This window comes from Ruminococcus sp. AM42-11, assembly GCF_003480145.1.
GTDB lineage: Bacteria > Bacillota > Clostridia > Lachnospirales > Lachnospiraceae > Blautia_A > Blautia_A faecis.
In genome coordinates, this window is record NZ_QUIO01000029.1 from 1 (window position 1) to 55,134 (window position 55,134).

At 39.0% G+C, this 55,134-nt stretch carries 55 protein-coding genes, 5 pseudogenes and 1 riboswitch; of the genes and pseudogenes, 50 read left to right on the plus strand and 10 right to left on the minus strand.

The genetic code is table 11. The annotated features are described in order from the left end of the window. The 16 genes from DW904_RS23265 to DW904_RS15825 form a co-directional block, all read left to right on the plus strand. Positions 1 to 222: hypothetical protein (locus DW904_RS23265; RefSeq protein WP_207664921.1), on the plus strand; the 222-nt coding region annotated here is incomplete at its 5' end. Beyond that, entirely contained in the window at positions 215 to 1,933 is a 1,719-nt protein-coding gene (locus DW904_RS15750; RefSeq protein ID WP_118582545.1) for a hypothetical protein, read from the plus strand. The genes DW904_RS23265 and DW904_RS15750, both read left to right, overlap by 8 nt. A 209-nt stretch (positions 1,934 to 2,142) precedes the next feature. Then, the gene (locus DW904_RS25795; RefSeq protein ID WP_330382700.1) at positions 2,143 to 2,505 is read left to right on the plus strand and encodes an AAA family ATPase; all 363 of its coding nucleotides are present in this window, start codon (positions 2,143 to 2,145) and stop codon (positions 2,503 to 2,505) included. Positions 2,506 to 2,631: 126 nt separating this feature from the next. Then, a complete protein-coding gene (locus DW904_RS25800) occupies positions 2,632 to 3,273 on the plus strand; it encodes an AAA family ATPase (RefSeq protein ID WP_330382710.1) in 642 nt (213 codons plus the stop codon). A 15-nt stretch (positions 3,274 to 3,288) separates the two neighbouring features. Continuing rightward, complete coding sequence (locus DW904_RS15760) at positions 3,289 to 3,831, plus strand: histidine phosphatase family protein (protein WP_118582548.1); 543 nt, start codon at positions 3,289 to 3,291, stop codon at positions 3,829 to 3,831. A 152-nt stretch (positions 3,832 to 3,983) separates the two neighbouring features. Then, positions 3,984 to 5,489: a hypothetical protein gene (locus tag DW904_RS15765; protein WP_118582551.1), complete on the plus strand. Its 1,506-nt coding sequence runs from the start codon at positions 3,984 to 3,986 to the stop codon at positions 5,487 to 5,489. Between the two features lie 26 nt (positions 5,490 to 5,515). After that, positions 5,516 to 6,628: a heparan-alpha-glucosaminide N-acetyltransferase domain-containing protein gene (locus DW904_RS15770; protein ID WP_118582554.1), complete on the plus strand. Its 1,113-nt coding sequence runs from the start codon at positions 5,516 to 5,518 to the stop codon at positions 6,626 to 6,628. A gap of 2 nt (positions 6,629 to 6,630) precedes the next feature. Beyond that, a complete protein-coding gene (locus DW904_RS15775; protein ID WP_118582557.1) occupies positions 6,631 to 7,656 on the plus strand; it encodes a transglutaminase domain-containing protein in 1,026 nt (341 codons plus the stop codon). Between the two features lie 320 nt (positions 7,657 to 7,976). Beyond that, entirely contained in the window at positions 7,977 to 8,759 is a 783-nt protein-coding gene (locus DW904_RS15780) for a ZIP family metal transporter (RefSeq protein ID WP_118582560.1), read from the plus strand. 218 nt (positions 8,760 to 8,977) lie between these two features. Continuing rightward, entirely contained in the window at positions 8,978 to 9,331 is a 354-nt protein-coding gene (locus DW904_RS15790; protein ID WP_243110443.1) for a class I SAM-dependent methyltransferase, read from the plus strand. 12 nt (positions 9,332 to 9,343) lie between these two features. Beyond that, complete coding sequence (locus tag DW904_RS15795) at positions 9,344 to 9,934, plus strand: alpha/beta hydrolase (RefSeq protein ID WP_243110444.1); 591 nt, start codon at positions 9,344 to 9,346, stop codon at positions 9,932 to 9,934. Further along, entirely contained in the window at positions 9,865 to 10,638 is a 774-nt protein-coding gene (locus DW904_RS15800) for a class I SAM-dependent methyltransferase (protein WP_118582563.1), read from the plus strand. The genes DW904_RS15795 and DW904_RS15800 overlap by 70 nt, the downstream gene beginning before the upstream one ends. A 26-nt stretch (positions 10,639 to 10,664) precedes the next feature. Next, on the plus strand, positions 10,665 to 11,606 hold the full coding sequence (locus tag DW904_RS15805; protein WP_118050720.1) for an acyl-CoA thioester hydrolase/BAAT C-terminal domain-containing protein: 942 nt from the start codon (positions 10,665 to 10,667) through the stop codon (positions 11,604 to 11,606). A 29-nt stretch (positions 11,607 to 11,635) separates the two neighbouring features. Further along, positions 11,636 to 12,040 carry a hypothetical protein gene (locus tag DW904_RS15810; protein ID WP_207664922.1) on the plus strand — a complete coding sequence of 135 codons (405 nt, stop codon included), beginning with the start codon at positions 11,636 to 11,638 and terminating at the stop codon, positions 12,038 to 12,040. A 144-nt stretch (positions 12,041 to 12,184) separates the two neighbouring features. Further along, positions 12,185 to 12,886 carry a transglutaminase family protein gene (locus DW904_RS15820; protein WP_118582566.1) on the plus strand — a complete coding sequence of 234 codons (702 nt, stop codon included), beginning with the start codon at positions 12,185 to 12,187 and terminating at the stop codon, positions 12,884 to 12,886. A gap of 40 nt (positions 12,887 to 12,926) precedes the next feature. Continuing rightward, positions 12,927 to 13,283: a hypothetical protein gene (locus tag DW904_RS15825; RefSeq protein WP_207664924.1), complete on the plus strand. Its 357-nt coding sequence runs from the start codon at positions 12,927 to 12,929 to the stop codon at positions 13,281 to 13,283. Between the two features lie 279 nt (positions 13,284 to 13,562). On the opposite strand, the gene DW904_RS15830 is transcribed toward DW904_RS15825, so the two are convergent. From DW904_RS15830 to DW904_RS15855, 6 genes are read right to left on the minus strand one after another with little or no spacing between them, the layout of a single operon-like run. Then, positions 13,563 to 14,927 carry a HAMP domain-containing sensor histidine kinase gene (locus DW904_RS15830; RefSeq protein WP_118582569.1) on the minus strand — a complete coding sequence of 455 codons (1,365 nt, stop codon included), beginning with the start codon at positions 14,925 to 14,927 and terminating at the stop codon, positions 13,563 to 13,565. Continuing rightward, positions 14,918 to 15,580, minus strand: coding sequence for a response regulator transcription factor (locus DW904_RS15835; protein ID WP_173716263.1), 663 nt, complete (start codon positions 15,578 to 15,580; stop codon positions 14,918 to 14,920). Before DW904_RS15835 ends, DW904_RS15830 begins: the two co-directional genes overlap by 10 nt. Before the next feature lie 38 nt (positions 15,581 to 15,618). Beyond that, entirely contained in the window at positions 15,619 to 15,996 is a 378-nt protein-coding gene (locus tag DW904_RS15840; protein WP_025580194.1) for a NisI/SpaI family lantibiotic immunity lipoprotein, read from the minus strand. Next, a complete protein-coding gene (locus DW904_RS15845; RefSeq protein WP_118509081.1) occupies positions 15,989 to 16,732 on the minus strand; it encodes a lantibiotic immunity ABC transporter MutG family permease subunit in 744 nt (247 codons plus the stop codon). The genes DW904_RS15840 and DW904_RS15845 overlap by 8 nt, the downstream gene beginning before the upstream one ends. A gap of 2 nt (positions 16,733 to 16,734) precedes the next feature. After that, the gene (locus tag DW904_RS15850) at positions 16,735 to 17,481 is read right to left on the minus strand and encodes a lantibiotic immunity ABC transporter MutE/EpiE family permease subunit (RefSeq protein ID WP_008705323.1); all 747 of its coding nucleotides are present in this window, start codon (positions 17,479 to 17,481) and stop codon (positions 16,735 to 16,737) included. Then, entirely contained in the window at positions 17,448 to 18,185 is a 738-nt protein-coding gene (locus DW904_RS15855; RefSeq protein WP_118582613.1) for a lantibiotic protection ABC transporter ATP-binding protein, read from the minus strand. The genes DW904_RS15850 and DW904_RS15855 overlap by 34 nt, the downstream gene beginning before the upstream one ends. Positions 18,186 to 18,514: 329 nt before the next feature. Between DW904_RS15855 and DW904_RS15860 the strand changes: the two genes are divergently transcribed. After that, entirely contained in the window at positions 18,515 to 18,751 is a 237-nt protein-coding gene (locus DW904_RS15860) for a helix-turn-helix domain-containing protein (RefSeq protein WP_118064609.1), read from the plus strand. Between the two features lie 253 nt (positions 18,752 to 19,004). On the opposite strand, the pseudogene DW904_RS15865 reads toward DW904_RS15860, so the two are convergent. Further along, a pseudogene (locus tag DW904_RS15865) lies at positions 19,005 to 19,127 on the minus strand (transposon-transfer assisting family protein); the annotation flags it as partial. Between the two features lie 6 nt (positions 19,128 to 19,133). Further along, a complete protein-coding gene (locus tag DW904_RS23010; RefSeq protein ID WP_021651320.1) occupies positions 19,134 to 19,274 on the minus strand; it encodes a hypothetical protein in 141 nt (46 codons plus the stop codon). Between the two features lie 144 nt (positions 19,275 to 19,418). Between DW904_RS23010 and DW904_RS15870 the strand changes: the two genes are divergently transcribed. From DW904_RS15870 to DW904_RS15890, 5 genes and pseudogenes are all read left to right on the plus strand, one after another. After that, positions 19,419 to 20,108 carry a carboxymuconolactone decarboxylase family protein gene (locus DW904_RS15870; protein ID WP_237926064.1) on the plus strand — a complete coding sequence of 230 codons (690 nt, stop codon included), beginning with the start codon at positions 19,419 to 19,421 and terminating at the stop codon, positions 20,106 to 20,108. A 16-nt stretch (positions 20,109 to 20,124) separates the two neighbouring features. Further along, positions 20,125 to 20,304 carry an aldo/keto reductase gene (locus DW904_RS15875; protein WP_330382701.1) on the plus strand — a complete coding sequence of 60 codons (180 nt, stop codon included), beginning with the start codon at positions 20,125 to 20,127 and terminating at the stop codon, positions 20,302 to 20,304. Between the two features lie 52 nt (positions 20,305 to 20,356). Beyond that, positions 20,357 to 20,467: pseudogene (locus DW904_RS15880) on the plus strand (TnpV protein); the annotation flags it as partial. 227 nt (positions 20,468 to 20,694) lie between these two features. Beyond that, positions 20,695 to 21,460: pseudogene (locus tag DW904_RS15885) on the plus strand (Fic family protein). 64 nt (positions 21,461 to 21,524) lie between these two features. After that, positions 21,525 to 21,878 (plus strand): DUF262 domain-containing protein, encoded by a 354-nt coding sequence (locus DW904_RS15890; RefSeq protein WP_243110445.1) that lies wholly within the window; start codon positions 21,525 to 21,527, stop codon positions 21,876 to 21,878. Here the strand turns inward: DW904_RS15890 and DW904_RS15895 are convergent. Then, complete coding sequence (locus DW904_RS15895) at positions 21,854 to 23,506, minus strand: sensor domain-containing diguanylate cyclase (RefSeq protein ID WP_243110446.1); 1,653 nt, start codon at positions 23,504 to 23,506, stop codon at positions 21,854 to 21,856. The two genes, DW904_RS15890 and DW904_RS15895, sit on opposite strands and share 25 nt — an antisense overlap. A 319-nt stretch (positions 23,507 to 23,825) precedes the next feature. Further along, a riboswitch (cyclic di-GMP riboswitch) is annotated at positions 23,826 to 23,901 on the plus strand. Between the two features lie 99 nt (positions 23,902 to 24,000). Between DW904_RS15895 and DW904_RS24115 the strand changes: the two genes are divergently transcribed. The 4 genes from DW904_RS24115 to DW904_RS15910 all read left to right on the plus strand — a co-directional run bounded on the left by DW904_RS24115 (position 24,001) and on the right by DW904_RS15910 (position 31,100). After that, positions 24,001 to 24,147, plus strand: coding sequence for a hypothetical protein (locus DW904_RS24115; protein ID WP_243110447.1), 147 nt, complete (start codon positions 24,001 to 24,003; stop codon positions 24,145 to 24,147). Next, positions 24,141 to 25,844, plus strand: a complete 1,704-nt coding sequence (locus tag DW904_RS15900) for an ABC transporter substrate-binding protein (protein WP_243110448.1) — start codon at positions 24,141 to 24,143, stop codon at positions 25,842 to 25,844. The genes DW904_RS24115 and DW904_RS15900 overlap by 7 nt, the downstream gene beginning before the upstream one ends. 146 nt (positions 25,845 to 25,990) lie before the next feature. Next, a complete protein-coding gene (locus DW904_RS15905; protein WP_118582578.1) occupies positions 25,991 to 28,141 on the plus strand; it encodes an ATP-binding protein in 2,151 nt (716 codons plus the stop codon). 55 nt (positions 28,142 to 28,196) lie between these two features. Then, on the plus strand, positions 28,197 to 31,100 hold the full coding sequence (locus DW904_RS15910; protein WP_118582581.1) for a transporter substrate-binding domain-containing protein: 2,904 nt from the start codon (positions 28,197 to 28,199) through the stop codon (positions 31,098 to 31,100). Here the strand turns inward: DW904_RS15910 and DW904_RS25805 are convergent. Continuing rightward, positions 31,066 to 31,239, minus strand: a pseudogene (locus tag DW904_RS25805) (DUF6783 domain-containing protein); the annotation flags it as partial. The gene DW904_RS15910 and the pseudogene DW904_RS25805 sit on opposite strands and share 35 nt — an antisense overlap. Here DW904_RS25805 and DW904_RS25810 point away from each other — a divergent pair. The 24 genes and pseudogenes from DW904_RS25810 to DW904_RS16020 all read left to right on the plus strand — a co-directional run. Next, positions 31,177 to 31,317, plus strand: a complete 141-nt coding sequence (locus DW904_RS25810; protein WP_334304079.1) for a DUF6783 domain-containing protein — start codon at positions 31,177 to 31,179, stop codon at positions 31,315 to 31,317. The pseudogene DW904_RS25805 and the gene DW904_RS25810 sit on opposite strands and share 63 nt — an antisense overlap. A gap of 96 nt (positions 31,318 to 31,413) precedes the next feature. Further along, a complete protein-coding gene (locus tag DW904_RS15920) occupies positions 31,414 to 32,988 on the plus strand; it encodes an HD domain-containing phosphohydrolase (RefSeq protein ID WP_347562171.1) in 1,575 nt (524 codons plus the stop codon). Between the two features lie 330 nt (positions 32,989 to 33,318). Further along, the gene (locus DW904_RS15925; protein ID WP_202187746.1) at positions 33,319 to 36,237 is read left to right on the plus strand and encodes an ATP-binding protein; all 2,919 of its coding nucleotides are present in this window, start codon (positions 33,319 to 33,321) and stop codon (positions 36,235 to 36,237) included. A 58-nt stretch (positions 36,238 to 36,295) separates the two neighbouring features. After that, the gene (locus DW904_RS15930) at positions 36,296 to 39,127 is read left to right on the plus strand and encodes a transporter substrate-binding domain-containing protein (protein WP_118582592.1); all 2,832 of its coding nucleotides are present in this window, start codon (positions 36,296 to 36,298) and stop codon (positions 39,125 to 39,127) included. Between the two features lie 295 nt (positions 39,128 to 39,422). Then, positions 39,423 to 39,668 carry a hypothetical protein gene (locus tag DW904_RS15935; RefSeq protein WP_243110449.1) on the plus strand — a complete coding sequence of 82 codons (246 nt, stop codon included), beginning with the start codon at positions 39,423 to 39,425 and terminating at the stop codon, positions 39,666 to 39,668. Between the two features lie 239 nt (positions 39,669 to 39,907). Beyond that, positions 39,908 to 40,774, plus strand: a complete 867-nt coding sequence (gene rhuM, locus DW904_RS15940) for a RhuM family protein (protein ID WP_118582595.1) — start codon at positions 39,908 to 39,910, stop codon at positions 40,772 to 40,774. A gap of 329 nt (positions 40,775 to 41,103) precedes the next feature. Beyond that, positions 41,104 to 41,580: a hypothetical protein gene (locus DW904_RS15945; RefSeq protein WP_118582598.1), complete on the plus strand. Its 477-nt coding sequence runs from the start codon at positions 41,104 to 41,106 to the stop codon at positions 41,578 to 41,580. 175 nt (positions 41,581 to 41,755) lie between these two features. Continuing rightward, the gene (locus DW904_RS15950) at positions 41,756 to 42,331 is read left to right on the plus strand and encodes a hypothetical protein (protein WP_118582601.1); all 576 of its coding nucleotides are present in this window, start codon (positions 41,756 to 41,758) and stop codon (positions 42,329 to 42,331) included. 106 nt (positions 42,332 to 42,437) lie between these two features. After that, complete coding sequence (locus DW904_RS15955; RefSeq protein ID WP_243110450.1) at positions 42,438 to 42,740, plus strand: DUF6508 domain-containing protein; 303 nt, start codon at positions 42,438 to 42,440, stop codon at positions 42,738 to 42,740. A 120-nt stretch (positions 42,741 to 42,860) separates the two neighbouring features. Beyond that, positions 42,861 to 44,921, plus strand: a complete 2,061-nt coding sequence (locus tag DW904_RS15960; RefSeq protein WP_118582604.1) for an AAA family ATPase — start codon at positions 42,861 to 42,863, stop codon at positions 44,919 to 44,921. Next, positions 44,908 to 46,233 (plus strand): hypothetical protein, encoded by a 1,326-nt coding sequence (locus DW904_RS15965; protein WP_118582607.1) that lies wholly within the window; start codon positions 44,908 to 44,910, stop codon positions 46,231 to 46,233. Before DW904_RS15960 ends, DW904_RS15965 begins: the two co-directional genes overlap by 14 nt. A 459-nt stretch (positions 46,234 to 46,692) precedes the next feature. Continuing rightward, positions 46,693 to 47,151, plus strand: a complete 459-nt coding sequence (locus DW904_RS15970) for a DUF6075 family protein (RefSeq protein WP_005426619.1) — start codon at positions 46,693 to 46,695, stop codon at positions 47,149 to 47,151. Continuing rightward, a complete protein-coding gene (locus DW904_RS23015; protein ID WP_005426617.1) occupies positions 47,151 to 47,327 on the plus strand; it encodes a hypothetical protein in 177 nt (58 codons plus the stop codon). Before DW904_RS15970 ends, DW904_RS23015 begins: the two co-directional genes overlap by 1 nt. Positions 47,328 to 47,350: 23 nt before the next feature. Continuing rightward, complete coding sequence (locus tag DW904_RS15975; protein ID WP_005426615.1) at positions 47,351 to 48,127, plus strand: AAA family ATPase; 777 nt, start codon at positions 47,351 to 47,353, stop codon at positions 48,125 to 48,127. After that, complete coding sequence (locus DW904_RS15980) at positions 48,120 to 49,007, plus strand: ParB/RepB/Spo0J family partition protein (protein ID WP_059085507.1); 888 nt, start codon at positions 48,120 to 48,122, stop codon at positions 49,005 to 49,007. Before DW904_RS15975 ends, DW904_RS15980 begins: the two co-directional genes overlap by 8 nt. Positions 49,008 to 49,029: 22 nt before the next feature. Further along, positions 49,030 to 49,179 carry a replication initiator protein A gene (locus DW904_RS24120; protein WP_279254397.1) on the plus strand — a complete coding sequence of 50 codons (150 nt, stop codon included), beginning with the start codon at positions 49,030 to 49,032 and terminating at the stop codon, positions 49,177 to 49,179. An 11-nt stretch (positions 49,180 to 49,190) separates the two neighbouring features. Next, complete coding sequence (locus DW904_RS24620; RefSeq protein ID WP_279254398.1) at positions 49,191 to 50,108, plus strand: DUF6017 domain-containing protein; 918 nt, start codon at positions 49,191 to 49,193, stop codon at positions 50,106 to 50,108. Beyond that, positions 50,105 to 50,491: a DUF6050 family protein gene (locus DW904_RS15990; RefSeq protein ID WP_005426609.1), complete on the plus strand. Its 387-nt coding sequence runs from the start codon at positions 50,105 to 50,107 to the stop codon at positions 50,489 to 50,491. The genes DW904_RS24620 and DW904_RS15990 overlap by 4 nt, the downstream gene beginning before the upstream one ends. Then, positions 50,457 to 50,744: a DUF6809 family protein gene (locus tag DW904_RS15995; protein WP_015541255.1), complete on the plus strand. Its 288-nt coding sequence runs from the start codon at positions 50,457 to 50,459 to the stop codon at positions 50,742 to 50,744. Before DW904_RS15990 ends, DW904_RS15995 begins: the two co-directional genes overlap by 35 nt. A gap of 162 nt (positions 50,745 to 50,906) precedes the next feature. Further along, complete coding sequence (locus DW904_RS16000) at positions 50,907 to 51,281, plus strand: helix-turn-helix transcriptional regulator (protein WP_005426605.1); 375 nt, start codon at positions 50,907 to 50,909, stop codon at positions 51,279 to 51,281. Next, a complete protein-coding gene (locus DW904_RS16005) occupies positions 51,278 to 52,084 on the plus strand; it encodes a hypothetical protein (RefSeq protein ID WP_005426603.1) in 807 nt (268 codons plus the stop codon). Before DW904_RS16000 ends, DW904_RS16005 begins: the two co-directional genes overlap by 4 nt. A 124-nt stretch (positions 52,085 to 52,208) precedes the next feature. Continuing rightward, positions 52,209 to 52,691: a PcfB family protein gene (locus DW904_RS16010; protein WP_044925928.1), complete on the plus strand. Its 483-nt coding sequence runs from the start codon at positions 52,209 to 52,211 to the stop codon at positions 52,689 to 52,691. Between the two features lie 119 nt (positions 52,692 to 52,810). Further along, a complete protein-coding gene (locus DW904_RS16015) occupies positions 52,811 to 54,670 on the plus strand; it encodes a VirD4-like conjugal transfer protein, CD1115 family (RefSeq protein WP_243008169.1) in 1,860 nt (619 codons plus the stop codon). A gap of 241 nt (positions 54,671 to 54,911) precedes the next feature. Then, positions 54,912 to 55,040: pseudogene (locus DW904_RS16020) on the plus strand (Maff2 family protein); the annotation flags it as partial. Between the last annotated feature and the right edge of the window lie 94 nt (positions 55,041 to 55,134).

The window sequence follows — 55,134 nt, forward strand, 5'->3', positions numbered from 1 at the left end:
TTGCGAGATGATTATTTATTTAATATTGAATATATTATTAGATCGATAGATATTTTGGTCAAAAAAGAAGTGATTATTGTTAAAGATGATGGAGTATTGTTGCTTAATGATAACTCGTACTTACCTAAAATAGAAATTACAGTATTTTTTAAATCTGTATTAGAAGAAAGCAAGAATTTTACAGATCGCCAGTTTTTAAAGGAGGTATTGGATAATGTTTAAGATTGAATTTTTGAGTTTGTATGATTTGAATGAAAACAAGTATACATATTCATTTTCAAAAGGATTGAATTATTTTGTCGGAAGCAATAGTACTGGAAAGACAGTTTTCTATAATTTTCTTGATTATATGTTTGGATCATCAGCCAAAATATCAAAGGAGCCTTGGTTTCATGGTACATTAAAAAAAGCAGAAATGGAGTTCGTATATGGCAATATAAAATATAAGGCTGTAAGAACACTTGATTCCAATAAGAATTTTTTTGGTTACGCTGACGACGTAAATTTAGAACCAGTAAATGAAGAATTATATAAGGAAAGATTAAATTCTGTATTTACATGTGATGAAGGAATGCTTAAAGAATTTAGAAAGTTTGTTGAAGAAGATATTTCGTATAGAACGTTTACGCTATTTAACTTTTTAGGAGAGACAAGACAAGGTATTCTTAATAATTTCTTTGATAAATGTGATCAAGTAAAATATTCAATAAAGCTTCCTGGTATTTTAAATTATATATTTAATAATCATTTGAGTGAGATCGCGGATATTAGGAAAAAATTAGAAAAATTGGAACAGGAAATAGGAGAACTGGAATGTAAGCAGAGTAAATTTGTATTTATTTGTAGTGGTGTTAATTCTAGATTGGCAAAATTAGATATAAATAAACGTTATGTGGGAAATAATGCTTCTGAAATTCGTAAAGAATTGATATCCATAAAAAATATGGAGAAAAAATCGGAGACACAGAAGGAAAATATAGCTGTTTTAGAAACTGTTTACAATAATTTGTCAGAACAAATAAGGGTATATGAAAATAGTAAGGAAGATTCAAGACAGTTAAAAAAGAAAAGTGAAAATCAAAAAGTTTTATTAGAAAGATTGAATAGTCTTGTGAAGGAAAACAGTCAATACAATTATCTAATTGAACCAATACGAAAACTAATAGGGGAATTGAATAGTACAATTTCTTTTAGTGAGTATCTTCAAAAAGATGAAACAATTGATATTTTAAAAAAGCAAATGTTGGCCACCAAAAAAGAAATTCGGGAGAATGATAGTAGGTTTACATGTTATTCTGTTGAACAGAAGACAAAATATATTAGTGTTATTGAAGAATTACTCGATGATGAAGTTGTTTTTAATGAAGATGATTTAAAAGATAAAAAGAAACAAAAACGTGAATTAAGGGAAAAACTTAAGCTTTTGCAAAATACTGACAATGAAACAAAGCTTTCAAATTTAGAGAAGATAATCACTGAGTTATATTCAACTGCAAATGATTGCTCAGAAGTTGTAAAGACAGATTATGAAAAAAAAGGTTTTGCTATTAAATATTACAAAAATGGAAATGTATTACAACCGTCAATAAGTGATGAAGGAGAATCAACAAATTACTATACTGGAAGTATGGCAAGACATACATTAATGCAGCTTTCAGCATATTTAGGTTTTCTAAAAATGCTTTTAGAAGAAAATAAATATCCAATTATACCATTTTTGGTAATAGACCATATTTCGAAGCCTTTTGACAAAGATAATAGTTTGGCAATAGGTAAAATATTTGAAAAGGCCTTTGAATATATTGGTAAAGATAACCTACAGGTTTTTTTGTTTGATGATGAAAAAAGTTGTGATTTGGGGTTAACTCCAGAAAATGAACAATCTATGACAGAAGAAGGGAAAACAGGGTTTAATCCATTTTATATACCATAATGGTTGCTTGATTTATGGAAGGAGAATGTGTTGGTCATTAACATTCGGATGAATGTTCAATTAATGCCTAAACGCTAGAAAAATATCTATTGTTTAAAGCAAAAATTCTTAGTAGTCTTTCACTTGCACCCCAAAAGGTTTCATAGTATCATATATCCTATAAAAAGATAATGATGCTATGAGCCTTTTTTTATTTAGGAGCGATATCTATGGGAAGATTTGTAAATCCAGACAACCGTGCTTTTCAGGCGGCTTTGAATTCGAAAATATATGTTGATAAGACTGGTTTGTTGGAATACACAAATAGTGTTTTGAACTCAACAAATGCGTACATTTGCAACAGCCGTCCGCGGAGATTTGGAAAGTCTATTACGGCAAATATGCTCACGGCATATTACAGTAAAGCATGTGACTCCAGTGAAATGTTTTCCAATCTGAAAATCAGCAAAAAACCAGATTTCATGGAGCATTTGAACAAGTACGACGTGATTCATTTTGATGTGCAATGGTGTATGATGGCGGCAGGAGACCCGGAAAATATTGTCTCGTATATTACCGAGCAGACAATTTAGGAATTGCGGGAATTTTATCCAGATGATCTTCCGAATGATATAAATTCATTACTTGAGGCTTTATCCAAAATTAATAATGCAACAGGAAATAAGTTTGTTGTAATTATTGATGAGTGAGATGTCCTGATAAGAGATGAGGCGCAGAAACAGCAAGTGCAGGACCGATATATTGATTTTCTCAGAGGAATGTTCAAGGGAACTGAGCCTACCAGATTCATAGCACTGGCTTTTTTGACAGGAATTCTACCGATTAAAAAATTGAAAACCCAGTCCGCGCTTAATAATTTTGATGAATTTACCATGTTGAGTTCAGGGGATTTTGCGTCTTATATCGGATTTACGGAAGCAGAGGTAAAGACGCTTGCCGAGAAATATAACCAGGATTATGAGAAAGTAAAAAAGTGGTATGACGGTTACTGGCTAAATGATTATCAAGTATATAATCCAAAAGCGGTTGTCAGTGTAATGCTGCGTGGAGAATTTAAAAGCTATTGGTCCGAAACTGCTTCATATGAAACGGTTGTGCCATTGATCAACATGGATTTCGATGGATTAAGATCTGCAATTATCGAAATGCTGTCAGGAGATTCCGTGAGTGTAGATGTAACTACGTTTCAGAACGATATGACTAGTTTTTCCTGTCGGGATGATGTAATTACGTGTTTAATTCATTTTGGGTATCTTGGTTATAATCAGATTTATAAAAAAGCTTTTGTACCTAACGAGGATATTCGTCAGGAGTTACTTAGGATTATGAGAAGAAAATAACGGGAGGAACCAACCATGGGACATTTCTATTTCATCCGGCACGGGCAGACCTTGTGGAATGTTGAGAACAAAATTTGCGGGGCTACAGACAGTCCGCTTACAGAATATGGACGCGAGCAGGCAAAGGAGACAGGACAAAAGATTCTTGCAGAGGGGATTAAGGCAGATGAAATCCTCTGCTCTCCGCTTAGCAGGGCAGCGGATACTGCCAGGTTGATTTCGGAAATGACAGGAATTCCATACAGGGTGGAACCAAGGCTGATTGAGCAGAATTTTGGAAAATGGGAGTCCACTCCCCGGGATGGGAAGGATTTCAAGAAAGCAAAGGAGTTTTTTGCATGCAGTCATGAAGGCGGAGAATCAACACTTCGGTTGGCACAGAGAATCTATAATCTTCTTGATGAAATAAAAGCAGAGTCCGATAAAAAGACCTATATTCTGGTTGCCCACAATGGAATCGCCAGAGTGGTACAGTCCTATTTTACGGATATGACAAATGAGGAATATGCTGCATTTGGAGTAAAAAACTGTGCTGTGGTTCGATATGATTTTAAATGATAAAAGAATATTCGGAATATGAATGGTTATTTTGAAACGGTAAGTAATCTTGAGGTAATTAAGCCGGAAAAGAAACGAATAACTCTGCGCCATTATCCTGATTAAAGAGGCAAACGAAGGAGAACAGGGAAAAGAGACTGGAGAAAAACTAAATGATAGTTAATAAGTGTTCGGAAATTTTATTAGCAAAATCAAAAAAACTATATGGGAACTACCGGGATAACTGTACAGTTGTCCAGAGAATGCTGGAAAAATATAAAAAGTTATATCCTAATATTTCTGATTATTCTATAATGCATTTTATCGATATTGCAGAATTTTGTGATATGATAATGGATAAGCAGAAACTGGAAAATCTGAATGAAGATGAGTGCTACTGTCTTTTGTCCGCAGCGCTATTTGCACATATTGGATTTGGCTTAAATCAGGAAATTATGAATAGATATGTGGACAAGCTTGGAATTCAGAAGCAGGCAGAAGAGCTTACGTTCTTTCAGGTTATGAGTAAATATCATGTTTTGTTCAGTGCATGCCTGTTGGAAGAATACGGCGATATATTTGAATTTCCATCAGATCTGCATAAATATGCCATAATCCGTATGCTTCACTTTATCGGTGAAAATGGTACAGCACCTGTTCAGTTAGAAGAAGCTTTGGTGTTGAACAATCAAAATGTTATCAGGCTGAAGGAACTGGCAGCTGTGTTAGCTGTTGGAAACCAGCTGGCAGAACTAAAAAATGCAAATATTGATTTGAGCTATGACAAGTTCGACAAATATAATTCCGAAGAAATCGTTGGATTTGTTGAAAGAAACGTGGTAAGAAGTATTAAGGTAAAAGATGGCAAGCTGGTGATAGAAGCAGGCGGTTCGGATTCGGCTTATACACTGATTGAGCGGAAGGTAAATTTAATTATTGATAATTTCGGGAAAATTGTCAGTAGTCTGTCTGACCGGTCAGACTACAGTTTGAATCTTTTTTCCATTGTTTCCATAGAGCTTCACCGCCTTCCGTCTTCGGAAACAGCTGAAAAAATCTATCTGAACAAAGAAATCGAAGAATCATGGACAGATAAGGACAGGGAACTGTTTCAGAAGCTTTCTCCTGAGGAAAGAGTGTTTTATGCCGATTATTTATCCACAGAATTCGAGACAACCAAATTCCTTATAGAGTTCGCGAAAACCAACAAAGCCGTACTGGAAGGATTAGAGTACAGAGTGAAATCACCGAAATCCTTGTACAATAAGCTTTATCAGAGAGTAGAGAAATCCTTCTTTGATTCGCTGGCGGATGTAGTCCGTTATACGATCATACTGGATCCGGAAGATTATGTAGAACAGATCCGTTCTGTTATAACGGCTTTGTCTGAGAAAAACTGGAAAATTTATGCATTAAAAAATTATTGGACTAATGACGGTTTTCCATACAATGGCGTGAATACCAAATTTAAAAATCCGCGCAACTACCGAATTGAAATCCAGTTTCATACAAAGGAAAGCTTTGATGTGAAAATGAGCAAGGAAGACCACGACTTGTATGAGCAGAGAAGAGTCCTTGAGCCTGGATGTGATGAGTATAACAGGATATTGCAGCTGCAGCTGAACTTATATTCTAATATGGAGTATCCAAAAAACATTGCACTTTTAGATAATATTTGAACAAATTAAGGAAAAGGGGAAGAAATATGTTTTCTTTAAAAGAAAAAGAAGTAAATACTGGACGCCAGAGAGAGCTTGACCTGGTAAAAGGCTTTCTGATGATCATGATTGTATTTATACATTCTTTTCAGACAATTGCAGGTGCAGCAGCGGCAGAGTCAAGTGTACATAAAATTATGTTTGCCCTGTTTATGCCTACCGGAGCCTGCTTATATCTGTTTACCATGGGTTTTGGAAGTGTTTTTACACGTCATTCCCAGCCAAAGGACATGGTCAGAAACGGTATAAAACTGTTGATTTACCAAGGCATAAGCAATTTGTGCTATGCGGCAGTCATGACGGTCAGTTACGCCATAAGAAATTCCATTACAGGGGAAGTGGCAGGCAGCAGGGAAGTATTTGAAGCAAGTCGGTATTCCATGCTTACATTTGTGAATATCTTTTTCATATCCGGTATGTGCTACCTTGTACTTGCTTTGTACAGGAAATTTAATGTAAAACTTGGCGGTTACATAATAAGTGCATTGATAGTGGGAATCGTAACACCTTTTACCAAACTGCTGGTTTCTGATAATCAGGCACTTAACTGGCTTCTGGATATGACCTTTGGGGGAAAAGGTGAGACAAGCTTCTGCTTTTTTCCATATCTGAGTTATGTATTTTTAGGATATGTTTTTGCAAAAGTAATCAGAAAAGTACCAGAGGATGAAAAAGGAGCTTTTTACAAAAAGAGCGGTCTGGTATGCGGAATCGTAGCGGCAGCCTGGTTTGTAATCTGCATCGTAATGCATCCGGGTGTTGACGGATTCTTTAATTATATGATCGAACAGTATCGAACTCCCGGACTTGTGAAAGTAGTGGGAACCTTCTGCAGCATTATCCTTGTATTTGCAGTGGCATTTTTTCTCATGCCGATTATAGAAAAATGGAAATTTGTTTACAATAAGCTGTGCTATTATTCCAGGCAGATATCCAAAATGTATGCAGTGCATATTGGAGTATATTGGACGATTGCTGGTTTTGCAGCTTTTTACGAATTTAGTGTAAGAGATTGTCTGATTTTGTCAGTCGTTGTGCTGATCGTAACAGATCTACTTGTGCAGGGATATCTGAAACTGACAGATAAGCTAAAAGGATAAAAATGGAACAATACTATTATAATCATATGAACAAACCCCAGCAGGCTACTTATCACAGCATTTTTGTCGGGGTGAAAAATCTATCGGATGAAATTCAGGTTCCGGCATTTTCCGGAGAGGAGCTTTACAATATTTTTTTCCAGATGAGGCTGGACCATCCGGAAATATTCTGGGTAACTAATTTTAAATATCGTTACTACAAAGATTCGCCGAACCTGATTTTCATACCGGAATATCTTTTTGAGAAAAACAAGATCCGGGAGCATCAGAAGGCTCTGACAGCCAGGGTAGAGAAGCTTGTCCGCCCGGCACAGAAGATGTCTGAGTGGGAAAAAGAGAAATATGTGCACGATTTTATCTGCGAAAATGTCCGTTATGACAAACTGAAAAAAGCATATTCCCATGAGATCATAGGTCCTCTTGGACAGAGCGTCGGGGTATGCGAGGGCATTGCGAAAGCGGTGAAGGTTCTTCTGGATGCGCTGGGAGTATGGTGTGTGATCGCAATTTGCGGTAACAATCCGGAAAAAGGAATCAAATACCGGCACACCTGGAATATTGTAAAGATAAATGGCACATATTATCATTTAGATGCCACTTTTGACAACAGCCTGGGAAAAGATCGCGAAAACAAGGAAATCCGCTATGACTATTTCAACCTGGATGATCAGCAGATCTTTCGCGATCATGAGCCCTTGATCGCGCCTGCGCCTCATTGCAATGATCATGATCATTTTTACTACAAAGAGAAGAAATTATCATTTACCAAACAGGAGGATGTATACAAGCGGTCTTTGCAGGCTGCTAAGAAAGGAAAGGTGCTTGTTTTTCACTGGCGGGGTGGATACCTGACAAAAGAAGTATTAAATGAGCTTCTTGACCTAATCCGCAAAGCAGGCATGGAAAAAGAGAAAAACGCAATGGTCAGCATAAACTGGCCTCAGGCAGTTCTTCGCGTCCAGTATGCTGACATACAGGTACAGGAGAGTGTTATGCTGGAGGAAGCGAATGAAGGGGAGAAGGATTGATGAAATGACCCAAGGAATTTTGTGCTGAAACTGTCCAGGTTACTGTTCAGAAAAAATTAAAACATTGTTGAAAGAATTCTATTGTTATATGATTTCGTAAGTGATATACTTAAACACAAGAAGAACCGTGTAAAATTATAGTTTACTTTTTGCGCGGTTTCTTATATATGCAGCGGTTAGTTTAAACTAACAAAAGACGGTTTGAAAGATTATAGCGAAAATATAATCAACAAGCTATAGAACTGTTACTATACCGCTGAAGAGAATTATTTTTGCTATATATATGAAAAATTTTCGATTATACAAGGAAGGAAAATGTAATGCTAATGAATATTTTTGAAGGTATACTGATTCCATTTGTTGGAACAACACTAGGTGCAGCATGTGTGTTTTTTATGAGAAAAACACTTAGCAAGTCAGTGCAACGTGCACTTGCAGGGTTTGCAGCAGGCATAATGGTTGCTGCTTCAATCTGGAGTCTTCTGATTCCGGCTATTAAACAATCTGAGAGTATGGGAAGATTATCATTTGTTCCGGCAGTTGTTGGGTTCTGGATTGGTATTTTGTTTTTACTAGCGCTCGATCATTTGATTCCACATCTTCATGTTGGAAGTGATCAGGCAGAGGGACCGAAAAGCAAGCTTGGCCGTACAACAATGATGGTGTTGGCTGTTACACTACACAACATCCCTGAAGGTATGGCAGTCGGTGTAATGTATGCAGGATTTCTTGCTGAAAATGCACAGATTACAGCAACAAGTGCACTCGTTTTATCACTTGGAATTGCCATTCAGAATTTTCCAGAAGGAGCGATTATATCCATGCCGCTTAGGGCAGAGGGCGAAAGCAAGGGAAAGGCATTTCTCGGAGGTGTACTTTCAGGAGTGGTTGAACCGATTGGAGCAGTACTGACGATTCTTGCTGCACAGCTGGTAATCCCGGCATTACCATATTTACTGAGCTTTGCAGCAGGAGCCATGTTATATGTTGTGGTTGAAGAACTAATTCCGGAAATGTCGCAGGGACAGCACTCGAATATTGGTACGCTTTTCTTTGCACTTGGATTTAGTTTGATGATGATCCTAGATGTGGCATTAGGGTAAGAGGCGAGAAATGATTCTTAGCGATTATGCTGGCAGTTACATTTGAAAGCAGTTTTGGAGATAAATTTATGTATCAACATGCTATGAAGGCACCAGATGAAATGAGGGAATTGCATAAGCAGTTTTATGCTTATATGAAAAGAATGAAGAAATGCGGATGCAAGGCGAAAAGGTACAGTGATTGGAGAAAAAAGCATGAAAAATGAAGAATATAAAAAATGTCAATTAAAGAATTTACAAAAGCAGCAGGAAGATATGAAAGTAGCCATGCTGGTATTTACGAAATGTGCAAGAAAGATTATCCGGATCCACAGGCATTTTTTGACAGTGTGAAGAGATGTCTTCGCCCAAATGGAAGGTTGGTTCTTAGAGATGTGAACAGTGACAACAAAGTATTGGTATGGCTAATGAATACATTGGAAATGCCGTTGGCAAATATATGCGGACATGGAGATGTCCAGGTGCCAACAAGAGATGTGGTCATAAAATGTTGCAAAAAAGCAGGATTAAAAGTAGAAAAATTTGAAATTCGTAAAGGTATGCGAATGCATTGTGTTGTGAGAAAAGCCTAAAGGAGACCAGCTATGAAATTTTATGAAAGTGGAGACAATCGTAAACCAGTGATTTTTTTATTTCCGGGTACCTGTTGCCTGTATAGCAGCTTTAACCATATACTGGATGGGTTACATTCTTATTTTTATACGGTAGCAGTTTCTTATGATGGATTTGATACAAATGAGAAAACAGAATTTTGTTCAATGGAAGATGAATGTGAAAAAATTGAGCAGGAAATCAGGAAAAAGTATGGTGGCAGAATTAAAGCAGCATATGGGTGTTCCCTTGGAGGAAGTTTTGTATCCCTTTTGATTCAGCGGAAAAGAATTCATATAGATCATGGCATCATTGGGAGTAGTGATATGGACGAAGCGGGTTCATTTATGGCAAGAATCCAGTCATCGATAGTTGTGCCGATTATGTATAGAATGGTTCACACAGGTAAATTACCTAAATTTATGCAAAAGAAAATAAATGAAGCAGATAAATCAAAGAAAGAACTGGTTGCTGGATTTTTAAATATGTTCGGTATTGACCAGGGAGGACAGGTGTGCCGGAAACAATGGTACAGACTTTGTATGCAAGAGCAAAAGAAACAAGAAAGAAAAATGCCAAAATAAATGACGAAATTGCAGTAGAACTTGTGAAAAAGCTTGATTATGACTTTTCCAAGGCAGATAAAGATAACGCCATGACTTATGGTGTGATTGCGAGAACAATTGTATTAGACCGGATGGTTGAGCAATATTTGGAGAAGCATGCAAATACAGTTGTTGTAAATATTGCATGTGGACTGGATACCAGATGTTATCGAATGGAAGGAAAATATCTGCGTTGGTATAATGTGGATCTGCCGGAAGCGATGAAGATAAGGAAACAGTTTCTTACAGAAACAGGTCCGGTGTATCAGATTACAAAGTCTGCAATGGATGATTCCTACGTGGATGATATCGATTATCACGGAGAAAATGTTTTGGTGATAATCGAAGGACTTACTATGTATTTGTATGAGAAGGACATCAAAAAAATGTTTTCTATTATTGAAAAATCATTTCAGGAAGTAACCGTAATGGTCGAAACCATGTCACCTTTTGTTGTAAAACATGTGAAAGAAAAATCCATAGAGGGAAGCAATGCAAAATTCACATGGGGAGTTAAGAATGGAAAAGAGCTGCAAAGAATCATATCGGAATTTTCTGTTCAGCAGGAAGTCAGTCTGGTCGAAGGGATGAAAGAACTTATGCCGATTTATCATGTGATAGGTAAAATTCCAACTGTTCGAAATATCTCGAACAAAATAATAGTTATGGAAAAACATGGATGATATTATACGAGCAGGAGATGATACAGATGAAGAAAAGACATTTTGATGTGGGAACAGATGGATTTTATGCTGCATACTGGAAATGTAAATCAGATTCAGACTGTGCAATGATTGCCATGATCGGAGATGATTCAGAGGATTATCTAGCGCGTACATCTGTGAAATGGTTACATAAACTCGGTGTGAATGTGATGACAATGTCACCTGGAAAAAAGGATTATGGACATCATAATTATCCGCTGGAGCGTATAGAAAAAGCAATTGATTGGTTAAAAGCACATGGTAATCAGAAGATAGGAATTGTCGGGGCATCTACTACAGGAACACTTGCTTTAACTGCAGCTTCTTATTTTGAAGATATTACATTGACGATTGGTCTGACACCGAGTGATTTTATCTGGCAGGGATTTATGCAGGGCAAAAAAGATGGATGTAAAGAATGGCCGATTGAGGGAGAATCTCTTTTTTCTTACAAAGGAGAACCGCTTCCGTATATGCCATTTTGTTACAAACATCCGGATTACTGGCATGTGATTGAGAAAGAAACAAAGCGAACAGGTGATATGATTAATTCGAGAAAACTGTTTGATGATTCGGAAAAGGCTCACACAATCACAGAAGACGAGATGATCAAGATTGAAAAAATCAATGGAATATTATTGCTGATTGGTGCTGAAGATGATGTGTTATGGGATACAGCAAAATATATCCGCCGTATGAAGCAGCGTATGAAAGAACATCCACACACATGCAGGTTGGAGTATGTTATTTATGAGCATGGAACCCATTTCGTTTTTCCAGAGAGTATGTTAAAGACGATGTTGCCAGTTGGTTCTGGAGTTTTCATGAAACTGGCATTTCAGGCAGCAAGAAAACATCCGAAAGAATGCCGTAGTACGCGTCTGGATATCGATCAGCGGGTGAGAAATGCTGTTGCAGAATGGAAGAGTAGAAAAAGAGACGGATAAAAAATAAAAAATGTACAGAAGGTGAAAATATGGTTTTTAAAACAACAGGAAACAAATCAGAACCAGTTGTTCTTTTCTTTCATGCAATGGGAGTGACTGGGGAAAGCAGCATGCCGGTTGCTGACAAATTGGCGGGAAAATTCTATTGTATTATGCCAACCTCAACAGTGTATTGCTCCGGACAGAGGTACTGCAGCAAAAGTGATGAGGTACAGCAAGTGGTACGATTTCTGGAGAAACAAGAAATCAAAGAGATAGAACTTGTAGTGGCATCTTCTATCGGTGCAGATCTTGCCATGGCATTTGTGACGAATGCCAAAATACCGGTTAAGCATATATTTTTTGATGGCGGACAGTTTGCACAGATTGGAAAGGTGACACGCAGGATTATGGTTCCATTCTTAAGTCCAGACTTGATAAGAATGGAGAATTAAAATCATCAGATTCTTTTTCAAGCATTGAATTATATGGTACATCAGCTTGCAAAAAAGCAGGATTAAAAGTAGAAAAATTTGAAATTCGTAAAGGTATGCGAATGCATTGTGTTGTGAGAAAACCTATGGGAAAGGCGATAGGAAATGAAAGATAAGTATCTTAGGGAAACACGAATGGTTGATTTTTCTAATCCGGCAATTCAAAAACTTATTCAAAATATGAAATGGAAGGAAATGGGTGAATTTGAAAGGATTAAGGCAATCTACAACTATGTAAGAGATGTTGTTTTATTTGGATATAATATTGATGACGGAATTTCAGCTTCAAAAGTACTTGCAGATGGTTATGGACAATGTAATACAAAAGGAACTTTATTTATGGCACTTTTACGTGCCTGCAATATTCCATGCAGAGTACATGGTTTTACGATTGATAAAAGATTGCAGAAAGGGGCTATGACAGGGTTTGTTTACCGTAATGCTCCAAAAAGTATTTTCCATAGCTGGGTAGAAATTAATTTCGAAAATCAGTGGTACGAACTGGAAGCTTTCATTTTGGATAAAACCTACATAAAGAAGTTACAGGAACAAAATTCGGAATGTACAGGTGCATTTTGCGGTTATGGAGTAGCAGTCAAGGATTTCAGAAATCTCATTATTGAGTTTGATAGGAACAATACTTATATTCAGAGCGAGGGAATCAATCAGGATTTTGGTGTTTATGATTGTCCAGATGAACTGTTGAAGGAACATCATCAAGAAATTTCAGCCTTTAAAGCATTTGCTTATAGACATATTGGAAGACACCTCATGAATCGTAATGTCAGGAAGATTAGAGAACGATAGTTTTAAGCTTTTAGAATTAAAATTAAATTTGGAGGGCAATATGGCAGACAAAATACAAAATGCTTATGAAACATCAAAAAATATATATGACGATGTTCTTACTCAAGGGAATATTTTCAGTAAACTGTATATTAAGTTATTTTGGAGTGGCACTGATGATAATGATATAGCACGAAAAGTTTTAGCATATGTTCCTGATGACTTTTCAGGAAATCTTCTTGATGTTCCGGTTGGAACTGCTGTATTTACGGAAAACAAATGGAGTTCCTTGAAAAATGCACATATTACTTGCCTTGATTACAGCATAGATATGCTTGACCAAGCCAGAAAAAGACTTGGTAGTCATGCACATATCAAATGTATTCAGCGGAAAAGATACTGGCAGCGCCTCCCGTAATCATCAGGGGTAACTTTCATCTTCTCACCCCCTTTCCGTGGGGAGTGAGCAGGATGATCCTGTCCGTTGTCAGGGGCCTATGCTGGCCCTGGTCTGCTGACCGCCTCCTTTTCCATCTGATTTTTTGCCGGAAATGACAATCCGCGAAAATCGACAAAAATCGCCCGGCAGGTCGTAAACCTACCGGGCGACGATTTGAAGCGTTTTGTTGTTTTGAAGATTCCATAAAGATTTGAAAAATGGACGGACATAAAAGACGTCCATTACACTATCGGAAAATCAGCAAGGAAGTTTCATAGTAACCTTTGCGCCGCTGGTTTCTTTTGAATTTTCTAAAATAAGCTGACCATTATGTTGTTCCATAATCGAATTTGTAATATATAGACCCATACCAAAGTGTAACTTTGAATTGCGGCTTTGATCGCCCATATAGAACCGTTCTTGTGCGTGGCATAATGCCTCTTTAGAAAACCCCGTTCCCTCGTCTGTGACTGAAATTTCCACGAAACCGTTGTTACTCTGAACATCCACATAAAGCGTTCCGCCTTGCGGGGAGTAGTCCAGCCCATTACTGATAACATTCATAATAGCACGTTCTATCAGCACCCTATCAAATTTCAGCATTTGAGGGAGTGAAACAGTATTCATTTGCAGCCGGATTTCTTTTGTCCGGCATAGTGATTCCATATAACCGAACAAGTGCTGCATGAACGCTGGCAAGTCTATACTTTCAATATGGAGCTGATAACCAACCGCCGCCCGTGATATATCAATCAGGGTTTGAATATATGACTGCATCTGGCCGGAGCTTTCCACGACGTAACCAGCGTATAATCGTTGCTCATCATCAAGATTTGTTTCTGTGAGTAAATCAGCATTTCCTTGAATAACCGTCAGAGGCGTTTTCAAATCATGGGCAAGCGCGGCGATTTGCTCTTTCTGTGTCTGTTCGGTTTTCCATTGCCGTTCTAACGAAATTTTCAGATTATCTTTCATATCTGAAAAAGATGCAAGGACATCTTCAAACTCTTTGATTTTGGCGTGTCCTACTTCAAAATCAAGGTTTTGCTTTGAAACCTCCGCAGTTGCTTCAAAAAGCGGGGTCAGTTGTGTACGCAGGTTCTTAGCAAATCTGGCGGTCAGTATGATAATGACCAGCAGCGAATTTACAGCCATCAGGATAAACGCAAGCGTGTCAGGAGATGGAAAATATTCCGGTAGCCATGACACTGTAAATTGAGAACCAATATAATAGCTTAAAACGCAAAATTCGTTTTCCCGGACAACAAGTGCAAACTGCCTCCCCGTAGCATATTCAATATATTCTCCCTTTGCGTACAGCAGGGCAATTTCTTTTTCATCATCGTCCATATTGCTGTAAAGCTCATTAAAGTTCTTGTCCAGAATTAAGTAGCCGCATCCCTGTGGAATCACAACCTTTGTAATATCCGGGGCAATCGTCAGCGTTGGAATGATCTCTTTTACCTGCAATTCACTTAGATTTGCTCTTGTAGCTAATCCAGCATTTACAGCAAGTCCCTCCAAACCAGAAGGGACAATAATTGCCGCTACCAGCATGACAATGAGGGAGATAGCAAACTGGCGAAACAATATTTTCAATGTAGGTTTCTTTTTCACTCCCATTTATATCCTATCCCCCATACGGTGCTGATCGGACTTATTTTGAAATGCTCCAATTTCGCACGAATATTTTTTATATGCGTTGAGATCGTAGAGTTATCGCCTATTCCATCAAACCCGAAAACGGCTTCATAGATTTGTTCTTTTGTAAAAACCTGTCCCCGGTTTTTCGCAAGGTATTCACAGATTGAATACTCGCTTTTGGTAAGGGGAACCGGCTGTTCTGAAACATACAGTACCTTTGCGGAAAGGTCAAATCTTATATCAGGCTCAAATGAAAGTATGCTGTGATGCTCCCTTTTTTCTCTGCGTAAATGTGCCGCGACACGGGCGCGAAGCTCCTGAATACGAAAAGGTTTCGTAATATAATCATCCGCACCGATGCCCAATCCAAACAATATATCTTCCTCTAATGTCTTTGCGGTCAGAAAGAGAATCGGGCAGTCTACCATATTCCTGATCTGTTTGCAAAACTCAAACCCGTCTGTGCCAGGCATCATCACATCCAAAAGAATGAGGTCATAGAAATGCAGCTTTTTGATGTCTACATCATCCGCATTTTGACAGACTGTTATCAAATATCCATCTTTCCCCAAACTGTTCTTAATCAATTCCAAGATAGAAACTTCATCGTCAACTACAAGTAAGTGGGTCAAAAAATCACCTCCCGCCCCATTATACCACATTGTCGAGGTTACTCATCATTATTTTTAATGTCAGCTTTCCGATATTCATTGTTGATATTTACAGCTACGGCATTGCTTATATCCACATCCACAATACTGTAAACGTAGCCGAAACTGAAATCTTCCCCCGCCACATTTTTGAAGCGTTTCGATACCTGCCCGATTTCTTCTTGCAGTTCTGACATTTCAAGACATTCATCCGTTATGGTATATGTCAGGCCGTTATATGAAATTTCATCATAGTTTGCGGCGTTCAGCTCATAATACGGCAGAGATTCATTTAACGCCTTATTTTTATCGGCGGTATCGCGGAGCGCACCGCAGGCCGATAAGCATATAAGACTTACAAGCACAATTACCACGGCAAACAGGCACTTTTTATTCACTGTTTTTACCTCCCTCCCAACCATGAAACCAAACCAAACTGGCAATCAGCAGACAAACAGTGTAGCATACAGAAATAATCATACCGCTGAAAAAATCGGTTTTTACCTGTGCATACAGTTGGGGGCTATCCCATGCAAGCACAGTGTAATCCATAGCACGAACGCCCCAGGCCCAGGGAATATATTTCCATGTAGCGTCACCAAGCCCTGTTATCATAAGGGCAGCTATTAAACTCCCTGCAATTCCCAATCCCATAGATGCACCTTTTCCGAAGCTCATTCCCACAAACAAATGAATCAGGTAAATGGGAAGCATGGTAATCAACAATAGAATCCCTGCTTTCAGGTAAAGGCTTGCCGGAGCATCCCTATATAGTGCAGCGAATGTTCCTAACGCTAAAAATGTTGCGCCAAAAGCACAGATCATCAGAAAACCAAGTTTACCAATATACGTTGCCATGCGAGATGGGATTGTTCCCAACAAAAGCTGATAATGCCCGGCCTGATTTTCGATCTGAACAACCAGGCCCACAATAATGCCGATCAGAAACGGGAACGCAACGGCCAGCACTTCCAGATAGGCACTGATTTTGGTTGCCAGTTCCCATCTGGATATATGATAGTAACCCGCAAAAATCGCCGCACATATAATCGGAATCATGCTGTGCATATAGAGCAAAATGCTATGTTTACACTTCTGATATTCTGCTTTCCAGCAGCGAACCACAGATACCATAGTTACCCCACCTCCTTTTTCTCAAACCATCTTGCAGTTAAAAATGACAGCGCCGCAAACCAGGCCAGCGAAATGACCAATACAAGTATAATCATCCAAAATGCCATTGCCGTACTCTGATCTGCAACCGGCTCACCATTAGGCAAAATACCTAACACGGAAATCATAAGATGCGGCACCCAGCTATACGGGCAGATCATCCACAAAGAGGTTGTAGCCGTGAAAATCCCTAAAACGCTTCCAAGTCCGGCATTAAGAATAACCGTGACAAAGATACCAACTTTTTTTGATAACCATAAGCACAGCGGAACTTCCCATAGGCTTGCAATGACAATACAAGCTGTTCCGGCCGCAGCCTGCCAAATTCCGATTGTCAGGGGAATTTCGTTGATAACTAATATTGCAAAACCGCCCAACAGATTTAGCGCCAGGAAAATGAAATTCCCCACACAGGAGTAAATACCGGCCACTCCAATTTTTGCTTTCCAGACTTTGTTTTGCGAAACAGGCAATGAAGCAACGGCACGATATTTTAGTTTGCCATTATCCCGCTGTTCAATCAAGGCACAGGTGAGCGTAAGGAATCCAGGATAAAGCAGGATATACCACCAATTATAAGAATTGAGCTGGAACCAAAGAGGGGCAAAAAAGTTCATAAGCGCAGTTACAAACGGGGCCAGAACAATCAGCGTTTTTGTGAAAGTTCTCTTATGCTTTAGGTTCTCTGCCTGAATATATGCCATCTCCATTTAATATCCCTCCTTACCATTCTGCGAATAACATCCATAAAGAGTTGTTCCAAATCTTCACCGGCGCGAAGCTCTCCCTCATATCCAAGGATGCCGCCAGCAATGATACCCACATGATCTGCAATCTGCTGGACTTCTGACAGAATATGGCTGGACAAAATAACTGTAATCCCTTTGCAGGGAAAAGAGCGAATTAACTCTCGAAGTTCCTCAATCCCTAAAGGGTCAAGGCCGTTAGTCGGTTCATCCAGAATCAAAAGCTGGGGACTGTTCAGCAATGCAATAGCAATACCAAGCCGCTGCTTCATACCAAGAGAAAACTGCCCGGCCCGTTTCTTGCCGGTATTCGTGAGTTGGACAATTTGCAATACCTCGTTAATTCGTGCATCGTCCAGGCCGAGCAATGTAGTTCTGACTTTGAGATTTTCGTATGCAGTCAGATTTTCGTAAAGCGGGGGCATCTCAATCAAAGCACCGATATGCTCCAGATCATTCCGCTTCCACGGGTGGCCGTCAAACTCGATGCTTCCCGATGTGGGGCGTAAAATGCCGGTGAGCATTTTTAAGATCGTGGATTTGCCAGCCCCATTCGGCCCCAGCAGACCATAAACCGAGTTGCGCCGGATGTTCAGTGACACATTGTTTACCGCCATTTGCCCCTTGAAATTTTTGCAGAGGTCAGTCGTTTTCAAAATCATATCCATATAATCAAGTCCTTTCTTTGATTTTACGGATAGCATACCGGGCAATTTTGAAGATTTCATAAAGATTCCCGAAAACAGAATATGAACAATACACCGTAACCGTGGAGCATATCGCAACAAAGCACCAACCTACGCATTTAGGGCCTTAAAAAGCCTATATTTCAAGGTCTTTCCCGCATAGTCGGCGGGGTATGTGAGTGTTTTATCCTATCCCCGCCATAGTGCCGCTCTAAATGCGTAGAATTTACCAGCAGAAAATCGCCGGTTTCTCTGGCTCCATACTCCCAGATATGGTATCATGGAAAAAATCAATCTGACGGGGTATCAGGATGGACGGACAAGAAAAGCTGCTGGACTATGAAACAATCAAAGCCGCCGTTGCCGGTGAGAAGTGGGCCACAGAAAAGGTGCTGGCCCACTATGCGGACTACATCGACGAGCTTTCCACGGTGGAGATCAGGCAGCCGGGCGGCAAAGTTAAAAAAGTCATTGACGAGGATATGCGGCAGCACATTTCCTTAAAGCTGCTGGAAGCGTTGCCGAGCTTCCCGCTGGAACAAGAATAACGATCAAGAGGGCTGCACCCTCTTACGCCGCTTTGCGGCTATCACCTGCACACCCCCGAAACAGATACACCCGCTGCGCGTCTGTACCTGTTTCGGGGGCTAATAATGACTGTAACCTACGCCTTTCGGGCTGATAACCGCCAGTTTCAAGGCTTCTCCCGCACGTTTGCAGAGGTGGGCGAATACTTTATCCTATCCCCGTCAATACTGAGTCCTAAATGCGTAGGAACAGGCAAAAAGAAAAGACGCCGGACGCAAGCGTCCACATATCCCCGTCCATACCCGGCATGGCTGCGGTGATCTTGCCTATCGTCCTGCGTCGGTCTGCGTTGTGGTACATACAGATCAAATTTTCTTCTTCCACGGTAAAGTGCATCATTCCTCATACCTCCAATTCATTTTTCTTGGTTCTGGCCGCCGCCTTTTTCGGGCTGGTGGCCTGTTTGCTGTCGGCAAGTTGCTTGCGGATAGATGGCCGGGGCTTGCGAATACTCACATCACGGCGCTCATCTTTGTTAATCATGGCATATACCCCGTAGCGGACATATGAAAACAATGTTGAATCGAATGTTTTCTAAATTCCAAACTTGCAGGAACCGTATTTGGCGGAGGTGCAGATGCTGTTGGCGCAATACAGGGCAATCCGGCATTAAAAGAGGCTTATGAGATGGGAAAAAAGTTTAAGGGGATGTATATGCAGAAGTGCGGCTTGAGGGACGGATCACTGGTCCCGGTAACTGCATTGCTTGCGCAGGGATTAACGGATTCTTCTTTAAAATATCATCTTCAAAATGCAAAAAATCATGGTGTGACACAAAAAGAGATTGCGGCAGTGATCACACATGCCGCATTCTATGCAGGTTGGCCAAAAGCATGGGCTGTTTTCAATCTTGCAAAGGAAGTGTGGGAAACAGGCGAAGGAGATTTGCCATACGAAGAGGAAGGGATGCGTGCGCATGCAAAAGAGATGGTATTTCCAATCGGTGTATCAAATGATGGCTTTGCACAGTATTTTTCCGGCAGAAGTTTTCTTGCACCGATTTCTACTTCTCAGGTTGGAATTTTCAATGTGACATTCGAACCTGGATGCAGAAATAACTGGCATATCCATCATGCAAAAAGTGGAGGTGGACAGATTCTGGTATGCGTTGCCGGAAGAGGATATTATCAAGAAGAAGGCAAAGAAGCTGTAGAAATGAAGCCAGGCGACTGCATCAATATTCCGGCAGAAGTGAAACACTGGCATGGCGCCGCACCAGATGAATGGTTTAGCCATCTTGCAATAGAGGTTCCGGGCGAAAATGGTTCTAATGAATGGCTTGAACCAGTAAGTGATGAAGAATATGGGAAATTATAATAGGAAGGTGAATGAAATGTTTGATAGAAATATTGAATTGAATAATGGAGTAAAAATTCCACAGCTTGGTCTTGGAACCTGGTTTATTGATGATGATAAGGTTGCTGACGCTGTAAAAGCAGCGGTAGAGATTGGATATAGACATATTGATACTGCACAGGCATATGGTAATGAGCGTGGCGTGGGCAAAGGTTAATCAGTGAGAAGACAGATATGTAGAGGGAAATCGAGCAGCATGGAAAGCTCTTGAGGATGTAACGGACGAATTGAAAGAATAGAATCAGATGGCGTGGATACAAGCTATGAACAACATTTACAATCGGGCGGAAGAGATTGTGATTCATGAGTTGGTTCTGTAATAAAAAGTAAAATAAGCAAGACTGGATGTTATTTATACATTATGTGAATTGGAACCAGTTCGGAAACGGGCTGGTTTCTTTATCGGCAAAATTGCCGCTAAAACTTATAACAAGGTTTTGCTTAAAAATGAGCAAAAAAGTGGAATGTTTCAGAGCGCAGCGTCAGAAATTATTGTGCACAGGGACGTGTACCAGGTGCATTTCTTACCGGTAAGACTTGGAATATTCTGAAATGCAGAAAAACCGGAGCGCTCAAACAAAAAGAAAGAGCAGCCAGTTACTTTGCTGGATATTCTGCAGGAGCAGAAAGCAAGTAAGTATTCTGGCGGCATTTACCATAAAACACAGATTGATTTAACATACAACTCCAATCATATTGAGGGCAGCCGTCTGACCTATGATCAGACCAGATACATCTTTGAAACCAACACCATAGGCGTAGAAAACGAAGTGCTGAATGTGGATGATGTGATTGAAACAGCAAATCACTTCCATTGCATTGATATGATTATTGATAATGCAAAAGCGGCTTTAACAGAAAAGTTTATTAAAGAACTACATTTGATTCTGAAAAATGGAACCAGTGATTCCAGAAAAGATTGGTTTGTTGTTGGTGATTACAAGAAATTGCCGAACGAAGTTGGCGGAATGGAAACAGCACTTCCAGAAGAAGTTGCCGATAAAATGAAAGCTCTGTTGACTGAGTACAACGGAAAAGAAGAAAAGACTTTTGAGGATATTTTGGATTTTCATGTGAAGTTTGAACAGATCCATCCATTCCAGGACGGCAACGGTCGTGTAGGACGTCTGATTATGTTTAAAGAATGTTTGAAATACAATATTGTGCCGTTTATTATCGAAGATAATCTGAAAATGTTCTATTATCGTGGACTGAAAGAATGGAACAATGAAAAAGGTTATCTGACAGATACCTGTCTGACCGCACAGGATAAATATAAAGCATATTTGGATTATTTTAGAATTGTTTATTAAAAGCGATTTCTATAAGTCCTTTTCAAAGTGTCATCTCACACTTTGGTTTGAGGAAAATCATTAGATGAGAGGTACAGCAATGACTGGTGAAAAATTTACATTAATGCAGTATTCGGTTCACGCAATTCTTGGACTGATTGATGCAGAAGATTTTGTTATTCCTGAAATTCAGCGTCCATTTGTATGGAAGCGCAGTCAGGTTAGAGATTTAATAGATTCTTTATATAATGGCTATCCTACTGGCTACATTATTACTTGGAAGAATCCAGATGTAAAAACTAAAGATGGCGGTAAAGCGAATGGTAAAAAAGTGCTGATAGATGGTCAGCAACGAGTAACCGCTTTAATGGCCGCTATATCTGGGAGAGAAGTTCTGGATGATGATTTTAATATTTATTCGGAAAATTTATCACTGTAACGAAGCTGCATATCTTCCCAATCCATGAACAATACATAAAATACTTTTCCGTATTGCTGGCTTTCTACGATTCTTCCATGATCAAGCACGGAAAGATAAGCTCCGTCAGCTTTTCGAAGATGAAAGTGAATATAGTCATTGTCATTGCCTGTGTCAATCTGTTCCCAGATGCTTGTTTCAATCTGTTGCTGTTCATCTTGTCGGATCAGATTGCGGAACCTTTTTTGAGTAAGCCTGAATAGTTCATCCATGCTCTTATAACCAGCCATATGAAGAAATTCGTGGTTTGCATAAAAGAGCTCATCATCTTCTTTGTCTGCCCTGTATATGATAAATGCACCTGGAAGGTGTTCAGAGATATCCTTCAGTGCAAATCCAAGCTGTTTGCGGACTCCTGACTGGAGCCCCTTTCTGTAAGCCATACATCCGTTTTTTCCATGCAGTTTTATTTCATAAAGAGCTGCATCTGCACAGCGCATAAGCTGTGAAGGGCTGGCTGCAAATGTTGGATATTCTGCATATCCGAGAGATATGTAAAATGCAACTTTTTTACCGTGATATGAAAACGTTTTTGGAAGCTTAGTGAATTGCTGCAGCTGTTTATCTGCTTCCTTAAAGGTACAATGTGGTAAAAGAATGCAGAATTCGTCACCACCATTTCTTCCAAGCAATGCATCGGATGGGAAAAAAGCTTTCATACTGTCTGCCAGACTCTTTAATGCTTTGTCTCCGTAACTATGGCCATAGATATCATTGATAAACTTAAAGTCATCAATATCAAGGAGCGCAGCCACAAAATGTGTTTGTGGATTTTTAGAAATTATTTTTTCTGCTAATTCATCAAATCCATAGCGATTATAAATATTTGTAAGAGAATCTGTGCGCGCCAGTATTTTATATTTGTTCTTGTGTTCTTTTGCTACCAGCCATACCCTGGTAAGCACTGACAGAAGAAGGCTTATAGTAAGAAACATACCACTGATAATTATCAGTAGTGTGTTATTTCTCCATCCGGTTTTAGGAGTTACCTCAAGCTTCCAGGTTCCATCTCCTACTGTAAAAGCGTAAGAAACCGGATGATCTATTTGACCATCTGACTGATAAACCACTTTATAAGTATCACTCCAGGGAGTGTCTGTTTTTAAAATTTTGTATTCATATCCAAAATTTGAAAGTGCAATGACTGCATCTGAAAAAATATCCGGAACACGCAGGATAACAATGGTAAATCCCCAGAAATACTCTTGTCCGCTTTTATCCTTCAGGTAGACTGGATTGCGGACTGCAATTCCATAACCGCCCTGTTTTAATTCGAAGGGCCCCTGCGTAATGGTTGCATGGTTATCTCTTGCATAACAGGAAATCTCTTTACGGTCTTTATCATGGAGCAGATCAATCTTACCTGCCTCATTTCCTTCAGCCGGATAAATATCTGTTACAACACCATTAGGAGCGAGCTGCACGCTTTCAATAGAATCAGACATAAGATTCCCGGCAATCGTGTCAAACTGATGGATTTCGCCATTTTCACTGATTAAGGTCTGTTCCAAAGCATTTGTAATTTCAATTCCATCTGCAATTTCATTCTTTATGCGTTCACCATAGGTGGTTGCGTTTAATTGTGCCAATATGTGTCTCTGATTTTTTTCATGGGTGTCTGTTTTGTATACAATAAACCAAAAAGGCATATGCCCAGTAAAAAAATAATAAGAGGCACAAGTGTTTTTTTCTTCACTTGGTTCACCTCATTTTATTCATTGGAGTTTTTATAATAAAGCATTATATCATAGAAGTTGAAAAACGGAATAAGTTAAAAAAAAATGACAGTATAATGACAATATGTTTTTGGGCGTTAAAACGGCGTTAAAACGGTAATGTTTTTCTTGTGTACAGTAGAGTACTATAGTATAATAAAACCAGTTTTTTGCATAAGTTTAAAAGCTATAATAAGGAAATCGGCAAACCAGATGAAAGTCTGGGACGCAAAGCTACAGGGCCTTTAAAATGGCAGCCAGTTGCATAAAATGAGGTGCACTGTCTGTCTGACAGTGTTTTTTTACGGTGTTATTTCATAGACGTAACAATAATGACTTTATCAGGAAAGAATAAGGAAAATAAAAGTATGAAAAAGGTAAAACGTTGTCTGACAGCAGTGGTGTCAGGTGTACTTGTAGCAACTGCTGTCTTGTCTGGATGTGGACAGTCAAAGAAAGAAGTATCTAAAATGATGATCATCTTACCGTTTATCTGTGGGAAAATCGTTTGCTGAAAAATATTGCACCCTATATCCATAAACAATTCCCAGATCAGGATATTGAATTTATTATTGGTAACAATGATACCGATTTATACAGTTATTTTAAAGAACATGATGAATTACCGGATATCATAACAGTACGTCGATTCTCCGGAACAGATGCACAGGACTTACAGCCTTATCTTATGGATTTTGCTTCTTATGATGTTGTTTCCAAGTATTATTCTTATGCGTTGCAATATTATAAGAATGCGGAGGATGAAATCCAGTGGCTGCCAATCTGTGGTATTCCGCAGACGATCATTGCCAACAAAACACTGTTTGATCAGTATGAAATTAAGATTCCGGAAAATTATAAGGAATATGTACAGGCATGTCAGCAGTTTTATGATAATGGCATAAAACCGTATTCCATGGATCTTGGGGAAGACTGGTCTAATAATGAAATCATCCAGGCGGCGGCAATCGGTGAGTTTACAAGCCTGGATGGTATTGAATGGCGAAACGGTGCAGAGACTGCAGCGGATGAAGTGAAGTTTGATGATACATTATGGAAACGTATTTTTTCAGAAACCAGTCAGTTTCTTAAGGACTCGCACTTTGGTAAAGAAGATATCAATATTGACGTCGATACAGGAATCCAGATGTTTGTCGAGGGAAAATCAGCAATGTTTCATGGACATCCGACGGTTATGCAGCAGCTGCAGAAACAGATGGATGCGGAGCTGATCCGTATTCCTTACTTTTCACAGGCATCGGATGAATCCTACGTGTACATGACTCCATCCTTAAACATTGCATTTAACAAAAACCTGGAAAAAGACCGGGAGAAACTGGATACCGCACTGGATGTGCTGGATTGTATGATTTCAGAAGAGGGGCAAAAGCTGATTGCGGATGGAAGCGGTGTTATTTCATTGAATACAGATGTTCCAACTATGATGCAGGATGTGCCTGGACTGGAAGAGGAAATTAATCATAATGCTGTTTATATCCGGTATTCCGCTCAAAAATCATTTGATGCAGGTCTTGAGGCTGTTCACGGATTACTGTCAGGGGAAATGGATGAAACACAGGCTTATGATACTTTTCGCAGTGTGATGAATCGTAAAGATCCAGAAGAAAAAGCAACGGTGAATTTTGAAAATGAATATTCCATTTCACTGAACGATAGAAATGGCCGTGATGCAGCATCTTCCATTTTAACTACGATCAGAGAAGAAAATGATGCACAGCTTGCTCTGGCACCATATTATTATTTCACTTCTTCTATGTACAAAGGAGAATGCACCAATAGCCGGGTTGGCATGATGACAGCGAAGAGTTCAGATACAGCATTATATGTTGCAAAAATCAATGGTAAACAGGTTTATGAACTCGTGGAAAATTATCTTGCTGATGCTGATGAGAATTTTTATGTAACCAATAAATACGAATTACCAATTGCATCCGGTATGAAAATGATCGTCAATCAAGCGGAAAGCGGATTTTTGTTAAAGGACTTGACAGTTAATGATAAGAAAATAGACAAAGAAAAGGAATACTCTATTCTTCTTACAGACACCACAATGTCTGTTTTGAAAAAAATAAATCCGAAATGTGAGATTGAGCAGCTTAAAGATACAACATTATCAAGTGCATGGATCGAAGCAATGTCAAAAGGACAGCAGCCGTCAGCACCGGAAGACTATATAGAGGTTGAACAGTAAAAGTGGAGATAGAACAAACGGTAAATAAAAGAAAAAAAATAACAAGGCTGTTGCTTATACTACTTATGATTCTTTTAAGCTTAGTTTGTATAAAGTATCTTATAAGTAAGTCTAGCAAGTATATCAGCGAAAATGGAAAAAGCAGTATGGGAGCTGTTGTTGAACAGATACAGCAGACCTATGATCTTCAAGTGAGTGGATACTACAACCAGCTGCAGTTGGTTGAGGAATTTTTACTTCATGAGAGGGAGCTGTCTCTTGAAACAGATACGAACAAAAGTTTCTTTGAAGCATGGGAAAAAGAATCGGAAAGTACACTTATATTCCTTCAGGAAAACGGCCAGGCAGTATCAGCAGGTGGAACAAAAATGCGGATTGATATGCCAAGTAAACTTCTGCTGGACTTAAAGAATGGATACAATATTGGAAAACTGGTGCGTCTTGATTATGATCAGGAGAAAAAAGACGGTTATCTGGTTGCGATCCCATGTCAGGAATACACGATCAATGGGGAAACTTATACGGCAATTGGAACTGTGTATGATCATTCGAAACTGGATTCCATGTTAAAATTGAAAGGTTATCATGGAAAAGCATATTTGTTCATGCTGGATCATGACGGAAATATTACGTATACGAACCAGAGTGGAGATAAATACCTGCGTAATTATTCTTTGTTAAAACATTTAAAAGGGGAACAGGCTATTACAGAAGAAGAGGCTGATTTGTTCAAAAAGAAGTTTGATAACAGAGAATCCGGAGTTGCACTTTTGGGAAAACAGAACCCCTATTATCTGGGGTATTGCCCGATAGAAAGCAACAACACCATTTTGGTATGCATTGTGGCAAAGGGAGTAGTTGACAATGTGCTGAGGGATTACCAGAAAACGGTGCTGCGTACAACACTACTCCTAGCAGGTTTTATATTTTTGCTTTTTGCCGGATTATTCTACAGTATTTCCAGACTTAGTCTTGCAGATCAAAAAGCAGAATATGAAAAAAGAAATAATGAACTTCATTTACAGACAATGAAGGAAATGGAAGTAGCCAATCAAAAACTGAAAAAGGCAAAGAACGCTGCAACAGAGGCTTTACAGACAGCGGAAAATGCAAATAAGGCGAAAACGGATTTTCTGTCTAATATGTCACATGATATTCGTACGCCTATGAATGCAATCATTGGTATCACATCTTTGATCAGACATGATGCAGGTAATAAAGCAAAAGTTATAGAGTATGCAGATAAAATAGATATTTCATCACAGCATCTGTTGGGAATTATCAATGACGTTCTGGATATGAGCAAGATTGAGGCAGGAAAAACAGTCTTCAAGTATTCTGACTTTTCTATTCTGGATTTTGTACAGGAGCTTGACACTATATTTCATTCTCAAATATATGAAAAGAAGCAGACGCTTACAATCATAAAAGAAAATATTCAGCATGAGTGGGTGAATGGGGATCAGGTTCATTTGATGCAGATTTTTAGTAATCTGCTGTCTAATGCAATAAAGTATACCCAGGAAGGTGGAGAAATTCAGTTTCTGGTAGAAGAATGTGAGACAAATTCATCTGTCTATGCAAAGTACCGTTTCTTAGTTAGCGATAATGGCCTGGGAATATCGGCAGATTTCAAAGAGATAATCTTTGATCCGTTTACTCGCGCTGAAAATTCTGTGACGAATAAGATACAGGGAACCGGACTTGGAATGGCGATTACTAAGAATCTGGTTGAAGCAATGGGAGGCACCATTGATGTGGAGAGTGAAGCGGGACAGGGAAGCTGTTTTGAGGTTCTCATGGATCTGAAAATTGTAGAGGATAGAACGGTTGCTCTGGTGGTACAGGAAGAAACAGATGAGCAGGATGAAAATATTCTGCAGGGAATGAGGTTCCTGTGTGCAGAAGATAATGAGATAAATGCGGAGATCCTGACGGAACTGTTAAAGATTGAAGGTGCGGAATGTACCATCTGTGAAAATGGCGAAGAGATTTTGAAAGCATTTGAACAGTCTGCTCCAGGTGATTATGACATGATCCTGATGGATGTGCAGATGCCTGTTATGAATGGTTATGAGGCAACGAAGGCAATCCGCAGAAGTTCCCATGAACTGGCAAAGAAGATTCCGATCATTGCCATGACTGCCAATGCATTCTCAGAGGATATTCAGCATTCTCTGTCAGCCGGTATGAATGCACATGTTTCAAAACCGGTTGAGATGAAGGTGCTGGAAAAAACAATCAGAAGTATAAAATCTGGTGGGGGGGGTACAGAAATGCAGGCTACTGAACAGTGACAAATGGATTTGATGCGGCAGTGCAATTTTGTTAAACCAGGAGGTTGACAAGGAGATGTATAGAGAAATATATTTGACAGACAGACAGACAGACAGACAGACAGACAGACAGACAGACAGGAGATTTAATATGATTTCGAGAGCAAAGAAATATGTGGCAGTATTACTGGCTTTTGTATGCGTGTGTATGATATTTTCTCCCCAGACTGCATATGCAGCCGAGGACAGTTCGCAGCATGAAACTGTCAAAGTCGGTTTCTTTGCCATGGATGGTTATCATGTGATGGATGAAGAAGGCAACCGCAGCGGGTATGGCTATGATTTTCTTCGGCTGATGGCTCGTTATTGGGATGTAGATTACGAATATGTCGGATACGATCAGAGCTGGGATGATATGCAGCAGATGCTTGAAGATGGCGAGATTGACATGGTAACATCTGCCCGCAAAACACCGGACAGAGAAGAAAAGTTTGATTTTTCACGTCCGATCGGAACCAATTATGGGATGCTGACCGTCCGCAGTGACAACAGCACGATTGTGGACGGCAATTACAGCACTTACAACGGTATGCGTGTGGCGCTTTTGAACGGAAACACCCGGAATGAAGAGTTTGCGGATTTTGCAGACGACAAAGGATTTACATATGTTCCATCTTATTTTGATACGACCACAGAAATGAATGAAGCCCTTCAGAGCGAAAAAGTTGATGCGATTGTTACCAGTTCTCTGAGAAAAACAAACAATGAGCGAATCGTGGAGAAATTTGGCAGCAGCGATTTCTATGTCATTGTTAAAAAGGGCAATACAGAATTGCTGAATGAGATCAATTATGCGATCGATCAGATGAATGCGGTTGAGGGTGACTGGAAAACGACGCTTTACAATAAAAATTATGAAAGCATAGAAACTAAGAATCTGGAATATACGGAGAAAGAAAAAAGTATTATTCCACAGTATTCCAAGGACAACCCGCTTCATGTTCTGTGTGATCCGACCCGTTATCCATATTCTTATAATGAAAATGGTGAGATGAAGGGTATTATCCCGGATTACTTCCGGAAAATTGCAGACTATGCCGGGATTTCCTATGAGTTTCTTACACCTGCTACCAGAGATGAGTATATTGCTTATCAGAAAAATACGGAAACCACAGATATGAGCATCGATGCACGCCTGGAAACAGATAACTATGCTGAGACGAAAAAATGGGGGATTACTGCACCTTTCATTACGATGCAGCTGGCAAGGGTGACACGGCGTGACTTTGATGGAAAAATTAATGTTGTTGCTACTGTTGACCAGACAGCATCAAATTCAATTGAAGATGCAATGGCACCCGGTGCAGAAAAACTGATGTGCAGTACCCGACAGGAAATGATGGAAGCTGTCCGTGAGGGTAAAGCAGATGCTGCCTTCGTCTACTATTACATGGCACAGGCGTTTGTGAACAGTGACACTACGGGCACCATGACATATACTCTGCTGGAACAGCCTACATTCACCTACCGCATGGTAATTTCATCAACTGAGAACCATGCGCTGGCTGGTATTCTGACGAAAGCAATGTATGCCATGCCCCAAAATCTTGTTGAAGATCTTGCAGCACAGTATACCACATACAAAGCAACAGAGCTGACATTTGTTGACTGGATCCGTCTGCATCCTGCTGTTACTGTTTGGGTTCTTCTTATTTTTGGATGGCTGCTGACTGCTATGGCTGTGATAATGGTGCGTCTCAGTGCAAGAAAAAAAGCTCAGAAGGCGGACCAGGAGAAAGCTGAGGAAATGGCGGAACTGGCAGAGCATGCACAGGCTGCAAACAAGGCAAAAACAGCATTTCTGTCACATATGTCCCATGATATGAGGACACCGATGAATGCAATCATAGGATTTACCGGTATTGCAATGAAAAACAATCCGTCAGACGAAGTGAAAAATTGTCTGGAAAAGATTGACGAAAGTTCAGAGCATTTACTGTCGCTGATCAATGATATATTAGATCTGACCCGCATCGAAAGTGGAAAAGTGAATTACAATCCGGTATCAGCGGATGTGAAAAACATTACAGATTCTGCATTGGATATTACAAAAGGCTTTCTTATGAACAGGGATATCAACTTTAAGATTCAGCGTGAAGAAGCAAAGATTCCAAATGTACTTGCGGATTCTGCACGCCTGCGTGATGTGCTGGTCAATATTCTGAGCAATGCCGTGAAATTCACTCCGGATGGAGGGACGATTACCTTTGAAGCCCGGTGTCAGGAAAAGGGCGGGGATGGATATATAAATATGCGTTACCGCATTTCGGATACTGGTATTGGCATGAGTGAAGAATTTACAAAAGAAGTTTTTGAGGAATTTGCACAGGAAGATTCCGGTGTGAGAACGCAGTACCATGGAGTTGGACTGGGGATGGCTATCGTAAAGAAGTATGTAGATATGATGGGTGGAACCATTTCCGTGCAGAGTAAAAAGCATGAGGGAACCACATTTACTGTGGATATTCCTTTGGAAATTACAGATAAGGAATGTAATAAGTCAGACACAGTTTTTTCTGAAAAGGTAAATCTTACAGGTGTGAATGTCCTTCTTGCAGAGGATAATGAACTGAATGCAGAGATTGCTGCCGTGCAGTTGGAAGAGTTCGGGATGAATGTAGAAAGAGCTGTGGATGGAAAGAATGCTGTTGAGATTTTCAGAAATCATCCGGAAGGCACATTTGATGTAATCCTGATGGATATCATGATGCCTGAAATGAATGGTTATGAAGCAGCAAAAGCAATCAGGGCAATGAGTGACAGACCGGATGGAAAAAATATTCCTATTATAGCAATGACAGCTAATTCATTTGCAGAAGATGTTCAGGCATCACTGGATGCAGGAATGAACGCACATTTGTCAAAGCCGATTGTGATTGATGAAGTTATAAAAACGATTTTAAGGTATATACATAATTGATTAGCAGATGTTCATGAATTAGTGGAATACAATTGACAGGAGAACTAGAGCGTGTTTGAAAAAGGCTTTCTGCAAGATGTGCGTCACAATTTGTGGGAGATTTCACCCGGATGAGGGCGCCGTAGCGGGCTACGGCAACCGAATTCGGGTGAAATATACCGCAAAGTGGGGCGTGCAGATTGCAGGAATGATTTTTCAAACACGCTCTAGAATATGACAATGCGAGAGTGCTATGAAGCTATTGGAGGAAAAGAAGTATATGAGTTGACGATTGAAGAAATTAAGAAGGGACTGTAGCATTAAGTGATGCGACATGACTTTCTGTCTTGAATCAAGTGCTTGGAAGATCATAAAAAACGAGTGGATAAAGGAAATAAAAAATATGGATAAAAGACAAAAAATCCTGATTGTAGATGATTCAAAATTAAACAGGGACATATTGAAGGAGATTCTCGGAGAAACTTATAATTATCTGGAAGCTGAAAATGGTAATCAGGCAATCCAGATGATAGGAGAAAATATTGGAATTGATCTGATGCTTTTGGACATCAATATGCCACAGATGAATGGTTTTGAAGTTTTGAAAATAATGAAAAGAAGCCAGTGTATTGCTGAAACTCCTGTAATCATGATATCTTCTGAAGATGCTGTTGATACTATGCGTAAAGCATATGAGCTGGGAATCACGGATTATATCACACGACCGTTTGATTCTGTGATTGTAAAGAAAAGAGTTCAGAATACTTTGGGCCTCTATATGAATCAAAAGCATCTGATAAATGTGGTTTATGATCAGGTTTACGAAAAAGAAGAAAATAATAATATCATGATCCGGATTATGAGTAATATATTGGGGTCCCGTAATAGCGAGAGCAGAGAACACATCCTGCATATTAAAACAGCAACGGAGATGATGCTGAGACAACTGGTAAAAGTAACAGATGCTTATCCTTTGACAGAGGCAGATATTGCTTTGATTACAACTGCTTCTTCCCTTCATGATATTGGTAAGATTCGTATTTCGGAAGAAATATTGAATAAACCAGGCAGACTCACTGATGAAGAATTTCAAATTATGAAAACCCATAGTGAGCTTGGCGCAGTTATAATTAAGGATATGGACTTTCCGCAAGATCATCCACTGGTGCATACTGCATGGGAAATCAGCAGATGGCACCATGAAAGATGGGACGGAAAGGGTTATCCGGATGGCTTGAAAGGTGAAGAAATACCAATCTCTGCACAGGTGGTATCAATTGTCGATGTTTATGACGCACTTACAAGTGAAAGATGTTATAAGAAAGCATTTGATCATGACACAGCGATTCAAATGATCCTGGATGGGCAATGTGGACAATTTAATCCCATCCTTCTTAAGTGCCTGAAAGAACTGGGTATTCAGCTTTCAAAAATGCCTGGTAAAGAGACGGATGATAATAAACATTATCATGAAATACAGAGACTTTCGAATGAAATACTTAGTGATAAATTCTTACCGAACCAGATATATTCACAAAGTCTTGTCAAGGTTATGCAGGAAAAAATCGATTTCTTCAAAGCGAACAGTGGCATAAATTCGATTGATTACAATGCAAGTTCGGGCCAATTAACTATAATAAATGAAAAACAGAAGATAATATACCAGAAAGATGATCCGGGAATTGATTTATTCAAAGTGTTTGAAGTGAGTGAAGAAGATATTCAAAATATCATAGATTTGTTGGAGCAGACCTCAATAAAGAATAAAGAAATTTCATTACAGATAAAAGCAAGGCTTGAAAATAAAAGACAAATGTATAATCTGAAACTGCACACATTATGGACTCCATTAAAAAAAGATGGCTATATTGGAATTATTGGATATTTTGATGCTGTAAGATTCGGATGAGCAAATGTTTGATGATTATATCTGTGAGAAAATCATGCGTTATGTATCTGGTGATATAGAGGATCTTAACCGGATAAAACAGAAAGAAAAAATATATTTATGTGACCTATCAGGATGTCAGTGCATTGCAGAAAAATGAGGAATTGTCCAATGCACTGCGTTATACAAAAAACGAGACGAAGAGCTTACAAATGCATTGAAGGCACTTGGAACAGTATTTACCAATATGCTCATACTTGCTGTTTTTGCCCAGGTGTTTGGAACTTCATAAAAACCGTATGTATAAAGGAAATGCAAACAATTAAGCTGAAGGATACAGGGTTGAGGAATATGAAACAGTTAATAATACCAGACAAGGTACCAAAAGAGCTGCTTACAGATTTTATGATCATGGGGGAAACCGGGGGAATGATTGGTGGATATTGTGAGAATGAGTTTCCGGTTTACTATGCCAATGAAGAAATGGCACGGATGCTTGGTTACGATGCAGTGGAAGAAATGGTTGAAGCAATTGACGGAAAAGTGATTAATACGATTCATCCCGATGACAGAGAACAGGTCATAAAGGATATCGGGGATGAGTATTATGAGGGATTAACCTATGAGACCACATATCGTATGCCACGAAAAGACGGCTCCTGGTTCTGGACGGTTAATAAAGGAAAAGTCATACGGACAGAGGATGGGAAACTGGCTATTATCAGTGCCTGCCAAGATATGACATCTTTCGTGGAACGGCATAAGAAACTGGAAGAACAAAATATACTGTCTCAGGCAACAATCGATAATATCCCTGGCGGCTATCACAGATGTTCCCTGGAGGAGGGGCATCCATTCTTATATATCAGTGACAGGTTCCTTGCGATTCTTGGGTGGACCAGAGAAGAGATCAAGACAATATTTGATAATAAATTTGACAATATGCTGCATCCGGATGACCGGAATCTTTCATCAGATTTCGTCATCCGTATTCTTGATACATGCGGACGTGGATCGACGAAGGATCAGATTTACCGGCTGCTTGGAAAGGACGGCTATCACTGGGTCACAGATGCTACAACATTGGTGAAATCCGGTAATCAGACATTCTTTCAGGGAAATATTACAGATATTACGGACTTTGTTAAAGACAAAGAAAAAAGAGAGAAAGAACTGGAAGACAGCAACCAGATTCTGAACGAACGTAACCGGATATTATCAGCTTTATCCAAAGATTATACAACGATACTTTTGTGTGATTTAAAGCAGGATACATTTGAAACCGTAAAAGGGGATACCTTTATGCACAATGCCCCTGAAGAAAAGCAAAAGTTAGTTCGTGGAAGTAACTGCTATTCAGAGAGAATCCGGTATTTTTTTGAAAATATCCTGATTAAAGATTCTGCTCCGGGGTATCTGGAAAAGCTTTTGCCGGAGTATCTTATGGAAGAACTAAAAGAGAAGGACAGTATAGAGATTTATCATAAGATCATACCAAATGGGAGTGGTTCCAGACATTTTTTGGCAAACGCAGTACGTTTATCCAATGAGGAAGATCATTTTAAGATCATCCTCGGTTTCTGTTCTGTAGATGAAATCATGAAAAAAGAACAGGAGATAGAGCTTCAAAGAGAGATCATCGAAGGTCTTGGAAAAGAATATTTTTCTGTTCTGGCAGTAGAACTGGATAAAGATCGGGTATTTTATTATCGAGAGTCTGATGAAAATGGAAAGATTATTTCAGATTTCTGCAGAAAATGTGATAACAGATGGTCACAAATAATTCCTTCTTATGCCGAGACGATGGTATCTAATAATACCAACGGAGAATTTGAAAAGCAGCTGGGTCTGGAAACTCTGCGTTCACAGAAAGAGGATTATTCCATGACATACGAGTTTAAGTTGGAAACGGAGATCAATTATCATCAGGTAAGAGTGGCATACGCAAAGAAAAAAGACGGAGCAAGGGTGGCTGTAGTCGGAACAAGAAATATTGACAGTCTGATAAAAAAAGAGCGTATGCAGGAAGAAAAGCTGAAAAAAGCATATGCTGCCGCAGAAAATGCAAATAAAGCCAAAACGGAATTTCTGAATAATATGTCCCATGATATCCGTACGCCAATGAATGTGATCCTGGGATATAATCAGCTGATGAAATCACAACTGACAGAGCCGAAGCAACTGGATTATCAGAAGAAAATCGAACAGTCCGGAAAACTGTTATTGGCCATCATCAATAATGTACTTGATATGGCCCGGATTGAAAGCGGAAAGATAAAAGTCGATGAGAATTATGAAAGAGTTGGTGAGGTAGTAGACGAAATCATAAGTACATTTGCATCTGAAGCGGAAGAAAAAGGAATTCATCTGAGCGGCAGCATGAAGGTCACACATAGGAATATCCTGTGTGATGGTACAAAAATCAGGGAAATCTATGTAAATCTTGTCAGTAATGCTATTAAATATACGCCCAGAGGTGGAAATGTAACGATCACTGTAGAAGAGCTGCCATGTGAAAAAGAAGGATATATGAAGATAAAATCCGAGATAAAAGATACCGGTATTGGCATGAGTAAAGAATATCTTCCAACGTTATTTGAACCATTCAGTCGTGAACAGAATACAACCACCGGAAGAGTCAGAGGAACCGGTCTTGGAATGCCAATCGTAAAGAACTTGGTCGATCTGATGGGCGGCAGTATTGAAGTGGAAAGTGAACTGGGAAAAGGAACCGTATTTACGTTTACACTGATGAACAAAATAGCGGACAAGAAATATTACAGCCAGAGGATAGAAAAAGTAAAAACATCTAATATAGGAGAAAGTCTGAATGGAAAGCATGTTCTGCTGGCGGAGGATAATGATCTGAATGCGGAAATTGCAGTGACAGTTCTGGAAGAAGCAGGGATTGTTATCGAGCGTGTGGAAGATGGAATTCAGTGCGTGAACAGGGTGGCGCAGATGTCACCGGGAACTTATGATCTGATACTTATGGATATCCAGATGCCAAATATGGATGGCTATCAGGCAGCACAGCGTATCCGGCATTTAAATGATAAGACGAGGGCTGAGATCCCGATCATTGCCATGACAGCAAATGCCTTTGCAGAAGACAGGAAAAGAGCATTTGATGCCGGCATGAATGGACACATTGCAAAACCCATTGATATTGAGAAACTGGGAGCGGTCATTCTTTCTGTATTGAAAAAACAGGAAGGCTTACAGAATGGAAAGAACAACAGCATGAACGCAAACAGACTGCGTTCATGAGCAAGAAGCGAAAGCGGATTGCGAATGTCCGCTTTACTGGATAATAAAGAGGAAATGAATGAACAGAAAGATAGAAAAACGGATAAGAAAAAAAGGCAAGAAAAAAAGATTATGTTTGAGCATTTTAGTACTTATCATGTTACTTTTTGTACCGCTTTCTGCTTATGCATCGGAAATAAAAAGTGATGGAAAAACAACTCAGGCATTGGAAGAAGAAAATAAAACCGTGAGAGTTGGCTATTTCCCATATGCCAATTTTCAGGAAGGCGGCTATGGGGAACGCAAGCAGGGAGCTGGCTATGAGTATCTCCAGAAGATTTCTTATATAACCGGCTGGAAGTATGAATATGTCTATGGCTCATTTAAAGAGTGTCTGGATATGCTGGAAGATGGAGAAATAGATATACTTGGAAGTGTCAGTTATACACCGGAAAGAGCAGAATCTATCGATTTTTCGACCTATGCAGAGGGAACAGAACGATATTGGATCTATACCCGGGAAGATCATACGAATCTTACGAATGGTGATCCAAAGCAGATGAATGGTTGTCGTATCGGTGCTGCGGATGGAAGTTATCAGAAAGAACTTCTGGAAAAATGGCTGGACAGCAATCAGATCCAGGCAGAGGTGGTTGTCTGTAAAGACTATGATGAAATGATAGAAAAACTGGATGCAGATGAACTGGATGCGCTTGTGGTTCCGGCACTGTCTGTCAACAGTGATTTTATTGCAATCGCCAATATCGGTGCAAGTGACTGTTATTTCGGTGTATCAAAATCCCGACCGGATCTGTTAAAGGAATTAAATTCTGCCCTGGAAGAAATCAACAATACAGAAACGGACTACAGCAGCAAGCTGTATGCCCGTTATGAAGGAAAAGCGGTCATAAATTATGCACTCAACAAGGAAGAAAAACAATGGCTGGATGCACATGAAAACACAATCCGTGTGGGATATCTAAAGGATAATCTCCCTTTTTGTGGTGAAGAAAATGGGAAACTGACAGGAATCCTTGGTACCGTTCTGGATACGGTTCAGGAAAAATATAAAATTACGATCAAGGCAGTTCCATGTTCCACGGGAGAAGAGATGAATGAGGCATTGCAATCTGGTAAAATAGATATTGCAGGTCCTATCATTCAGAATTTTTATACACAGGAACAGTTTCAGGTGATTTTGACGGATGAAATCTTTGATATTACGCCGGTTGTTATTTACAAAGGAAATGAATATAGCGACAGTCTCTCTACAATCGCAGCGACAGAGACCTCACTGTATTCTAAATTGATGGTGTCTCTTCTTTTTCCAGACGCAGAAATCAAGCTGTATGACACACAGGAAGAATGCCTGGAAGCAGTAGCAAATGGAAAAGTGGGAGCAACTGTCATTCCATCTTCAAAGATTAATCTTCTTAATGAAAGTCCACTGACCAGAAGTCTGTCCTTTGCAGAAATGGCAAAACAGCAGGAATTAGCGATGTTCACGACGAGAGAAAACAGAAGAGCAGCTACTATTATCAATAAAGCAATTGAGCAGTCCTCCAATATTTTAAATGGCGTGGTCCTTGCACAGAATTCTGTTTCGGAAAAGAAAATGACCTTACAGGATGTCCTTGCGGAGTATGCAGGCTTAGGAATCGTGGTTTCATTTGTGATTATTTTTGTACTGCTTCTTCTGGTTTATTCCCTTTCCGTAAGCAGAAAAAAACAGATGGAAGCCCTGAAAGAAGCACAGAATGCAAATGCGGCGAATATTGCAAAAACAACGTTCCTGAATCATATGTCCCATGACATCAGGACACCGATGAATGCAATTGTTGGATTTACAGATATTGCTATGAAGAGGAAACCGGACAAAGAAGTGGAGAACTGTCTGAAAAAGATCAGGCAGAGTTCAGAATATCTGATGACACTTATTAATGATGTACTGGACATCAGCCGCATTGAAAGTGGTAAACTGGAATATAAACCAGTGCCGGCAGACCTCAGGGATATGATAAATACTGTTTTGTCGATTGCAAGAGGATATATGGAAAACCGTGACCTTGATTTTTATGTTTCAAGAGAAGAACTTAAAAATCCCTATGTGATGGCGGATGAACTCAGAATCAGGGAAGTATTGCTCAACATCATCAGCAATGCAGTCAAATTTACAAAAGACGGAGGTACCATTTCATTTGTTGCAGAAAACGCTCCGGGTAATGATGAGCACCATGTGATTGTACGCTATCGTATCTCGGATACCGGAATTGGTATGAGTGAGGAGTTCCTGAACAGAATATTTGATGAGTTCAGTCAGGAAAATGATGGAGCAAGAACCAGTTATAAGGGAACCGGACTGGGAATGGCGATTGCTAAGAAATATGTAGATCTTATGGGAGGAAAAATTGAGGTCAGCAGCAGACAGGGTGTTGGCTCAACATTTACGGTAGAAATCCCACTGCTTATAGCAGAACATGTAGAAACTGAAGAAAAAGAAAAGTTAAAGAAAGATATGGATCTACATGGTTTGCATGTTCTTTTGGCAGAGGACAATGATTTAAATGCGGAAATAGCAATAGCACTATTGGAAGAACAAGGGATGATTGTAACCAGGGCTGTAGATGGTAAATCTGCCCTGACACAGTTTTGTAATACAGATCCGGGGACTTTTGATCTGATCTTGATGGATATTATGATGCCGGAAATGAATGGATATGAAACGACAAAAGCCATCAGAAATCTGTCGGACCGTCCGGATGGAAAGAAAATACCTATTATTGCAATGACGGCAAATGCATTTGCAGAGGATGTACAGGCTGCTCTGAATGCCGGAATGGATGACCATGTGGCGAAGCCGGTTGATATGGAGATTTTAACATCTGTCATCACAAAATATATAGAACGATGACTCGTTTGTTGAAAAATGGATCGAAAAATACATACTGGAATGGAACTTGAACATTTAGTAGCAAAATATGTACAATTCCGATAATATCATGAACTTATGGGAACGTATTGCGGATACTTTGTGAACTTTATCCTGATACAATGATTATGCTGATGAAAGAAGGCATAGATAACTGAATACAAGAAAGAGACGAAAGCCTTAGTAGTTAAGAAAAAACTACTGGGGCCTTTTTTGTGCCTGAATTTCTCAGCCAATAACTGCGGGTGTGTCCCGACAGGATAAAGGCGGAGCAGGCATGATTCTAAACAGAGGTCCGCCTTCTGGATTTGAAACGAGCAACAAGATTTCAAATTCAGGAGGAACGGATATGTATATTGAACACCCATATTTTTATGAAGGAAAGTACTACGCAAATATTGATAGAGAAATGATCGAGATTACAAAAGAAGTTGCGTATGCGATGAACAACTTTTACAGAAGCAGCAAGGCAAAAAAGTTGAGATTAAGAACGAACAGGGGGAAGTCGTGGATAAGATGCTGAGGGAGGTGCCTTACAGTGGACAGTTCATCGATGGAGAAGGATTCATGATTGAGGATTTCGAACAAGGATGATAAGCCTTTGAAACAGAATATGTTCAAGGTGGTTTGATAATAGAATATTGATATAGATTGGTGACACTCAGGCTTGGCTTGGGTGTTTTTTGACTGGTGAATATGTGGTTTGTATGGTAGAATAAAATTTAAGAAGTGGATACAGTATTGAAAATCAAGGTGAAGAATATGGAAAATGAGTTAGTCTTATTTACAGATGGTAGTATACAATTAGAGGTTCCGGTATCTTCTGATGGTGAATCTGTATGGTTATCTGCAAATCAGATGGCAGTATTGTTTGATAAAGATGAAACCAATATTAGAAAACATATTAATAATGTATTCAAATCGTCAGAAGTCGATAAAAATAACAACACGCAAAAAATGCGTGTTGATGGGGTAAAGCAATTAGTTGCGTTTTATTCTTTGGATGTAATATTAGCTGTAGGGTATAGAGTAAATTCGTCAAGAGGTATAGCATTTAGAAAATGGGCAAATACTATTCTTAAACAATTTATTTTGAAAGGATATGCTATTAATGAGAAACGTCTTCAAGCATTAAAAAAAACAGTGGATATTCAAACAAGAATGCTCGCGGATGCTCTCAATATAGAGGAATCAGATGTGCTTAGAGCTGTAAATGAGTATACAGATGCATTACTTTTACTTGATCAATATGATCATCAGACATTATGTAAACCTGATGGAAATAAACCGATATATCGTATAACTTATGAAGAATGTGTTGAAATGGTTGGAAAAATGCGTGATTCATTTAACAGTGAGGTATTTGGAGTAGAAAAAGAGACTGGAAAAGTAGCAGGGATAATAGCGGCGGTATATCAAAGTATATTTGGACAGGATGCATATCCATCCTTGGAAGAAAAGGCAGCAAATTTATTATATTTTATGATAAAGGATCATCCTTATGCAGATGGATGCAAGAGAATTGCAGCATCGCTTTTTCTTGAATTTTTAGATAAAAACAATGCTTTATTTCAAGAAGGTAAAAAACGACTTAGCGATGGAACCTTAGTAGCAATCGTTAAATTGTAAGGGCTATCGTTATATAGTGTGCAATCGTTGAATAGTCTAGCAGTATCGTGTAAAATGAATATCTAGTTGGATAAGGTCATATAATATTAATGCAGCCGCAAGCTGTGATTTGAACTATATTTGACCTTGACAGGCGGCACATTTGAATGTATACTTTAAGTACAGTAAGAGATTACTGCAAATGTTTGTTGCTACTCGATATGCAACTCAAACAAGGTCGAGTTCAAATGTTTGTCGCTACTCGATATGCGACTTAGAAAAGGTCGAGTTCAAATGTTTTGAGGTTCCGTTCGAGAGGACGGAGCCTCTTTTTGACGATAGGAGAAGAAATGGAAATAGGACATTTTTATTATATTGATGATCAATACTTTAAGGATTTTCCAGATTCTTATTTGATGCAGAATAAGGAAAAGGTAAATGGACAGTTACATGATAGACCATGCTTTTATGCATTCCAGGATAGTAATACGCAGCTGTTTTGGATGATACCATTTTCATCACAGACTTCTAAATTTAAAGGAATCTATAATAAGAAAATGCAAAAGTATCATAAGTGCGATACAATTGTTTTTGGAGAAGTGCTTGGTCATGAGAAGGCATTTTTGATTCAGAATATGTGCCCGATTACAGAAAAATATATGAAAAATGAGTATCTGGATTCTGTTGCCAATATACCAGTTCGTGTTGATGGTAGATTGGAAAAGGAGTTAAAGGATAAAGCAGGAAAAGTTTTAGCATTGCAGAGAAAGGGAGCGAAGTTGATTTTTCCAGATGTCCTTAGTATAGAACAGGAACTATTAAAATAGATGTAAATATCTATGTCGGATAAAGAGAGGTGTCTTTCCTAGTGGCAGGCATCTTTTTTTATTTAAAACCGTGTGGTGTATCATGGTTGGCGGCGAGATATAAGTCTAGGAATCTGAATCTTACAGCGAAAACAATTGAACTTTACAAAGATGTAGAGTGAGAGGAATTGGTTATATGAAAGTGATATGTCCAAAATGCAAATCAGAACATACAGCACCGATTATGTATGGGTATCCCGAACCAGAGGCTTGGGAGGCTTCGGAGCGCGGAGAGATTATCCTTGGTGGTTGTATGGTATTTCCGCACCAAGAGGACTATGGCTGTTTGGATTGTAATCATAGATGGTCATTGGATTCTCTGCCTGCTAAAGCTATTAAGAAAATGCGTATCAGGGTGTTCGAGCAAGGTCCATGTACAATTGATATGGCACGTGCATGGGTGTACGAGATCTATGCAGATGGAACTGCTAGAAAATATGATTACCAGGGAAGAAGTAGAAAAGCATTATTTTCTGAAAAAGAACAAGTGTCGGAGCGAAAGACAATTGAATTGTTCCGTGAATTTCAGAAGGTAATGAGCAAATATCCAGAAGAAGTTATTGTGGCAGAAGTTCTTGACGGTTGCGGGTATAACCTACAGGTAACTTATTTTGATCACAGAAAAAGAATCATCAAAGGTAATCTTGGCGGAGGTACGATAGATAATTTGGTAATGGGGTTCTTTGGAAAGATATTTGATGTGGAGAAATGACTATGTTTCAGGAACTGACAGGTTTTATTGAAAGATTGGATAGTGAGGAACACGGCAACTGGGTAATTGATAAAGAAAATGATGGTAGCCAGAACATCCGATTCAGATGCCATATGTAAATTATGGTAGAGAAGCAATTACATTTGAGAAAGCTGTGTATAAATTTGTGGACGAACATCCGGAATACGATATGAAGAATTATGGAGAGATACTGGAGAAAGTAGGTATCGAATGGGGAATAAATTCGATGGAAAGTGCCATCGTGGATGATCTTGATGCCAGGACTGTATTGGCACTCTTGATTGGTGCGATTAGAGCAGATAGGTTTTGCGAAGGAGCATTGCTCGGTTTTATGAAAAGCGGGGCAATTCAGAGATGGTTGGTTAGATTAAAAGAGTTAGATTTGTAAAAAAGGCACTGATGTCTGGGTGCCTTTTTGTGTTAGTGCCACTTAACGATTGTGGGTGTCAAAACACCCATTTAGTGATATAATAAACTCTGTATATTCATTTAAATGGAGGCGCTTATCATGGCAGTCCCAAAAGTTGACGGACAATTTATAGCAGAGGCTATTAAATATATTGATGAGAATGGAGTTCCTTGGCATAATACGAGTACCAAGTATGAGCTTGTATGGGAAAACGGTAATACCTATCCACCAAAGTATGTCATCGCAGTAGCAAATCATTTGCAGAATGGTGCAGAGATAGATGTATCTGGATATAATGCTGTCGAAGCAAAAAACTATCTTACTGCAAAAGAATATGAGATTCAGATTAAGCAGACAAAATACGAGATTACTATAACATCAGATTCTGTTACTTCTACTGATGATTCATTCACTATGGATAATATTAGTGCAGGAGATGTGTTCAAGCCTTTGGATGTATCATTTGTTGCTGTCGATGGAACTGTTATCAAAAGAAATTATGGGAAAGGTGAGAGACGGAATACAAACCAAACTTTACCACGTATTGCGTTTCAAATTTATGAAAAACAGATTGCAGCCTTGCCAGTAGAAGAAAAAGAACAGTTTCCAATTTGTCAATACGCTCCAGATAAGGAAATGATTCGTGGAATTTATTACAGCAAGGACGAAGCAAAAGCACACAATATAAATCCGTTCAGTACAATGTCGTATGATTATGATGATGGCAGACAGTTTGTAATTTATTCATGGAATATCTTTACAACTCTTAGATTTGTTCAGGAGTGTTTGACACGTTTCGGTAATCCGGGAGATTCCTTCAAATTGGTTTATCGTGAGAAGGACGAGAAGGAAAATGCAGAGGAAGAGGCAGTAAAACCAGCAGAATTTAATGGCTATCTGAATCCATATTCTACTATGCTTGTGGAATCTAAGAACATTATATTCCGAGGCGCTCCAGGAACTGGAAAGACTTATCTTGCAAAAGAAATTGCTACTGACATTATTAGCAATGGCTATTTTGATGATTATACGATGCTCACAGATGAGCAAAAGCAACAGGTAGAGTTTGTCCAATTTCACCCAAGTTATGACTATTCGGATTTCGTAGAAGGACTCCGTCCAAAGACGAATGAAGATGGTTCTATGGGGTTTGAATTGCAGGATGGCGTGTTTAAGAAATTCGTGGATAAGGCTAGAAGAAACTATGAGAATTCTAAAAAGTCCACAGAGGTCATTGCAAATGAATTATCTGTTCAAGAAGCAATGAAAGAGTTCTTTGATGATGTGGACACAGGAAATAACACCTTCAAGACCAAAACGGGTACAGAATTTACAATCACAGATGTCGATGATGAGCATATTTATCTTTCAATACCACAAAATGCATCCATCAACAGTATCCGATTGAATATTTCTGAAATTAGACAGATGTTAGAGTCTGGAAGAGAATTTAACAAATTAAAAGATATTACGGAATTTTTCAATATCAATTTTACGCAGCAGAGATATTCCTACAATCTTGTTATTTTTAACGAGATTCAGAAAAAGAAAAAGGCTGCAAAGATTATAAGCCAGGAAGAGTTGAAGAAATATGTATTCATCATTGATGAGATAAATCGTGGTGAGATATCTAAGATTTTCGGAGAGTTATTCTTTGCTGTTGATCCAGGATACAGAGGTGTGGCAGGAGAGGTTTCCACACAGTATGCAAACCTTCATGCTGATAGCAATGAAAAATTCTATATCCCAGACAACGTTTATATCATTGGTACGATGAATGATATTGACAGATCTGTAGACAGCTTTGATTTCGCTATGAGACGAAGATTCCGTTTTGTGGAGCTTCGTGCAGATGAGCGCCTTGAGATGCTTGCTAACTTAAATAACGAAGAGAAAGAGGCTGAGGCAATTGCCAGAATGTCAGCTTTGAATGTGGAAATTGCAGCAACAGAAGGTCTGAATGAAAACTATCAGATTGGTGCATCCTATTTCTTGAAGCTGAAGAATATTGACTTTGACCAATTATGGTCAGATTACCTACATCCGTTGTTACAGGAATACATAAATGGTATGTATGATGAAGAAGGTATTATGGAGCGATTTAAGAAAGCATATAACCAAGGAAAGTTGGACGGAGCTGATGTAGATGAGTCGAATTAAAATAAAAGATAATTCGAGAATACCTAAGGAGTCATTGTCTGGCATATCACTTCTGACAAGCAAAATTGCAGATAAAACTTTGGAGCAGTTGGAGAAAGAAGGGATATTTGTATTCCCGGAGATTCTTAGAGACGCAGATGATATCACAAAAGACCAGATGATTTTACAGAGTGTAAACAATTATTATTTGTCGAGCAATGTCATGGGCTTCATGGGACTTGGAGATGAGAAGCTCATAGTTGAATCAAGATTTAGTGGTAACGGGCAGGACTTCCTGTTTCAATATTTGCTTGAGAGAGTATTTGATGTCCCGAATATTGTGGATTTGGAAACGGATGCGAACAATGATGATTGTGTTTTCAATCTGCTTGTTTTTATTTTCCCACATTACTTAAAGAGTGCCATGCGTAAGGGTGTCTTTAAGACTTATGTGAGAAAAACATACAATGACAGCAATGTTAAGGGAACGGTAGATATAGCGAGACACATTGTTAAGAATACACCGTTTGTTGGCAATGTAGCATATTCGCAGAGGAAGTATTCCTTTGATAATGATTTGATGGAATTAATCCGTCATACGGTGGAGTTTATCAAATACAAGCCATACGGACATAAGCTGCTTGCGCAGGTTAAGGATGAGGTCAAGGATGTTGTAGCGGCCACTCCTAACTACGAGATGTGTAACCGACAGAAGATTATCGATGCAAATAAGACCAATGCCATTAGACACGCATATTACCGAGAATATTGTGAACTGCAGAGCTTGTGTCTACTTATCTTACAGCATCAGAAACATCAGATTGGAATGGGAAGCAAGAAGGTATATGGATTGCTCTTTGATGGCGCATGGCTCTGGGAAGAGTATATGAATTCGATTGTGGACGAGATTTTCTATCATCCGATGAACAAAGCTACAAAAGGTTCTCAGCGTTTGTTTGACCATAATCGCGGACTTATCTACCCAGACTTCATCAGCAGAGACTCAGAGGCACGAGTGATTGCAGATGCGAAGTACAAACCGATTGATAATATTGGAAACAAGGACTATCTGCAGGTATTGGCATATATGTTCCGATTTGATGCCAAGAAGGGATTTTATTTTTATCCTGAAATGGGAGAGGAAGAAGATGCTGTTATGTGGCTCAATCGTGGTTCGACTTATGAGAAGAATGTAGAGGCACGAGAGGATATTTGTCTCGTCAAGCACGGATTTCAGATTCCGACCGGGATAGATGTATATAGTGCTTTCACAGAGCAGATGCGATGTAATGAAATCAAATTCCTTGATGGAATTTTAACGTCCGTGAAATAGAAAAAATATACCTTTTAACGATGCATCCCTCGGTTTAGAAATACTCCAAGGGGGGCAAAATCCAGAGTAGTAATCCCGAAAATTTTGACTACGATTTTACTACGAATGAGGGGTGTGAATTGCACCGTTTTGCCGTATTTTGCAAAATCGGCACTTAAAATGTAACTTTTATAATAGAAGAAACAAGTCGGCAAAATGCCCCCAAAACACGGTATTTCTCGGCTTTTTATGATAGGAGATTTTTATGATTAGAGTTTTATTCGTATGCCACGGCACTACCTTAGCAAAATTCTGAAAAACCTTGATTTTACAGTATATTTTTGAACCAGTAGGGATGTTTTACTAAGTTTTTACTAAAGAGGAATCCCTAGCACGAATTTAGAAAAGTAACATATAGTATGACCTTATTAATTGGTAGAACAATTGGTAAGGTCCTTTTTTATTTCAAGGAGGTTCAAAATGAAAAGTACAGCGTTAGGAGCAGAAAACATTATTTTTATCAGTGATGCACATGAAAAATTCTACTATGAAAAATTACAAGAAGTACGGTATCAGGATGTGTACCATAAGGCATTGTGTTATTGCCTGGGTATTAATGGAGATACCAGAAAAAATGCTGACAGAATTTATAATTTTAAAACGGGGTCTGTTAAAACGAAATGTTTACATGAAGGATGGCAGACAAGCGGTAGCTTAAAAGTGGTAAGGATGGCATTTAATCTGTACTGTAACAGCACGCCAAGCGTTTGGGATTATGAAGATGCAGAGGAACAGGTAAACGAGTGCAGACAGTATACAGTAGAGGATATCTTCTGCTGTGTATATGCACCATATTTTTGGCAGGCAATACAGATCCGTTATCCGGAATATGTAGTGTACAATCAAAAGTTACATGCCATGCTTGGAGGAATAGATTAATGCTGAAAGTGAGACTGATGGGAACAAAAAATGATATTGCATGGTTTCAGAAAATCCTGCAGCGTCATCCTAAAATTGAAGTTATGGAATTATCGGAACTTTATTCCAATAAAGGGACGAGCAAATATTATAGAGCTTATGCTGAAATTGAAAAAAGTAATGTAAATAAAAAATAGTAGAAAAACAGGAGAATTATATCATGTGCAAAATAATCGCAATCGCAAATCAAAAAGGTGGAGTAGCAAAGACTACAACCACTATTAATCTTGGAGTAGGACTGTCTAAGGTTGGAAAACGTGTAATGCTGATAGATGCTGATCCACAGGGACATTTGACAATGGGACTTGGTTTTCCAAAGAACTTAAGGGTAACATTGAAAACAATGATGGAAAATATCATTATGGGATTAGAATTTGATCCCAGGGAAGCAATTTTACACCATGAGGAAGGAATAGATGTAATTCCATCTAATAAACTTCTTTCAGGAATGGACATGTCATTATTTACGGTAGAGGACAGAGAAAAAGTCTTAAAAGAATATCTGGAACTTTTGGAAAATGATTATGACTATATCCTGATTGATTGTATGCCCTCGTTGGGAATGATGACAATTAATGCGTTAAGTGCAGCTGATAGCGTTTTGATTCCGGTGCAGCCTCAATACTATGCGGCAGATGGTCTCATGGAATTACTGAAAGTTGTGAAAGGCATTCATCAGAGATTTAATCCTGATTTACAGATTGAAGGGATTCTGTTTACAATGGACAGCAGTCATTATAATAATTCAAAGAGAAATAAGCAGGCAGTACGAGATGCTTATGGAGCAGAGATTATAATTTTTGATCAGACAATTCCAAGAACAGAAGCTCTTGCCGAAACTGCATCAGAAGGTGTCAGTATTTTTTCTTACGATGCAAAAGGAAAAGGTGCGTACAGTTATCAAGCACTTGTCCAGGAGGTGCTGAATCATGCGTAAACCTAAGAAAGAAATTCAGCTTACTTCTTATGATGAATTGCTTGGAATCAATGAAGCCGAACAGAATACTCTTAATCAGATTGTTGAAGTGCCATTAAATGAGTTACATCCTTTTAGAAATCATCCATTTCATGTAAATGATGATGAAAAAATGGCTGAAACAGTAGAAAGTATCAAGAATTATGGCATCTTAAATCCTGCATTGGTACGTCCTCGCGCAGAGGGAGGATATGAACTGATTGCTGGTCACAGGAGAAAACGTGGTTGCGAACTGGCTGGAAAAAGTAAAATGCCAGTACTCATACGGAACTATACCGATGATGAAGCCGTAATCGTTATGGTGGATTCTAATATACAGAGAGAAAATTTGCTTCCAAGCGAAAAGGCATATGCTTATAAGATGAAGATGGATGCAGTAAAACATCAGGGCATAAAAGACGAAAACGCAGCTTCTGTTGACAGTGCAGATCTGGTTGGACAGGCTGCCGGTGACAGTGGAAGAACCGTTCAGCGTTACATACGCTTGACCTGTCTTATTCCGGAATTGCTGAAATTGTTGGATGAAGGAAAGATTAATTTTACAGTAGGTGTTTCATTAACCTATTTATCAGAAACGGAGCAGATTTGGGTGAAAGACTGCATAGTGTCTGGAGCAAGCTCTGTTACAGGTTCAATGGCAACAAAACTGAAGCAATACAGCGATGAAGGTAATCTGACAGAATTAGCGGTACAGCTTATTCTGAATGAAAAGAAAACAGAGACAGGAAAAGTTACTTTAACTGAAAAGAAAATACGAAAGTATTTTCCAAAGGAATATAACAGAGAACAGATTGAACAGGTTATCTATGAACTGCTTGATAACTGGAAGAAAAGCCAATAACGAGGGAAGGAGGGAAAGCAAAATGGCAAAATCCGAAAGCACAAAAATAGAGTTTGGTTATTTTCACGATTATGAATCGGAACAGTTTGCTTTTTACCGTATTCCCAAAGTATTATTCACAGATGAATATTTCCGTAATCTGTCCAGCGATGCAAAGGTTCTTTATGGCTGATGCTGGACAGAATGGCTTTATCTATCAGACATCAGTGGTTTGATGAAGAGGGTAAGGTTTATATTATTTTTACTGTTGAACAGGTTATTCAGTATATGAATTGTGGAAGAGATAAAGCAATGAAAACGCTTGCAGAACTGGATACCAAAAAGGGAATCGGATTAATTGAAAGAGTCAAACAAGGATTTGGTAAACCGGATATTATTTATGTAAAGAACTTTATTTTAAGGACATCAAAAGATGTTAAAAACAATGATGAATCCGAAGAGAGTATTCAACAAAATCGAGAGGTCGAAGAAGTCGACTTATCGGAGTCGGAAAAATCGACTTATCGTGGTCGGAAAAATCGACTTCAAGGGGTCGGAAAAACCGACTTCAAGAGGTCGGAAAATACGACTTATCGTGGTCGAAAAATCAGAACTACAGAAGTCGGAAAAACCGACCCTAATAATACTAATTATAATTATACTGATATTAGTAATACTGACAGAAGTAATACTGATCTTATCAATCTTTCAGATTCTTCCGAACAGCAGTCAATGGATTTGATGGAAGAGATGGAGTTATTCCAGATGAATACTGCACTTGTAAAAAGAAATATTGAATATGACTGTCTTGTACAACGATGCAGACTGGGGGAACAGCAACAGTTGGATGAAATTGTGGCACTAATTGTGGAAACAATCAGCATAGAACGGGAGAATATTACGATCAGTGGAGTGAAATACCCATATCAGTTCGTAAAAAGCAGATTATTGTTGCTGGAAGAAAGCCACATAGAGTATGTACTTGACTGTCTGCATGAGAATACCAGGGAAGTAAAGAACATAAAAGCGTACTTGCTTACCTGTCTTATGAATTCAATAACGACAATAGGCAATTATTACCAGGCAAAAGTAAATCATGATATGTACGGAGGTGGCATATGAGAGGAAAAGAAATTATAACAAAATTGATAATTCCTGGTGCAATAGCTATGATTATCTGCTTAATTGTTCACCCTATGTGCATGAATGGTGAAATATTAGACTGGAGAAAATTATTGCTTTTTGTGGGAATACCTTTCGGAATCCAGAAAATGTTTTTGTTGGTCGTTCCAAGAAATGTGGGGACAGGGGAAATGCTTGGTTTGGTGGTACTTAAACTGATGGTAGGAAGTTTGATTGGAATAGGGGTTCTTGCCTGGAGATTATTAGCTGTAGCAGGCATTTTGCTAAAAAACGGCATTTCTGGAATTATATGGATCATAAAAAGACTGAAAGAAATGGTGATCAAAAATGAGCGAAAAGCAACTGGAAAAATTGTATTATAGCATTTATCCAATGAATCAATGTGAGACACAAAGTAAAAGTTATGAAGAGACAAAGGAACTGTGTGAAACATTAGAAAAGGAAATGATAAGTCTAATGAGTCCGGATCTGCAGGCAATGTTTGAGGATTACAAGGAATATACTTTAAATCTTAAACAAACAGAACAGAGAGACGCTTACATAGATGGATTAGCGTTTGGGATTCGCACAATTTCGGAAGCCTTTTTACATGAGAACAAAAATAGAATATGGTGATTGAAAAAGCAGTCTGTCAAGGCTGCTTTTTCTGTACCGCTTACATAGGAGAATGAGATGTGATTGATTTGATAATTATTATTATGGCAGGAATAGTGCTTTTGTTTTTGCTGTCTTGTTGCTTTATGGTTGCAAGGCTATTGGATGAGGAAATATCTATGTATGGATATGAAGGAAAAGAAAACTGGGAAAGGGAACAACTTCCCGACAAATTGTCGAGAAGTTCAACAGATGAAAGACATGGAGATAAATGAAAAGATTCGTTATTTTCGGAAACAGAGAGGGCTATCGCAGGAGCTGCTTGCAGAACGAACAGGAATTAATGTGAATACAATTCGGAAGTATGAAATAGGCATACGAAAGCCGAAAGTAGAACAATTAAAGAAAATTGCGGATGGACTTGAAATTAGTGTAATAGAATTTTTGGATATTGAAATAGAAAATGAAGCGGACTTGATTGCTATGCTGAAAAAAATCAGTCCGTTTTTTAAATGGGACGGATTGCTTCATGTATTGGTGGGGGAAAAGTTTTTATGATTGGTGTTGGAAGTGCATTGGTATCACTGTTGCTGATCTTTGTTTGTTATTCACTGACACTGACAGCGAAAAGAGCAGATGAAAATTTATTGATGATTTGTGAAAAGAATCAGAAAAATGAAGAAGAGAGAGGAAACCGAGAAATGGAATCCCAGAGAGACATTTTAAGAGTAATTGAAAAAGAAATCAAAAAAGGAAGTGCGCCAGTTGCATTTGCAGGTTTGGGGTTTTCCGAGGAATGTTATCATTTGGTAGATAGTCAGGCTAAGATGAACCAACTTTTAGATTATTTTTTTCGCAATGAAGAATACGCAGCTTTGGCAGAGCGGCAGGTGAAAAGTAATATCTATGCAGAAATGGGCAAAAGGCTGAATTTCCGTAGTGCCAGATCTGATCGAGACAGAAAGAATATGGAGGTAGCGGCAAAACGATGGATTAAGAAAAAGCATCCAACATTTGATGGTGATGTATATGTCGAAAATATCCGGTGTTTTCTGGACATTTCCCAAGAAGAGTTAGAAAAACGTAAATGTACAGTCAATGAACAGGATACGACAGCACTTATTTTCAGCCAGAAACATCTTGAAGCATTATACTTGCAATGTCTTATGCACAGACGAAATGCGATGCAAGAGATTCCGGAATTAAAAGGTTTGTCAGAAACGTGCAACAGGATTTATAAATTGCAGGATGTAGATGTATTATTTCAATGCCTGCTGATGGATCAGATGGATTGGGAAGAAGAAAAGTTATATGTGCAGTTCAGCACAATTTATTTATTGAAGCAGACAGTGAAAAATTAAAACCCATGACTTCTCGACAATTTGTCGGGAAGTGGAAAGGAGTCAAATTCCAATGAAAATATATCTCCCCCATCTGTTAGTACCACCGTAATTTGCTGATCAGAATCGAAAGGAGGCGTGCAAATTGCAGGAAGAAGTTACACAGAAAACAATCGCATTGTCGGTTAAAACTGCAAGAGTGACTGCCGACGTGTTAAAAAATATGCTGCGGAAGTATCTGTCAGGACAGAAGCAAAAGGGAAAGAATCCTTATAAGGTTGGAAAACAGTCATACAAAGAATTGAAAAGCCAGGGTTCTGGTTTATCCAATATTGAAATCACAGATGGAAATATCAAGTCCTTTGAGCGTGTGGCGAAAAAATACCGTTTAGATTTTGCCTTGAAAAAAGACAGTTCGACCAAGCCACCGACCTACTATGTGTTCTTTAAAGGGCAGGATACAGAAATGATGAATCTGGCATTTAAGAAATATTTGGGTGTCCAGATGAACAAAAAGGATAAGCCATCTATTATGGAAAAACTTATGCACTTTAAGGATGCTGTGTCTAAAGGAAAGAACAGAGAACGAGCAAGAGAACAGCAGAAAGACAGAGGGCAGAGTTTATGACTGAGAAAAAACAGCAGCATAAGAAGAAAAGAGGAAAAGTTCAGCATATCAGAGGCTCTCCGAAAAAGAGAAAAATATCTGGAAAAGCTGTTTTTTCCTCAGAGAGTATCCCAGGAAAAATGCTTGCAGATGTGAAAAATCTGATTACGGACAAGGTAAGTGAATTGAAGAGGGCAGATCAGAAAAAGCTGTTTTTAGCTAATTTCCCCTATCTGATGTTTGCCTATTTTTTCAATAAGATTGCCTGGTTGTATCGGGTAAACACCGGAGCAACTTCCTGGGATAAATTTATGAATACCATTACTTATTTTGAACTGGCATTTCAGAATCTCTGGCCAAGTTTGAATCATATAGATTTGTTGTGTGGAATCGCAGGCGGCGTGGCTGTAAAGCTTATTATTATTTACCGCACGAAAAATGCCAGGAAATATCGGCTGGGTGTGGAGTATGGTTCTGCCAGATGGGGAACAGAAAAAGATATACGACCATATGCTGATCCTGAATTTGAAAATAATATTATTCTCACAGAAACAGAGAGTCTTACTATGTCAAGCAGACCAAAGAATCCGAAATACGCCAGGAATAAAAACATTCTGGTAATTGGCGGTTCCGGTTCTGGAAAAACCAGATTTTTTGTAAAGCCTAACATTATGCAGATGCACAGCTCCTATGTGATTACTGATCCAAAGGGAACTGTGCTTCTGGAGGTTGGCAGTATGCTGGCAAAAGGCAGTCCGATGACGGATGAGAATGGAAAAATCGTGCGGGACAAAGAGGGAAAAGTTATATACGAACCATATAAAATCAAAGTTTTGAATACAATTAATTTCAAAAAATCCATGCACTATAATCCATTTGTATATATCCGCAGTGAAAAAGATATTCTAAAACTGGTAACAACCATTATTGCTAATACCAAAGGTGAAGGGCAGCAATCAGGTGAGGATTTTTGGGTAAAGGCGGAAAAACTCTATTATTGTGCCCTGATTGGTTATATCTGGTATGAAGGCAGGGAAGAAGAAAAGAATTTTAATACTCTGTTGGAAATGATCAATGTGTCAGAAGCCAGGGAAGATGATGAGAATTTCAAGAATCCAGTAGATCTGATGTTTGATGAGCTGGAGCAGAAAGACCCGAACCATTTTGCAGTAAGGCAGTACAAAAAATACAAGTTGGCTGCCGGTAAGACAGCAAAATCTATTCTAATCAGTTGTGGTGCAAGACTCGCACCCTTTGATATTGCGGAACTGCGGGAGCTTATGAGTTATGACGAGCTGGAATTGGATCTGGTTGGTGACAGGAAAACTGCATTGTTTGTCATTATTTCAGATACCGATGATACCTTTAATTTTATTGTTTCTATTATGTACACACAGCTTTTTAATCTGCTCTGTGACAGAGCTGATGATGTATATGGAGGCAGACTTCCAATTCATGTGAGGTGTCTCCTTGACGAGTTTGCGAACATCGGACAAATTCCTAAATTTGAAAAATTAATTGCTACGATTAGAAGCCGGGAAATCTCAGCTTCTATTATTTTGCAGTCAAAGTCTCAGCTTAAGGCAATTTATAAGGATAATGCCGATACCATCGAAGGGAACTGTGATACGACCTTATTCCTGGGGGGAAAGGAAAAAACGACATTAAAGGAAATAGCGGAGATTTTGGGAAAAGAAACCATAGATCTGTATAACACATCGGATACGAGAGGCAGTCAGCGGTCTTATGGAATGAACTACCAGAAAACAGGAAAGGAGTTGATGAGTCAGGATGAAATAGCAGTTATGGACGGAGGAAAATGTATTCTGCAGGTGAGAGGTGTCAGACCATTTTTCTCAAATAAATACGATATTTGCAAACATAAAAATTACAAATATCTGTCCGATTATGACAAAAAGAATACCTTTGATATTGAAAAATATCTGAGTACTAATCTGATACTGAAACCAGAGGATGAAGTGGAACTGTATCAGATGTAACTTCTCGACAAATTGTCGGGAAGTGGATCATGGGAGGAAATCATGAATAATTTGGAAAAAGGGAACAGTCGGTATCCATCGACGAAAATGAATATACCGACTGTACGTGTGAGGAATTTTCCAAGTAGAAAATCCTATGCTTAGTGTAGCACAAAAGGCAGGGTTTATATAGTGTTTTCTTCCATTTCTGGAAAAAATCTAAGAAAGGACTGGAAAATGTAAGTTTTCCAAAGGTACACTTATGGCATTTTTTACAACGGCAATTACGACCTTAAAAACATTGGTTTGTGCGATCGGAGCCGGACTTGCAGCCTGGGGAGTGATCAATCTGCTGGAAGGATATGGAACAGACAATCCGGGTGCAAATGCTCATGTACAGTAAAGAAGCAAACAACCGAAAACAAGAGATAGACCGCCAGCACCACACTATTCCGAACCAAAGAGCAAACGACAAGCACCATGGA

Coding starts and splice junctions, on each gene's coding strand:
- DW904_RS15750 (WP_118582545.1), top strand. CDS start 215: ATGTTTAAGATTGAATTTTTGAGTTTGTATGATTTGAATGAAAACAAG.
- DW904_RS25795 (WP_330382700.1), top strand. CDS start 2,143: ATGGGAAGATTTGTAAATCCAGACAACCGTGCTTTTCAGGCGGCTTTG.
- DW904_RS15760 (WP_118582548.1), top strand. CDS start 3,289: ATGGGACATTTCTATTTCATCCGGCACGGGCAGACCTTGTGGAATGTT.
- DW904_RS15765 (WP_118582551.1), top strand. CDS start 3,984: ATGATAGTTAATAAGTGTTCGGAAATTTTATTAGCAAAATCAAAAAAA.
- DW904_RS15770 (WP_118582554.1), top strand. CDS start 5,516: ATGTTTTCTTTAAAAGAAAAAGAAGTAAATACTGGACGCCAGAGAGAG.
- DW904_RS15775 (WP_118582557.1), top strand. CDS start 6,631: ATGGAACAATACTATTATAATCATATGAACAAACCCCAGCAGGCTACT.
- DW904_RS15780 (WP_118582560.1), top strand. CDS start 7,977: ATGCTAATGAATATTTTTGAAGGTATACTGATTCCATTTGTTGGAACA.
- DW904_RS15790 (WP_243110443.1), top strand. CDS start 8,978: ATGTCAATTAAAGAATTTACAAAAGCAGCAGGAAGATATGAAAGTAGC.
- DW904_RS15795 (WP_243110444.1), top strand. CDS start 9,344: ATGAAATTTTATGAAAGTGGAGACAATCGTAAACCAGTGATTTTTTTA.
- DW904_RS15805 (WP_118050720.1), top strand. CDS start 10,665: ATGAAGAAAAGACATTTTGATGTGGGAACAGATGGATTTTATGCTGCA.
- DW904_RS15810 (WP_207664922.1), top strand. CDS start 11,636: ATGGTTTTTAAAACAACAGGAAACAAATCAGAACCAGTTGTTCTTTTC.
- DW904_RS15820 (WP_118582566.1), top strand. CDS start 12,185: ATGAAAGATAAGTATCTTAGGGAAACACGAATGGTTGATTTTTCTAAT.
- DW904_RS15825 (WP_207664924.1), top strand. CDS start 12,927: ATGGCAGACAAAATACAAAATGCTTATGAAACATCAAAAAATATATAT.
- DW904_RS15830 (WP_118582569.1), bottom strand. CDS start 14,927: ATGGGAGTGAAAAAGAAACCTACATTGAAAATATTGTTTCGCCAGTTT.
- DW904_RS15845 (WP_118509081.1), bottom strand. CDS start 16,732: ATGGTATCTGTGGTTCGCTGCTGGAAAGCAGAATATCAGAAGTGTAAA.
- DW904_RS15850 (WP_008705323.1), bottom strand. CDS start 17,481: ATGGAGATGGCATATATTCAGGCAGAGAACCTAAAGCATAAGAGAACT.
- DW904_RS15855 (WP_118582613.1), bottom strand. CDS start 18,185: ATGGATATGATTTTGAAAACGACTGACCTCTGCAAAAATTTCAAGGGG.
- DW904_RS15860 (WP_118064609.1), top strand. CDS start 18,515: ATGGACGGACAAGAAAAGCTGCTGGACTATGAAACAATCAAAGCCGCC.
- DW904_RS23010 (WP_021651320.1), bottom strand. CDS start 19,274: ATGATTAACAAAGATGAGCGCCGTGATGTGAGTATTCGCAAGCCCCGG.
- DW904_RS15870 (WP_237926064.1), top strand. CDS start 19,419: ATGGGAAAAAAGTTTAAGGGGATGTATATGCAGAAGTGCGGCTTGAGG.
- DW904_RS15875 (WP_330382701.1), top strand. CDS start 20,125: ATGTTTGATAGAAATATTGAATTGAATAATGGAGTAAAAATTCCACAG.
- DW904_RS15890 (WP_243110445.1), top strand. CDS start 21,525: ATGAGAGGTACAGCAATGACTGGTGAAAAATTTACATTAATGCAGTAT.
- DW904_RS24115 (WP_243110447.1), top strand. CDS start 24,001: ATGAAAAAGGTAAAACGTTGTCTGACAGCAGTGGTGTCAGGTGTACTT.
- DW904_RS15905 (WP_118582578.1), top strand. CDS start 25,991: ATGGGAGCTGTTGTTGAACAGATACAGCAGACCTATGATCTTCAAGTG.
- DW904_RS15910 (WP_118582581.1), top strand. CDS start 28,197: ATGTATAGAGAAATATATTTGACAGACAGACAGACAGACAGACAGACA.
- DW904_RS25810 (WP_334304079.1), top strand. CDS start 31,177: ATGTGCGTCACAATTTGTGGGAGATTTCACCCGGATGAGGGCGCCGTA.
- DW904_RS15920 (WP_347562171.1), top strand. CDS start 31,414: ATGACTTTCTGTCTTGAATCAAGTGCTTGGAAGATCATAAAAAACGAG.
- DW904_RS15925 (WP_202187746.1), top strand. CDS start 33,319: ATGAAACAGTTAATAATACCAGACAAGGTACCAAAAGAGCTGCTTACA.
- DW904_RS15930 (WP_118582592.1), top strand. CDS start 36,296: ATGAACAGAAAGATAGAAAAACGGATAAGAAAAAAAGGCAAGAAAAAA.
- DW904_RS15935 (WP_243110449.1), top strand. CDS start 39,423: ATGATTCTAAACAGAGGTCCGCCTTCTGGATTTGAAACGAGCAACAAG.
- rhuM (WP_118582595.1), top strand. CDS start 39,908: ATGGAAAATGAGTTAGTCTTATTTACAGATGGTAGTATACAATTAGAG.
- DW904_RS15945 (WP_118582598.1), top strand. CDS start 41,104: ATGGAAATAGGACATTTTTATTATATTGATGATCAATACTTTAAGGAT.
- DW904_RS15950 (WP_118582601.1), top strand. CDS start 41,756: ATGAAAGTGATATGTCCAAAATGCAAATCAGAACATACAGCACCGATT.
- DW904_RS15955 (WP_243110450.1), top strand. CDS start 42,438: ATGCCATATGTAAATTATGGTAGAGAAGCAATTACATTTGAGAAAGCT.
- DW904_RS15960 (WP_118582604.1), top strand. CDS start 42,861: ATGGCAGTCCCAAAAGTTGACGGACAATTTATAGCAGAGGCTATTAAA.
- DW904_RS15965 (WP_118582607.1), top strand. CDS start 44,908: ATGAGTCGAATTAAAATAAAAGATAATTCGAGAATACCTAAGGAGTCA.
- DW904_RS15970 (WP_005426619.1), top strand. CDS start 46,693: ATGAAAAGTACAGCGTTAGGAGCAGAAAACATTATTTTTATCAGTGAT.
- DW904_RS23015 (WP_005426617.1), top strand. CDS start 47,151: ATGCTGAAAGTGAGACTGATGGGAACAAAAAATGATATTGCATGGTTT.
- DW904_RS15975 (WP_005426615.1), top strand. CDS start 47,351: ATGTGCAAAATAATCGCAATCGCAAATCAAAAAGGTGGAGTAGCAAAG.
- DW904_RS15980 (WP_059085507.1), top strand. CDS start 48,120: ATGCGTAAACCTAAGAAAGAAATTCAGCTTACTTCTTATGATGAATTG.
- DW904_RS24120 (WP_279254397.1), top strand. CDS start 49,030: ATGGCAAAATCCGAAAGCACAAAAATAGAGTTTGGTTATTTTCACGAT.
- DW904_RS24620 (WP_279254398.1), top strand. CDS start 49,191: ATGGCTTTATCTATCAGACATCAGTGGTTTGATGAAGAGGGTAAGGTT.
- DW904_RS15990 (WP_005426609.1), top strand. CDS start 50,105: ATGAGAGGAAAAGAAATTATAACAAAATTGATAATTCCTGGTGCAATA.
- DW904_RS15995 (WP_015541255.1), top strand. CDS start 50,457: ATGAGCGAAAAGCAACTGGAAAAATTGTATTATAGCATTTATCCAATG.
- DW904_RS16000 (WP_005426605.1), top strand. CDS start 50,907: ATGGATATGAAGGAAAAGAAAACTGGGAAAGGGAACAACTTCCCGACA.
- DW904_RS16005 (WP_005426603.1), top strand. CDS start 51,278: ATGATTGGTGTTGGAAGTGCATTGGTATCACTGTTGCTGATCTTTGTT.
- DW904_RS16015 (WP_243008169.1), top strand. CDS start 52,811: ATGCTTGCAGATGTGAAAAATCTGATTACGGACAAGGTAAGTGAATTG.